52 protein-coding genes (1 of these 52 only partly in view) are annotated in these 56,394 nt (G+C 65.7%); 27 read left to right on the forward strand and 25 right to left on the reverse strand.

Features of this window, described 5'->3' with window-relative positions; translation table 11 throughout:
• Positions 1-141: 141 nt before the first annotated feature.
• Positions 142-597: an Lrp/AsnC family transcriptional regulator gene (locus EV687_RS14145; RefSeq protein WP_122229813.1), complete on the reverse strand. Its 456-nt coding sequence runs from the start codon at positions 595-597 to the stop codon at positions 142-144.
• A 566-nt stretch (positions 598-1,163) separates the two neighbouring features.
• On the opposite strand from EV687_RS14145, the gene EV687_RS14150 reads away from it, so the two are divergent.
• The 7 genes from EV687_RS14150 (at position 1,164) to EV687_RS14180 (ending at position 8,143) form a co-directional block, all read left to right on the forward strand.
• Positions 1,164-2,213 carry a peptidoglycan-binding protein gene (locus EV687_RS14150; protein ID WP_122229811.1) on the forward strand — a complete coding sequence of 350 codons (1,050 nt, stop codon included), beginning with the start codon at positions 1,164-1,166 and terminating at the stop codon, positions 2,211-2,213.
• Positions 2,214-2,395: 182 nt separating this feature from the next.
• Positions 2,396-3,439 carry a type IV pilus twitching motility protein PilT gene (locus EV687_RS14155; protein WP_122229809.1) on the forward strand — a complete coding sequence of 348 codons (1,044 nt, stop codon included), beginning with the start codon at positions 2,396-2,398 and terminating at the stop codon, positions 3,437-3,439.
• A gap of 13 nt (positions 3,440-3,452) precedes the next feature.
• Positions 3,453-4,109, forward strand: coding sequence for a cyclic nucleotide-binding domain-containing protein (locus EV687_RS14160; protein WP_122229807.1), 657 nt, complete (start codon positions 3,453-3,455; stop codon positions 4,107-4,109).
• Between the two features lie 59 nt (positions 4,110-4,168).
• Positions 4,169-5,305 (forward strand): PilT/PilU family type 4a pilus ATPase, encoded by a 1,137-nt coding sequence (locus tag EV687_RS14165; protein WP_122229805.1) that lies wholly within the window; start codon positions 4,169-4,171, stop codon positions 5,303-5,305.
• Positions 5,306-5,328: 23 nt separating this feature from the next.
• Positions 5,329-6,270 (forward strand): NAD(P)-dependent oxidoreductase, encoded by a 942-nt coding sequence (locus EV687_RS14170; RefSeq protein WP_122229803.1) that lies wholly within the window; start codon positions 5,329-5,331, stop codon positions 6,268-6,270.
• Positions 6,271-6,333: 63 nt separating this feature from the next.
• Complete coding sequence (gene aroQ, locus EV687_RS14175; protein WP_122229958.1) at positions 6,334-6,798, forward strand: type II 3-dehydroquinate dehydratase; 465 nt, start codon at positions 6,334-6,336, stop codon at positions 6,796-6,798.
• Positions 6,799-6,889: 91 nt separating this feature from the next.
• On the forward strand, positions 6,890-8,143 hold the full coding sequence (locus EV687_RS14180) for a hypothetical protein (protein WP_242612658.1): 1,254 nt from the start codon (positions 6,890-6,892) through the stop codon (positions 8,141-8,143).
• Between the two features lie 147 nt (positions 8,144-8,290).
• On the opposite strand, the gene nrdF is transcribed toward EV687_RS14180, so the two are convergent.
• The 6 genes from nrdF to EV687_RS14210 form a co-directional block, all read right to left on the reverse strand.
• On the reverse strand, positions 8,291-9,280 hold the full coding sequence (nrdF, locus tag EV687_RS14185) for a class 1b ribonucleoside-diphosphate reductase subunit beta (protein ID WP_341273267.1): 990 nt from the start codon (positions 9,278-9,280) through the stop codon (positions 8,291-8,293).
• 65 nt (positions 9,281-9,345) lie between these two features.
• Complete coding sequence (locus EV687_RS14190; RefSeq protein ID WP_122229800.1) at positions 9,346-9,633, reverse strand: GNAT family N-acetyltransferase; 288 nt, start codon at positions 9,631-9,633, stop codon at positions 9,346-9,348.
• Positions 9,634-9,676: 43 nt separating this feature from the next.
• Positions 9,677-11,878 carry a class 1b ribonucleoside-diphosphate reductase subunit alpha gene (gene nrdE, locus EV687_RS14195; RefSeq protein WP_122229798.1) on the reverse strand — a complete coding sequence of 734 codons (2,202 nt, stop codon included), beginning with the start codon at positions 11,876-11,878 and terminating at the stop codon, positions 9,677-9,679.
• Between the two features lie 84 nt (positions 11,879-11,962).
• Positions 11,963-12,433, reverse strand: coding sequence for a class Ib ribonucleoside-diphosphate reductase assembly flavoprotein NrdI (gene nrdI, locus EV687_RS14200; RefSeq protein ID WP_122229796.1), 471 nt, complete (start codon positions 12,431-12,433; stop codon positions 11,963-11,965).
• Between the two features lie 35 nt (positions 12,434-12,468).
• Entirely contained in the window at positions 12,469-12,699 is a 231-nt protein-coding gene (gene nrdH / locus EV687_RS14205; RefSeq protein ID WP_122229794.1) for a glutaredoxin-like protein NrdH, read from the reverse strand.
• A 324-nt stretch (positions 12,700-13,023) separates the two neighbouring features.
• Entirely contained in the window at positions 13,024-14,592 is a 1,569-nt protein-coding gene (locus tag EV687_RS14210) for a leucyl aminopeptidase (RefSeq protein WP_122229792.1), read from the reverse strand.
• Between the two features lie 46 nt (positions 14,593-14,638).
• Here EV687_RS14210 and lptF point away from each other — a divergent pair, with 46 nt between their 5' ends.
• From lptF to EV687_RS14225, 3 genes are read left to right on the forward strand one after another with little or no spacing between them, the layout of a single operon-like run.
• Positions 14,639-15,739, forward strand: a complete 1,101-nt coding sequence (gene lptF, locus EV687_RS14215) for an LPS export ABC transporter permease LptF (RefSeq protein ID WP_122229790.1) — start codon at positions 14,639-14,641, stop codon at positions 15,737-15,739.
• Entirely contained in the window at positions 15,736-16,878 is a 1,143-nt protein-coding gene (gene lptG, locus EV687_RS14220) for an LPS export ABC transporter permease LptG (protein WP_122229788.1), read from the forward strand. The genes lptF and lptG overlap by 4 nt, the downstream gene beginning before the upstream one ends.
• Before the next feature lie 34 nt (positions 16,879-16,912).
• Entirely contained in the window at positions 16,913-17,311 is a 399-nt protein-coding gene (locus EV687_RS14225) for a sirohydrochlorin chelatase (protein ID WP_122229786.1), read from the forward strand.
• A gap of 20 nt (positions 17,312-17,331) precedes the next feature.
• Here the strand turns inward: EV687_RS14225 and EV687_RS14230 are convergent, their stop codons facing one another.
• A complete protein-coding gene (locus EV687_RS14230) occupies positions 17,332-17,958 on the reverse strand; it encodes a CDP-alcohol phosphatidyltransferase family protein (RefSeq protein ID WP_122229784.1) in 627 nt (208 codons plus the stop codon).
• A gap of 332 nt (positions 17,959-18,290) precedes the next feature.
• On the opposite strand from EV687_RS14230, the gene EV687_RS14235 reads away from it, so the two are divergent.
• The 3 genes from EV687_RS14235 to EV687_RS14245 all read left to right on the forward strand — a co-directional run bounded on the left by EV687_RS14235 (position 18,291) and on the right by EV687_RS14245 (position 21,469).
• A complete protein-coding gene (locus EV687_RS14235) occupies positions 18,291-19,361 on the forward strand; it encodes a type II asparaginase (RefSeq protein WP_242612689.1) in 1,071 nt (356 codons plus the stop codon).
• Between the two features lie 180 nt (positions 19,362-19,541).
• Positions 19,542-20,867, forward strand: coding sequence for a tryptophan--tRNA ligase (locus EV687_RS14240; RefSeq protein WP_122229780.1), 1,326 nt, complete (start codon positions 19,542-19,544; stop codon positions 20,865-20,867).
• 11 nt (positions 20,868-20,878) lie between these two features.
• Positions 20,879-21,469: a flavin reductase family protein gene (locus EV687_RS14245; protein ID WP_242612659.1), complete on the forward strand. Its 591-nt coding sequence runs from the start codon at positions 20,879-20,881 to the stop codon at positions 21,467-21,469.
• Between the two features lie 20 nt (positions 21,470-21,489).
• Here EV687_RS14245 and EV687_RS14250 read toward each other — a convergent pair whose 3' ends face one another.
• From EV687_RS14250 to yfiR, 6 genes are all read right to left on the reverse strand, one after another.
• Positions 21,490-22,614 carry a hypothetical protein gene (locus EV687_RS14250; protein WP_122229776.1) on the reverse strand — a complete coding sequence of 375 codons (1,125 nt, stop codon included), beginning with the start codon at positions 22,612-22,614 and terminating at the stop codon, positions 21,490-21,492.
• The gene (locus EV687_RS14255; protein WP_122229774.1) at positions 22,614-23,198 is read right to left on the reverse strand and encodes a GDYXXLXY domain-containing protein; all 585 of its coding nucleotides are present in this window, start codon (positions 23,196-23,198) and stop codon (positions 22,614-22,616) included. The genes EV687_RS14250 and EV687_RS14255 overlap by 1 nt, the downstream gene beginning before the upstream one ends.
• Positions 23,195-24,274: a DUF4401 domain-containing protein gene (locus EV687_RS14260; RefSeq protein ID WP_122229772.1), complete on the reverse strand. Its 1,080-nt coding sequence runs from the start codon at positions 24,272-24,274 to the stop codon at positions 23,195-23,197. Before EV687_RS14260 ends, EV687_RS14255 begins: the two co-directional genes overlap by 4 nt.
• Entirely contained in the window at positions 24,271-25,287 is a 1,017-nt protein-coding gene (locus tag EV687_RS14265; RefSeq protein WP_122229770.1) for a DUF2157 domain-containing protein, read from the reverse strand. Before EV687_RS14265 ends, EV687_RS14260 begins: the two co-directional genes overlap by 4 nt.
• Before the next feature lie 114 nt (positions 25,288-25,401).
• Positions 25,402-25,902, reverse strand: coding sequence for an outer membrane lipoprotein YfiB (gene yfiB / locus EV687_RS14270; RefSeq protein WP_130466529.1), 501 nt, complete (start codon positions 25,900-25,902; stop codon positions 25,402-25,404).
• A 110-nt stretch (positions 25,903-26,012) separates the two neighbouring features.
• Entirely contained in the window at positions 26,013-26,594 is a 582-nt protein-coding gene (yfiR, locus tag EV687_RS14275; protein ID WP_162846621.1) for a regulatory sequestration protein YfiR, read from the reverse strand.
• 297 nt (positions 26,595-26,891) lie between these two features.
• On the opposite strand from yfiR, the gene EV687_RS14280 reads away from it, so the two are divergent.
• From EV687_RS14280 to EV687_RS14295, 4 genes are all read left to right on the forward strand, one after another.
• Entirely contained in the window at positions 26,892-28,334 is a 1,443-nt protein-coding gene (locus EV687_RS14280) for an alkaline phosphatase (protein WP_122229764.1), read from the forward strand.
• 32 nt (positions 28,335-28,366) lie between these two features.
• On the forward strand, positions 28,367-29,878 hold the full coding sequence (locus EV687_RS14285; protein ID WP_122229762.1) for an alkaline phosphatase: 1,512 nt from the start codon (positions 28,367-28,369) through the stop codon (positions 29,876-29,878).
• Positions 29,879-30,006: 128 nt separating this feature from the next.
• Positions 30,007-30,879, forward strand: a complete 873-nt coding sequence (locus EV687_RS14290) for a hypothetical protein (RefSeq protein ID WP_122229760.1) — start codon at positions 30,007-30,009, stop codon at positions 30,877-30,879.
• 183 nt (positions 30,880-31,062) lie between these two features.
• A complete protein-coding gene (locus tag EV687_RS14295; RefSeq protein WP_122229758.1) occupies positions 31,063-31,746 on the forward strand; it encodes a glutathione S-transferase family protein in 684 nt (227 codons plus the stop codon).
• A gap of 16 nt (positions 31,747-31,762) precedes the next feature.
• Here EV687_RS14295 and EV687_RS14300 read toward each other — a convergent pair whose 3' ends face one another.
• The 7 genes from EV687_RS14300 to EV687_RS14330 all read right to left on the reverse strand — a co-directional run bounded on the left by EV687_RS14300 (position 31,763) and on the right by EV687_RS14330 (position 40,014).
• Entirely contained in the window at positions 31,763-32,323 is a 561-nt protein-coding gene (locus EV687_RS14300) for a DUF3299 domain-containing protein (RefSeq protein WP_122229756.1), read from the reverse strand.
• Between the two features lie 29 nt (positions 32,324-32,352).
• Entirely contained in the window at positions 32,353-33,618 is a 1,266-nt protein-coding gene (locus EV687_RS14305) for an ABC transporter permease (RefSeq protein ID WP_122229754.1), read from the reverse strand.
• On the reverse strand, positions 33,615-34,397 hold the full coding sequence (locus EV687_RS14310; protein ID WP_122229752.1) for an ABC transporter ATP-binding protein: 783 nt from the start codon (positions 34,395-34,397) through the stop codon (positions 33,615-33,617). Before EV687_RS14310 ends, EV687_RS14305 begins: the two co-directional genes overlap by 4 nt.
• A 16-nt stretch (positions 34,398-34,413) precedes the next feature.
• The gene (locus EV687_RS14315; protein WP_278044266.1) at positions 34,414-35,085 is read right to left on the reverse strand and encodes a ZrgA family zinc uptake protein; all 672 of its coding nucleotides are present in this window, start codon (positions 35,083-35,085) and stop codon (positions 34,414-34,416) included.
• 210 nt (positions 35,086-35,295) lie between these two features.
• Positions 35,296-36,786, reverse strand: a complete 1,491-nt coding sequence (locus EV687_RS14320) for an efflux transporter outer membrane subunit (protein ID WP_242612660.1) — start codon at positions 36,784-36,786, stop codon at positions 35,296-35,298.
• Between the two features lie 25 nt (positions 36,787-36,811).
• Positions 36,812-38,800: a MacB family efflux pump subunit gene (locus tag EV687_RS14325; protein ID WP_242612661.1), complete on the reverse strand. Its 1,989-nt coding sequence runs from the start codon at positions 38,798-38,800 to the stop codon at positions 36,812-36,814.
• Between the two features lie 2 nt (positions 38,801-38,802).
• Positions 38,803-40,014, reverse strand: a complete 1,212-nt coding sequence (locus tag EV687_RS14330; RefSeq protein WP_122229748.1) for an efflux RND transporter periplasmic adaptor subunit — start codon at positions 40,012-40,014, stop codon at positions 38,803-38,805.
• A gap of 448 nt (positions 40,015-40,462) precedes the next feature.
• Here EV687_RS14330 and EV687_RS14335 point away from each other — a divergent pair, with 448 nt between their 5' ends.
• Positions 40,463-40,939: a universal stress protein gene (locus EV687_RS14335; RefSeq protein ID WP_341273268.1), complete on the forward strand. Its 477-nt coding sequence runs from the start codon at positions 40,463-40,465 to the stop codon at positions 40,937-40,939.
• Between the two features lie 23 nt (positions 40,940-40,962).
• Here EV687_RS14335 and EV687_RS14340 read toward each other — a convergent pair whose 3' ends face one another.
• On the reverse strand, positions 40,963-41,904 hold the full coding sequence (locus EV687_RS14340) for a DUF808 domain-containing protein (RefSeq protein ID WP_122229746.1): 942 nt from the start codon (positions 41,902-41,904) through the stop codon (positions 40,963-40,965).
• A 70-nt stretch (positions 41,905-41,974) separates the two neighbouring features.
• Positions 41,975-42,325 (reverse strand): DUF1840 domain-containing protein, encoded by a 351-nt coding sequence (locus EV687_RS14345; protein ID WP_122229744.1) that lies wholly within the window; start codon positions 42,323-42,325, stop codon positions 41,975-41,977.
• 339 nt (positions 42,326-42,664) lie between these two features.
• On the opposite strand from EV687_RS14345, the gene EV687_RS14350 reads away from it, so the two are divergent.
• On the forward strand, positions 42,665-43,717 hold the full coding sequence (locus EV687_RS14350) for a glycosyltransferase (protein WP_162846620.1): 1,053 nt from the start codon (positions 42,665-42,667) through the stop codon (positions 43,715-43,717).
• A 42-nt stretch (positions 43,718-43,759) separates the two neighbouring features.
• Entirely contained in the window at positions 43,760-45,142 is a 1,383-nt protein-coding gene (gene radA / locus EV687_RS14355; protein ID WP_122229740.1) for a DNA repair protein RadA, read from the forward strand.
• A gap of 37 nt (positions 45,143-45,179) precedes the next feature.
• Here radA and ubiM read toward each other — a convergent pair whose 3' ends face one another.
• The gene (ubiM, locus tag EV687_RS14360; protein WP_122229738.1) at positions 45,180-46,349 is read right to left on the reverse strand and encodes a 5-demethoxyubiquinol-8 5-hydroxylase UbiM; all 1,170 of its coding nucleotides are present in this window, start codon (positions 46,347-46,349) and stop codon (positions 45,180-45,182) included.
• A gap of 230 nt (positions 46,350-46,579) precedes the next feature.
• Positions 46,580-47,305 carry an aquaporin Z gene (aqpZ, locus tag EV687_RS14365; RefSeq protein WP_122229736.1) on the reverse strand — a complete coding sequence of 242 codons (726 nt, stop codon included), beginning with the start codon at positions 47,303-47,305 and terminating at the stop codon, positions 46,580-46,582.
• 335 nt (positions 47,306-47,640) lie between these two features.
• Here aqpZ and htpG point away from each other — a divergent pair, with 335 nt between their 5' ends.
• The 7 genes from htpG to EV687_RS14400 all read left to right on the forward strand — a co-directional run.
• Positions 47,641-49,692, forward strand: coding sequence for a molecular chaperone HtpG (htpG, locus tag EV687_RS14370; protein ID WP_122229734.1), 2,052 nt, complete (start codon positions 47,641-47,643; stop codon positions 49,690-49,692).
• 179 nt (positions 49,693-49,871) lie between these two features.
• Positions 49,872-50,246 (forward strand): RidA family protein, encoded by a 375-nt coding sequence (locus EV687_RS14375; protein ID WP_423201095.1) that lies wholly within the window; start codon positions 49,872-49,874, stop codon positions 50,244-50,246.
• An 88-nt stretch (positions 50,247-50,334) separates the two neighbouring features.
• On the forward strand, positions 50,335-51,783 hold the full coding sequence (mnmE, locus tag EV687_RS14380; RefSeq protein ID WP_122229947.1) for a tRNA uridine-5-carboxymethylaminomethyl(34) synthesis GTPase MnmE: 1,449 nt from the start codon (positions 50,335-50,337) through the stop codon (positions 51,781-51,783).
• A gap of 183 nt (positions 51,784-51,966) precedes the next feature.
• A complete protein-coding gene (locus EV687_RS14385; RefSeq protein ID WP_122229732.1) occupies positions 51,967-53,157 on the forward strand; it encodes a tyrosine-type recombinase/integrase in 1,191 nt (396 codons plus the stop codon).
• Positions 53,158-53,323: 166 nt separating this feature from the next.
• Positions 53,324-53,641: an HVO_A0114 family putative DNA-binding protein gene (locus EV687_RS19045; RefSeq protein WP_122229730.1), complete on the forward strand. Its 318-nt coding sequence runs from the start codon at positions 53,324-53,326 to the stop codon at positions 53,639-53,641.
• 26 nt (positions 53,642-53,667) lie between these two features.
• Positions 53,668-54,660 carry a restriction endonuclease gene (locus EV687_RS14395; protein ID WP_162846624.1) on the forward strand — a complete coding sequence of 331 codons (993 nt, stop codon included), beginning with the start codon at positions 53,668-53,670 and terminating at the stop codon, positions 54,658-54,660.
• A 20-nt stretch (positions 54,661-54,680) separates the two neighbouring features.
• A protein-coding gene (locus EV687_RS14400) for an SNF2-related protein (RefSeq protein WP_122229726.1) crosses the window boundary here: on the forward strand, positions 54,681-56,394 show its 5' portion. 1,187 nt of this gene lie beyond the right edge of the window; the window shows 1,714 of its 2,901 coding nt (coding positions 1-1,714); it begins with the start codon at positions 54,681-54,683; the stop codon falls past the right edge of the window.

Genomic DNA, 56,394 nt, shown 5'->3' on the forward strand with positions numbered 1-56,394 from the left:
GATTCCCGTGTGAAAGTAGGTCATCGTCAGGCTCCTATTGAAAACCCCCCTCAGGTCGTCCCTGTGGGGGGTTTCGCTTTGCTGATATGCCGGATAACACCCTACCCAAAGGGCTGAGCCAAGCCGGCGCAACTAAGTGATTCACATCGACAGGGGCAGGTCTGCTGCCTTCAATGTGCGCAGCACAAAGCTGGAGCGGCTGTGGCGGATGCCTTTGATGGTGTAGAGCCGCTCGCGCAGAAAGCGCTCGTAGTCCCGCGTGTCCTTGACCACCACGCGCAGCAGGTAGTCGTAGTCGCCGGACACCAGATGGGCCTCGATCACCTCCGGGATGGTGGCCAGCACCTCGCCGAATTTCTCCAGCGTGTTGTCGGAATGACTGTCCAGGGTGACTTGGATCAGCACCGTGTCGCCGAGGCCCAGGGCCTGCGGGCTCAGGCGCACGCTGTAGCCGGTGATGACGCCGCTTTCCTCCATCTTGCGGATGCGACTCCAACATGGCGTGGCGCTGAGGCCGACGGCCTGGCCGATCTCCTGCAGACTGGCGCGGGAGTTCTTCTGCAATTCGGCCAAAATTCTCTTGTCGACGCGATCCATGAATAAATTTCCTTTATATTTTCTATTTGACAGTAATTATTTCTGCGATTTTGGTATTCCGCAACAAGCAAAGCAGAATCTTCTGTGTGCGTTGGCGCACAATCGGACACATGGAAGCAAGTCGGCCCACCGCCACTTGCCACCGGCAGACCCGTCTGGCGCCCTGTGGCAGACGCGCCGCCGCAGAACCCGACCGGGCCTATGCACTGCCGTTTGCCAGCACACACCGGCGCTGGCATCACCGCATTTGTGACGCTTTTCACAAGCAAAAGGCCTGCCTTCGCGCAGGCTTTTTGTTGGCCGGTTGGCGCTGAGGCCGAGGCCGGCGCTGTGTGGATGGCAGGCCACGTCTGGCGTATCCGGTGCGGTCGGCCACAGCAATTGCTTGCGGAATGACACAGGCTGAATACAATCGCGCCGTTGAGATGAGAGATGGGACGCGTTCGTGGCCGACGGGGCCATTGCAGCGCCTGTTTTCCAGAGGCTGCCCGGTCGCCGCGGCGCGACAGGTGCCTTTTTGTTCAACCGACACTGATACCACCAGCATCCCAAGAGGAGAGAAGAGAATGCGCAATACCATCATTTTGGGAGCCTTGGCTTCCACGGCCCTGCTGCTGGCCGGCTGCGAGACCACCGGCATTCGCATGGGCGATGCTGGCGCCAAGACCGTGGCCACCGGCAGTGCCGCCGGCAGCGCCTCGACCAATGCCAGTGGCGAGCTCGAACGCTGCGCGGCACCGCTGGGCACGATCTCGCTGGTGGAGAACCAGAGCGCGGGTTGGTACACCATCCTGCGCAACGAATACCGTTTGCCACCGACGGCCAATCTGCTGCGTCTGCTGGTACAGCAGTCGAACTGTTTCGTGGTGGTCGAACGCAGTGCCGCCGGCATGGATGCAATGAACCGTGAGCGCGCACTGATGCAAGGCGGAGAAATGCGCGCCGGAAGCAATTTCGGGCGCGGCCAGGTGGTGGCCTCTGACTATGCGCTGTCACCGGAGATCATTTTCAGCTCCGACAACACTGGCGGCATTGCCGGCGCGCTCGGTGGCCTGATCGGCGGCGGCAGCGGCCGTGCGCTGGCCGCTGTCGGGGCCAACACGCAGACACGCCAGGCCTCGGCGATGCTGACGCTGGTCGACAACCGTTCCGGCGTGCAGGTTTCCGCTTCCGAGGGCAGTGCCTCCAAGACCGACATCGGCGGCTTTGGCGCCTTGCTTGGCGGCTCCGCAGGCGGCGGCCTGGGAGGCTATAGTCGCACGCCGCAGGGCAAGCTGATTGCCGCGGCCTTCATGGACGCCTACAACCAGATGGTGCTGTCGCTGCGCGAGTACCGCGCGCAAAGCGTGCAGGGCCAGGGCCTGGGCGGTGGCGGCCGGCTGGGCGTCGATGGTGGCGCTGCGCCGTCGCAGACATACGCCGGCAGCCAGGGCCCGCGCATGACGCTGCGCAAGGCCCAGCAGGTGTTGAACGAGCTCGGCTACGATGCCGGCACGGCTGATGGCAAGATGGGGCAACGCACCGCTACCGCGCTGCGCGAGTTCCAGGACGACCAGGGCTTGCCGGTGACCGGACGTCTCGATCCGGCGACCTCGGCGGCACTGGGCAACCAGTAAGCGCGTGGCTCGCTGCCACGCCAAGAACGGCCTGCGGGCCGTTTTTTTTCGCCGGATCCTGCGCAGGAAGCGGTGGGCCGGGCTCGTGCGCTTGCGGCCGACCGTGGTCGCGGCGGTTGTGACCCGGTGTGGCAGAGGTGATAATTGCCGTCATTCGTTGCAAATTGACAGGCGGTGTTACCGTGGACATTACCCAGCTTCTCGCATTCAGTGTCAAAAACAAGGCGTCGGACCTGCACCTTTCGGCCGGCCTGCCGCCGATGATCCGCGTCAATGGCGATGTACGGCGCATCAATGTGCCGCCGCTCGATCACAAGACGGTGCATGCCATGGTCTATGACATCATGAGCGACGCCCAGCGCAAGACCTACGAGGAATTTCTGGAGGTCGACTTCTCGTTCGAAATCGATGGGTTGGCGCGTTTCCGGGTCAACGCCTTCAACCAGAACCGCGGTGCGGCCGCGGTGTTCCGGACCATTCCGAGCAAGGTGCTGACGCTCGAGCAGCTCAATGCCCCGAAGATCTTTGCCGACCTGGCGCTCAAACCGCGCGGTCTGGTGCTGGTGACCGGTCCGACCGGCTCGGGCAAGTCCACCACGCTGGCGGCCATGATCAACCACCTCAACGAGACCGAATACGGTCACATCCTCACGGTGGAGGACCCGATCGAGTTCGTGCACGAATCGAAGAAGTGCCTGGTCAACCAGCGCGAGGTCGGGCCGATGACACATTCCTTCTCTGCGGCGCTGCGCTCGGCGCTGCGGGAGGACCCGGACGCCATCCTGGTGGGCGAAATGCGCGACCTTGAGACCATTCGCCTGGCCATGACCGCGGCCGAGACGGGCCACTTGGTGTTCGGCACGCTGCATACGTCCAGCGCCGCCAAGACCATCGACCGGATCATCGACGTCTTCCCCGCCGAGGAAAAGGACATGGTGCGTGCCATGCTCTCCGAGTCGCTCGAGGCGGTGATTTCGCAGACCCTGCTGAAGACCAAGGATGGCAGCGGCCGCGTAGCGGCGCACGAGATCATGCTGGGCACGCCGGCTATCCGCAACCTGATCCGCGAGGCCAAGGTGGCGCAAATGTATTCGACCATCCAGACCAGCCAGAGCCAGGGCATGCAGACGCTCGACCAGAATCTGGCCGAGCTGGTGCGGCGCAATGTGATCAGTGCCCGCGATGCGCGCCTGAAGGCCAAGGTGCCGGACAACTTCCCGGTCTGAAGGCGGCTTCGGCATGCGGTGGCCATGGCGCCCGAGACAATTGCCACACCGGCCGGTGCCGGCCGAGCCGGCGTCGGCGCCGGCGGACGGATTGGCGCCCGGTTTTTCCGAGTCGGCGCTGTTTTCCTCGGTGCTGAACATGCACGGGGCGGAGCCCGGCGTGGTGATCCCGTGGCAGGCGCGCAGCGCCGAGCTCGGCGCCAGGCGGCTCGGGCGCGACAAGGGCATCGGCTTGCTGCAGGCGGCCTGGGCACGCCAGGGGCCGTCGCAGCCTTTCGAGCGGCAGCAACTGGCCACGCTGGGCCTTTTCATGGAGTTCGTGACGGTTGCGCCCAACCGCGAGCTGATCCAGCAGGGCGAATATGGCGATTTCATGCTGGTGCTGCTCGGCGGTGTGATGGCGGTCGAGCGCAGCGGGCCGACGGGTGAGCCACTGCGCATGGCCGAGGCGGGCGAGGGCGACCTGCTCGGCGAGATGTCGCTGCTTGACCATGGCATGCGCTTTTCCTCCTGCCTGAGCTTGACCGAATGCGAGCTGGCGGTGCTCACCAGCGAGGGACTGGACGAAATGATGCACAATGAGCCGCATCTGGCGGCGCGCCTGATGCTGATGCTGGCGCGCAAGCTGTCGGTGCGGCTGCGCGTCGTCAGTGCCAAGCTGAATGCGTGAGGCAACAAGGGGCGCCGCGGCGGCGGCGCGGGACCGCCAGATGAACAGGGAGCGAGAGCATGGAGCGAGATCAGGCCAGTAAATTCATCAACGATCTGCTGCGGCTGATGATCAGCCGCAATGGCAGCGACTTGTTCATCACCGCCGACTTTCCGCCGGCCATCAAGGTCGACGGCAAGATATCCAAGGTCTCACCGCAGCCGCTCACCGCAGCGCACACGCATGCGCTGGCGCGCTCGATCATGAGCGACAAGCAGGCCGCCGAGTTCGAGCGCACCAAGGAGGCGAATTTCGCCATCTCGCCGGCGGGCATCGGCCGCTTTCGCGTCAATGTCTTCATCCAGCAGGGTCAGGTCGGCATGGTGCTGCGCGTCATTCCGCTGACGCTGCCGACCATCGACGGGTTGGGCCTGCCGCAGGTGCTCAAGGATGTGGTCATGGCCAAGCGCGGCCTGTGCATCGTGGTGGGTGCGACGGGTTCGGGCAAATCGACCTCGCTGGCGGCCATGGTCGACTGGCGCAACGAGCATTCGTTCGGGCACATCGTCACCATCGAGGACCCAGTCGAGTTCGTGCATGCGCACAAGAACTGCGTGGTGACCCAGCGCGAGGTCGGGCTCGATACCGATTCCTGGGAGGCGGCGCTGAAGAACTCGCTGCGCCAAGCACCCGACGTCATCCTGATGGGCGAGATCCGCGACCGCGAAACCATGGAGCATGCCATCGCCTTCTCCGAAACCGGTCACCTGTGCCTGGCCACCCTGCATGCCAATAGTGCCAACCAGGCGCTCGACCGTGTCATCAACTTCTTCCCCGAGGAGCGGCGCGCACAGCTGCTGATGGATGTGTCGCTGAACCTGCGCGCCATGATCTCGCAGCGCCTCATTCCCAAGCAGGATGGCAAGGGCCGGATCGCCGCCGTGGAGGTGCTGGTCAATACCCCGCGCGTGTCGGACCTGATCTTCAAGGGCGAGGTCGCCGAGCTCAAGGAGACCATGAAGACCAGCCGGAACCAGGGCATGCAGACCTTTGACCAGGCGCTTTTCGATCTCTTCGAGGCCAACGTCATCAGCTACGAGGATGCGCTGCGCAACGCCGATTCGCTCAACGACCTGCGGTTGCACATCAAGCTGCACAGCACGCGGGCGCGTTCGCAGGATCTGGCTGCCGGCACCGAGCACATGGCCATCGTCTGACCGATTACCTTCCGTCCTTCCTCATGAACACGACCACCACCACATCCTCCATCCATCCGCGCAGCTACGAGCCCACGCCACCGCGCCAGCTGGCCTTCATCGGCCTGGGCGTGATGGGCCATCCGATGGCCGGCCACCTGGCCGCCGCAGGCCACACGGTCACGGTCTACAACCGCACCGCCGCCAAGGCGCAGCAGTGGGCTGCGGAGTTTGCCGCGTGTGGTGCCAGCGTGCGTCATGCGGCCACGCCCCGCGAGGCTGCGCAGGGCGCAGACATCGTGCTCGGCTGTGTCGGCAATGACGATGACCTGCGCCAGGTCACGCTCGGTGAGCAGGGCGCCTTCGCTGGCATGAAGGCCGGGGCGATCTATGTGGACCACACCACCGCCTCGGCCGACGTGGCGCGCGAACTCGATTTCCATGCCACCGAACTGGGCCTGCATTTTCTTGATGCGCCGGTCTCGGGCGGCCAGGCCGGTGCACAGAACGGTCAGCTGACGGTGATGTGCGGCGGCCAGCAGACCGTTTTCGATGCCGTCGCGCCCGTGGTGGCGGCCTTCGCGCGCGCCTTCACGCTGATGGGACCGGTGGGCGCCGGCCAACTCACCAAGATGGTCAACCAGATCTGCATCGCCGGTGTCGTGCAAGGCCTCTCGGAGGCCATTGCCTTTGCGCAGAATGCCGGGTTGGACATTCCCACCGTGGTCTCCGTCATCAGCAAGGGCGCAGCGCAGAGCTGGCAGATGGAAAACCGGGCGCTCACCATGGCTCGCAGCGAGTTCGGGTTCGGCTTTGCGGTGGACTGGATGCGCAAGGATCTCGGCCTGGTGCTCGAGGAGTCGCGGCGCAATGGCTCGGCCGTGCCCGTGACGGCGCTGGTCGATCAGTTCTACGGCGAGGTGCAGCAGCTCGGCGGCAACCGCTGGGACACCTCCAGCCTGATCCAGCGCCTGCCGCGCAAGTGATGGCGCAGGCGTCGTCGGCAAGACTAAGCAATCGACAAGATCGACAATCGACAGGACATGGCGATGGCAACAGCCACGGTTTTCGTGCTCAACGGGCCCAATCTGAACCTGCTGGGCACCCGCGAGCCGCACATCTACGGCCACCACACGCTGACTGATGTGGAGGCACTCTGCCAGCAGCATGCCAGCCGGCACGGGCTGGCCTTGCGCTTTCACCAGAGCAATCACGAAGGCACACTGGTGGACTGGATCCACGAGGCCGGCGCGCTGCACCGCGAGAGCCAGCTTGCCGGCGTGGTGCTGAATGCGGCCGCCTATACGCACACCAGCGTGGCGCTGCTCGATGCCATCAAGGCCACCGGCGTGCCGCTGGTCGAACTGCACATCAGCAACGTGCATGCGCGCGAGCCGTTCCGCCAGCACTCCTATCTCTCGGCCGCGGCCAGGGCGGTGATGTGCGGCTTCGGCGTGGCAGGCTATGGTCTGGCAATCGATGCGATTGCGGCTTGGCAGGCGGCCGACGCCTGAAGCGCCACCAGCTGCACCGATGCGGCCAAGGCCGGCCTGATCATCTATGGGCTTGCTGCGTCTATTTCTGATTTTGCTGTGGGCGCCCATCGTGGCGCTGATCGCCTTGGTTGTCGTGGTATGGCTGTGCAGAGGCATGCAGGCACTGTGGCGCATTGGCCCAGGCCAGCCGCGCGACGCCCGTGAGGCCGTGTGGCCACAGGCCGTGGCCGCGGTGGCGGCCACGGCGGCGATGGGCGGTGCCGTCCTGACGTTTCCAGACGAGGCAGGTCTGCGCCATGGCATCGACAAGCTCCTGGGCTACCGCTCAACCCACATCATGCTCGCGCTACGCCAAGACGATGCCGCCACGCAACAGGCGCTGGTGGATGCGCTCCATCCCTTCATGGCCATCAGCGGTCGCAACATTCGCTACCGTGTGGTGAGCCGCCACGGCAGCCATAGCCAGATCGAGGAGGTGCCCAGCTACTACCGGTTCCAGGACAAAGCGATGGCGATTGCCGCCGGCGGCAGCGTCGGTGGCGACCGGCTCGCTGCGGTGCAGGCCGGCTTCGAGGCGCTGGCGCGGTTCCCGACGGTTGACGCCGTTCCGGCCAGTGTACCGGCCACGTTGCGCATCGGTCATGCAGAACTCGCGGTCGAGATGCTGCCGCGCACCGCGCAACTGCAACTGGTTGATGATGGCGGGATCCCGGGGTGGGGGCCGATACAGCCAACGTCATCGTCGGGGCGCTGTCATCTTGAGATGCAGGCGCTGTTTCCCTCTTCGGCATTTCGCATGCTTTTCATGGGCGGTGGCGCGACGTCGGGCGAAGTCGAACTGCAGCCCGCGAAGGCGCTGCGCGATACGCGCTACCGGCTTGCGGGGCTGGCGCTCGTGCCCGGAGAGCGCGGGCGCATGGTCAAGGAACTGGCGACCGACCGCACCCGCATCTATGGCGTGTTGCGGCTGCTGCCTCCGGGCCTTCGCGCGGGAACCATGGATTGCGACCTCGCATTGCCGCGCCTGGCCGATCCGGCGTTGGTGGCGGCCAGCATGCTGGCCGCCTTTCCCGCGCTGGATGGCCGAATCAGCGGCATCCGCGTGGACCGGGACGCCCGGTTTTCACCCTGGTGGCAATGGCGTGGCTGGACGGCGGTACCGCCGCAGGGGCGGGCGGAGGCCGGCCGCGGCGCCTGCGAGTTGGAGGAACGGCGCAGCAGCCAGGCGAAGTTGGCGCTGGTGAAGGCGGATTGTCTGCGCAGTGGTGAACGCCAAACCGACGTTTGCGAGCCGCTGCGTGAGCGCGCCGACTGGATCGAAACCGAACGAGCGCATTGTGAAGGCCGTGCCAAGCGACCCTGACAGCCTGGGGAGGCCGGTTCAGTGTCTTTGCCGTGCCGGGCACGATGCAGAAGGTCGCTGGCTGCTTGCCAGTGACTTCAGGTCGTCGGGCCGCCGAGCTGCTGGAGCGTGCAGGCCTGCCGCAGCCGGCCTGCATCGGCTGGAATGTCAGAACGCCCAGTCTTCGTCGGCGGTGGCTTCGGCCTTGCCGATCACGTAGGATGAGCCCGAACCCGAGAAGAAGTCGTGGTTTTCGTCGGCACTGGGCGAGAGCGCGGCCAGGATGGCGGGGTTCACGTCCGTCATGCTGCTGGGGAACAAGGCTTCGAAGCCCAGGTTCATCAGCGCCTTGTTGGCGTTGTAGTGCAGGAACTTCTTGACGTCCTCGGTCCAGCCGACGGCGTCGTACAGGTCCTCGGTGTACTTGACTTCGTTGTCGTAGAGGTCGTGCAGCAGTTCGTAGGCATAGGCCTTGATCTCTTCCTGGCGCTGCGGGTCGGCCTTGTTGTAGCCCTGCTGGAACTTGTAGCCGATGTAGTAGCCGTGCACGGCCTCGTCACGGATGATGAGGCGGATCAGGTCGGCGGTGTTGGTGAGCTTGGCGCGGCTCGACCAGTACATCGGCAGGTAGAAGCCCGAATAGAACAGGAAGGATTCGAGGAACACGCTGGCGACCTTGCGCATCAGCGGATCGTCGCCGCGGTAGTGGCCGATGACGATCTTGGCCTTGTTCTGCAGGTATTCGTTCTCCAGGCTCCAGCGGAAGGCCTCGTCCACGTCCTTCATCTGACACAGCGTCGAGAAGATCGAGCTGTAGCTCTTGGCGTGCACCGCCTCCATGAAGGAGATGTTGGTGTACACCGCTTCCTCATGGGGCGTGACGGCGTCCTGGATCAGACTGAGCGCGCCCACGGTGTTCTGCACCGTATCGAGCAGGGTCAGGCCGGTGAAGACGCGGATGGTCAGCTGCTGTTCCTGCGGCGTCAGGGTGGCCCAGGATGGAATGTCGTTGGAGAGCGGCACCTTCTCGGGCAGCCAGAAGTTGGAGGTCAGGCGGTTCCACACCTCCAGATCCTTCTCGTCCTCGATACGGTTCCAGTTGATGGCCTGGACCATGTTGGGCAGCAGCGTGGGCTCGTTGAACAGTGGGATGGACATGGCAAGTCTCTTGTTGGGGCAGAACACGAAGCCGCCGGCCGGGCCGGGGCGATGAATGGAATCGGTCAGACGGGGCAGAGCAGGGGCTGCCACTCGGGCTTGCGCGCGATGTAGGCCTGCATGAAGGGACACTCGGGCACCACGCAGTGGCCGCTGGCCTGGATGTCCGCCAGCGCGGTCTTGGCCAGCAGGCTGGCCAGGCCCCGCCCTTCGTACTGCGGCTGCACCTTGGTGTGGGTCAGCGCCACCTCGGTGTCGCCACGCACCACATAGTCGGCAAAGCCGGCGACCCTGCCATCATCGAGCAGCAGGTCGTAGCGGCTGGCGGCTTCGTTCTTGCGCACGGATGGCATGGTGGCTCCTCAACGGGTTGGGCTTTTCAGAAAACGGGCACCATCACAGCGTGCACGAGACGCAGCCCTCGACCTCGGTGCCTTCCAGCGCCGCCTGGCGCAGGCGGATGTAGTAGACGGTCTTGATGCCTTTGCGCCAGGCGTAGATCTGCGCCCGGTTGACGTCGCGGGTGGTGGCGGTGTCGCGGAAGAACAGCGTCAGCGACAGGCCTTGGTCGACGTGCTTGGTGGCGGCGGCGTAGGTGTCGATGATCTTGTCGGGGCCGATCTCGTAGGCATCCTGGTAGTACTCCAGATTGTCCTGGGACAGGTAGGGTGCAGGGTAGTACACGCGGCCGACCTTGCCCTCTTTGCGGATCTCGATCTTGGCCACGATCGGGTGGATGCTCGAGGTCGAGTTGTTGATGTAGGAGATCGAGCCGGTGGGCGGCACGGCCTGCAGGTTCTGGTTGTAGATGCCGTGCTTTTGCACCGAGGCCTTCAAGGCCTTCCAGTCGTCCTGGCTGGGCAGCGCGATGCCGGCCTTCTCGAACAGTTCGCGCACCTTCGGCGTCTTGGGCTCCCACTTCTGGAAGATGTACTTGTCGAAGTACTCGCCGCTGGCGTACTTGGAGTCCTCGAAGCCCTTGAATGTGTGGCCGGTCTCGATGGCGATGCGGTTGGAGGCGCGCAGGGCGTGGTAGGTGATGGTGTAGAAGTACAGGTCGGTGAATTCGATGCCTTCCTCGCTGCCGTAGAACACCTTCTCGCGGGCCAGGTAGCCATGCAGGTTCATCTGGCCCAGCCCGATGGCGTGGGAGTCGTGATTGCCCTTGGCGATCGAGGGCACGGACTGGATGTCGCTCATCTCCGAGACGGCCGAGAGACCGCGGATGGCCGTCTCCACCGTCTTGGCGAAGTCGGGTGAATCCATGGTCTTGGCGATGTTGAGCGAGCCCAGGTTGCAGGAGATGTCCTTGCCGATGGATTCATAGCCGAGGTCCTCATCGTAGACCGACGGCGCGTTGACCTGCAGGATTTCCGAGCACAGGTTGCTCATGTTGATGCGGCCCTTGATCGGGTTGGCGCGGTTGACCGTGTCCTCGAACATCAGGTAGGGGTAGCCGGACTCGAACTGGATTTCCGCGAGCGTCTGGAAGAATTCGCGCGCATTGATCTTCTTCTTGCGAATGCCGGGGTTGTCGACCATCTCGCGGTATTTCTCGGTGATCGAGATGTCGGCCATCGGCACGCCGTAGATGCGCTCGACGTCATAGGGCGAGAACAGGTACATGTCCTCGTTGTTCTTGGCGAGTTCGAACGTGATGTCCGGGATCACCACGCCCAGCGAGAGCGTCTTGATGCGGATCTTCTCGTCGGCGTTCTCGCGCTTGGTGTCGAGAAAGCGCAGGATGTCCGGGTGGTGTGCGTTGAGGTAGACGGCGCCGGCACCCTGGCGCGCGCCGAGCTGGTTGGCGTAGCTGAAGGCGTCCTCGAGCAGCTTCATGATCGGGATCACGCCCGAGGACTGGTTCTCGATGTGCTTGATCGGCGCGCCATGTTCGCGGATGTTCGAGAGCAGGAAGGCCACGCCACCGCCGCGCTTGGAGAGCTGCAGCGCCGAGTTGATCGAGCGGCCGATCGACTCCATGTTGTCCTCGATGCGCAGCAGAAAGCACGAGACCAGTTCGCCGCGCTGCTTCTTGCCGCAGTTGAGGAAGGTGGGCGTGGCCGGCTGGAAGCGTCCGGAGATGATCTCGTCCATCAGGTCCAGCGCCAGCTGTTCGTTGCCGCGCGCCAGCGACAGCGCCACCATGCAGACGCGGTCTTCATAGCGCTCCAGGTAGCGCTTGCCGTCGAAGGTCTTGAGGGTGTACGAGGTGTAGTACTTGAAGGCGCCGAGAAAGGTGGGAAAGCGGAACTTGTGCGCATACGCCGCGTCCCAGAGCCGATGCAGGAACGCCTTGTTGTACTGCTCCAGCACCCCTCCCTCGTAGTAGCCCTTCTCGACCAGGTATTCCAGCTTCTCATCGAGATTGTGGAAGAACACCGTGTTCTGGTTGACGTGCTGCAGGAAGTATTGGCGCGCCGCCAGGCGGTCCTTGTCGAGTTGGATCTCGCCGTTCGGACCGTACAGGTTCAGCATCGCGTTGAGCGCGTGGTAGTCCAGATTGGCGGTCTCGGGGGTGAACTGGGGCTTGGCGACCGGCTTGGTGGTCTGGGCTGGTGAGGCGGGGCGCAGGGCGTGGACGGTGGCGGAAGGCATGGTGAATGTGGCAATGGGGTTGATCAGTCAGGCACGGGCTGCCAGTGTCGGCAGGCTGCGCCCTCGGGTCGAAAGTCGGTCTGCTCAGCCTGCCATCAAGGGCTGGCCGAGATGGATGCCGGTCTGCGTTGGAATCTCGGGAACGGGCGGTGTGAGGCCCTGCTGCCGCCAGAAATCCAGCACGCCTTCGCGCACCCGGGTCACGTCATCGGGCGTGCCCAGCAACTCGAAGCGGTACAGGAAGGGGACCTGGCACTTTTGTGCAATGATCGTGCCAGCTAGGCAATAGGCTTCGCCGAAATTGGTGTTGCCCGAGGCGATCACACCGCGCAGCAAGGCCCGGTTGGCCGGCACATTGAGAAACTGGATGACCTGCTTGGGCACCGCGCCCTTGACGTTGCCGCCTCCATAGGTGGGCACCAGCAGGACATAAGGCTCGGTCACGACAAAGCTGGCAGCCTCCTCCGCCCGCAGCGGGATGCGCTGCGCCGGCAGGCCCAGCTTCAGGACGAAGCGGTGGGTGTTTTCAGAAGGCGTCGAGAAATAGACCAGCATATGCGCAGCCCTGCCATCAACATGATGATGGAGGCTCAGGCGATGGCGGTCAGCGCGCTGATCTTGTCGGGACGAAAGCCCGACCAATGGTCGTCCCCGGCGATCACCACCGGTGCCTGCTGGTAGCCCAGTGCGCGCACCTTCTCCAGTGCGGCGGCATCCTCGGTCAGGTCCACCACCTCGTAGGCAACGCCTTGGCGGTCCAGTGCGCGGTAGGTGGCCGTGCATTGGACGCAAGAAGGCTTGGTGTAGACCGTGACGTTCATGGTGAATCTCCTTGTGAAAACAACGCTAAACAAGGCTTGCACGCGGCATGGAAGCAGCCGCACGAAGTCCCTTGAAACAGGGACTTGATGGTACCACAAGAGAACCCGGCGGTACGGTGTCAAACGCTACATCTAGTGTCCTGCCGAGTGGTGAACACTATATATGGGGCCTGTCAAAGCCTTGCCAGCCAAGCCCTGGCGGCGCCTGATGCGTCGCCAGGGCCGCCAATACGCGGTTTTTCCGGCTGCGGCCTCCGTTCATGCGGCCTGCCGGCCGGTTCGGTGGAGCTGCCGCCTCCGCAGCCACCTGCTTGCGTGTTTGGCTTATTTCCCGCGTGCGGTGCGACCCGTGGTGCGTGCCGCCGGTTGGGCAGGAACTGCGGCCGCCTTGTTCGCCGCGGACTGTGCGGCCAGGCCGAGCAGATACCGGGTCAGCAGCCCGACCGGGCGGCCGGTCGCACCTTTCGCAGCACCACTTTTCCAGGCCGTGCCGGCGATGTCCAAGTGTGCCCAGGGCCAATCACCAACGAAGCGTTGCAGGAATTTTGCCGCGGTGATCGAGCCGCCATCGCGGCCGGCCACATTGGCCATGTCGGCAAAGTTGCTTTTGAGACCGGTGCCGTACTCATCATCGAGCGGCAGGCGCCAGCCCGGGTCCTGAGTGGCTTCGCCGGCCTGCAGCAGCGCCTCGGCCAGCGCGTCCTCGGTGGCATAGAGGCCGCTGCGAACATGGCCCAGCGCGACCACGCAGGCTCCGGTGAGTGTGGCGATATCGATCACGGTGCGGGGCTTGAAGCGGTCGGCATAGCTGAGCGCATCGCACAGGATCAGTCGCCCTTCGGCATCGGTGTTGAGTATCTCGATGGTCTGCCCGCTCAGGCTGGTAACCACGTCGCCGGGCTTGATGGCCTTGCCGCCGGGCATGTTCTCGGTGGCCGGGATCAGGCCGACGACGTTGATTTTCGGCTGCAGCCGGATCAGGGCCTGGAACACGCCCAGCACGCTGGCGGCACCGCACATGTCGAACTTCATCTCATCCATGCCGGCGGCCGGTTTAATGGAGATGCCGCCGGTATCGAAGGTCACGCCCTTGCCGACCAGCACGACCGGCGCTTCGCCCTTGGCGGCGCCCTGGTAGTGCAACTCGATGAACTGCGGCTCCTGCACCGAGCCCTGCGCGACGGCCAGGAAGGCGCCCATCTTCAGGCGTTCGATCTCGCGCAGCCCGTGGACCTTGACGCGCACGCCCTTGGCCTTGGCCAGGCCGCGCGCCACCTCGGCGAGTGCGGCGGGCGTGGCCAGGTTGGCCGGGCGGTTGCCCCATTCGCGCGCCAGTGCAACGCCCGCGGCAATGCCTTCGGCCGCCTCGAAGGCGGGCTGCACGGCGGCTGCATCGGGCATGCCGATGGTGATGCTTTGCAGCGCCAGCGGCTTGGCCTTGGAGAGCGTGGCGGTGTATTGGTAGGCAGCGTCGGCCAGGCCCAGCACCAGCGCATGCACGGCGGCGTCGCTGAGGCCATCGTGCAGACTCAGCACGATGGCCTTCTGGATGCTCTCCTGGCGCAGGGCGCCGCTGGCAGCCTGCAGGGCCTTGCGCAGCTCGGGGCCAGAGCCTTCCCCGGAGGTGACCAGCACGACGCGGCGCGCGGCAACTTGTGCGACACTGTAGAGTTCCAGCGTCTGGGCAGCCTTGCTGCGGTCGATGTCCTTGGCGGCTTCGGCGGCGGCGATGGCGTCGAGCAGCGCCGCCGCACCACCGGTCTTGGCGGCCCGTGCGGTCTTGCCGACTTTGGCCGCGCCCGCCTGCCTGGGCAGCAGCAGCAGCAGCAGGTCGGCCTTTTCGGCGGCGGCGGTCTGCAGGTTCAGATTCTTGAGTTCGAGCGTTGTCGTCATTGACGCATTCCTTCCGGTTTAAAGCCTAGTCCCGATTTTAGAGACCATGTTATTCGACGCATCCCTGCGCAAGGAGCTGGGCCGCAGTTTCGTCGGCACGCTGATCGTGCTGCTGACGGTGGTCATCACGCTGATGCTGATCCGTACCCTCGGACAGGCCAGCAAGGGCTCGGTCAGTCCCTCCGATATTATGCTGGTGATGGGCTACACGGTGCTGGGCTACCTGCCCATCGTGCTGAGCCTGAGCATGTTCGTGGCCATCATCGGCACGCTCGCGCGCATGTACCAGGACAGCGAGATGGTGATCTGGTTCGCCAGCGGGCTGGGCATTGCCCGCCTGCTGCGTCCGCTGGCGCGCTTTGCCTGGCCGCTGCTGGTGGCCATCGCCGCGCTGTCGCTGCTGGGCTGGCCCTGGTCGCAGGCGCAGATCCTCGAGTTGCGCTACCAGTTCCAGCAGCGCAGCGACATCGACCGTGTCGCGCCCGGCGAATTCCAGGTTTCCTCCAGCGGCGACAGCGTGTTTTTCGTCGACCGTGACAGCAGCACGCTGGAGTCTGCGCGGCAGATCTTCCTGGCCACCGAGGAGGCCGACAAGAGTGCCGTGACCACGGCGCGCCAGGCCCGGCTCGACCACCGGGCCGATGGTCAGACCTGGGCGGTGCTTGAGCAGGGCCAGCGCGTCGAACAGCTGCGCGCCCCCGACCCTGGCGTGCGGGTGAGCGAATTCGAGCGTTACGAGGTGCAACTGCAACGTGATCCGGTCGGCTCGCCGGGGGCCACCGTGCGCTCGACCCCGACCCTGTCGCTGCTGGAGCAGAGCGCCGACAATGCCAACGCCGCAGAACTGGTTTGGCGCCTGGGCCTGGTGTTTGCCGCCATCAACTACGTGGTGCTGGCGTTGGCGCTCACCAGTGCCAATCCACGGTCGAGCCGCATGGGTCACATTGTCACTGCGCTGCTGGTGTTCGTCGTCTACTTCAACCTGTTGACGCTGGGGCAGAGCTGGGTGGGGCGTGGCAAGGTCTCCGCGCCTGCCCTGCTGGCGCTGCTGCACGGCGGCATTCTGCTGCTGGCGCTGGTGTGGCTGATGGCGCGGCACTACCAATGGTCGCCCAGGCGGCTGTTCAAGCGGGGGGTGGCCGCATGAAGATCGTCACGCGCATGCTGCAGCAGGAGATCGCCGCAGCGGTCGCTATGGCTACGGTTGCCTTTCTGGCGCTGCTGATGTTTTTCGACCTGATCAGCGAAAGCCGTTTCGTCAGCCGTACCGGCATCGACTCCTACGGCGTCACCGACGTGTTGGTGCACCTGCTGCTGTCGGCACCGATGCATGTCTATGAACTGCTGCCCATTTGCGTGCTGATCGGTGCGGTGTTCGTGATGGCGCGCTATGCGCAGACCTCGCAGTTCACCATCCTGCGCACTGGCGGCCTGGGGCCGGGCCGGGCGCTGAGCATTCTCCTGGCGCTGGGGCTGGCCTTCACCGCCCTGACTTTCGTGGTGGGCGACTATCTGGCTCCCTGGGGCGAGCGTACCGCGCAGCTGATGCGTGCGCGGCACCTTGGCCAGATCGTCGCAGGTGGCGGCAGCGGCGCCTGGCTGCGCGAGCGCCAGGGCGATGATTCGATCATTCTGAGCGTTTCGGCCATGAAGCCCGATGGCCGCACGGTTGATGGCGTGCGCATCTTCCATTTTGCCGCCGATGGCCGGCTGCAAAGTCAGATCCGCGCGCAAAGCGCCGACCTGGGCGATGGCGCCTGGACCCTGCACCAGGCCAGCGAGGAGGTCTTTCAGGCATCGTCCGCAGAAGAGGCTGGCGCTACGGCAACGGCAACCGCCGGCATCCACGCGATCCGTATCGAGCAGCATCCGCAGATGCAGTGGCCGACGGACATCAGCGCCGAGATGGTCAACGCGGCCATCCTCAAGCCCGACGGCATGTCGACGCTGCAGCTTTTCAACTATGTCGCCCACCTCAAGGCCAACGGCCAGTCGGCCCAGCGCTACGAGCTGGAACTGTGGCGCAAGGTGTTCTACCCGCTGGGTTGCCTGGTGATGATGCTGCTGGCGCTGCCCTTTGCCTATCTGCATTTCCGCTCGGGCGGCATCATGGGCTATGTGTTCATCGGCATTCTCACCGGCATCAGCTACCTGCTGCTCAACAACGTGCTGGGCTACATGGGCAACATCCGCAACTGGTCGCCGCTGCTGACGGCAGCGGTGCCGCCGCTGCTCTACACGCTGCTGGCACTGGGCATTTTCAACCGCATGGTGCGGCGGCAGTGAAGGGCTGCCTTGATCGCGAGCCATTGGAGCCTGCATGACCGTCCCCGTCTTCAGCACCGCCATCACCGCCATCATCTTGCTCGGGCACGGCTCGCGCGATCCCGTCTGGCACGAACCCATGCAGCGCATGGCGCAGGCCATCGCGGCCCGCGAGCCGCAGCGGCCGGTGGCCTGCGCCTACCTCGAACTGAGCGAGCCCGACGTCTTTGCTGCCACCGAGGCCCTGCTGCGCGAGCAGCCGTCCATCCGGCGCGTGGTGCTGTATCCCGTCTTCATCGGCATGGGCCTGCACGCCCGGCAGGACCTGCCGCGGCTGCAGCAGGAACTGGGCGGGCGCTACGCGGGCATCGCCTTCGAGCTGGCGCCGGCGTTGGGCACCGACGAACGCCTGATCGAACTGGTCGCGGCCCTCGCCATCGAAGCGGCGCACTAGGCCGCACCGACGGCGCGTTCTCAAGAGCCCTGTCCGGACGCCTCCCGCAGACCGGCGCGAACGCGGTTGACACAGGTGTAGACCAGCAGCGCTGCCAGCACGGCCATCAGGCCGCTTTGCCACTCGGGCCGCCACCAGCCCAGCGCATAGGCCAATGCCAGCGCACCGAACACGAAGGCGCGGTCGCTCTTGCCCATGGGACCGTCGTAGCGCCGGCTGGCACCCGCCATCAACCCCAGCACGCCCGCATACTCGCTGACGATCGCCAGTATCACCACACCGACCACCAGCGCCGCACCGGCCGGCCCCAGCCCTGGCAGCAGGGCGAACGGCAGGAAGAGGGCGGCATCGGCGAGCACATCGCAGAGTTCGTTGAGATAGGCGCCCAGGCGCGAGCGCTGGCTGAATTCGCGCGCCAGCATGCCGTCGACGGCATTGAGCGCCATGCGCACGAACATCCACAGCGGCACCAGCGCGAACAGCCAAGGCTGCTGTGGCCACCAGGCCAGGCAGGCTCCGAGTGCGATCGACAGCAGCGCCGCCAGCAGCGTGACCTGATTGGCGGTGCCGCCCGCAGCGTGGATGCGGCGCACCAGCGGGCGCAGCAGATTCTGGAACCGGGGTTTGAGCTGGTAGATGGACGGCATGGCACGGCGGTGAAGCGCAGAGGTGGTCAATATAGCGGATGCGCCGCTGCGCACGCTTCTTGCTTGCCCGGTTGGTGTCACCGCAAGCTGGCTGGAAGCCGGTTGCATGCTGATTCAAGCGTGTCCAATCGTCAAGGAATCTCCGGCCACGCCTGCGGGGCGCCGCCGCTCTCGGCATCGATCCGTATTGACCCGGGTAGGCGATGGCGTGTCCATTCGCTAAGGTGTCTGGAGCCCGCTTGGCGGCCTCTTTTTGTTTGATGATCCAAGACGGAGGGAGAGAACCCATGAAACGCACATTCCAGACCTTGCTGTGCGGCATCGCACTGACCATGCCGACACTGGCCGCACAGGCGCAGGACGCCGCCACCGCCACCGCCGCGGCGGCCGCGCAGGCGGCCATCCAGAAGGCGGCGCAGCGCCATGTGGTGGTGCTGGCCACCGGGGGCACCATTGCCGGCGCCGGTGCTTCAGCCATGAACAGCGCCTCCTACACGGCCGCCAAGGTGCCGGTCGAGCAACTGCTGGCGGGCTTGCCCGAGGTGCAGGAAGTGGCCCGCGTGACGGGCGAGCAGGTGTTCCAGATCGCCTCCGAGAGCTTCACCAACGCCGAACTGCTGACGCTGGCCAAGCGGGTCTCCGAACTGGCCAAGCAGGCGGACGTCGACGGCATCGTCGTCACCCACGGCACCGACACGATGGAGGAGACCGGCTTCTTCCTCAACCTCGTGGTGCAGACCGACAAGCCCATCGTGCTGGTCGGCTCGATGCGGCCGGGCACCGCCATCTCCGCCGATGGCGCGCTCAACCTGCTCAATGCCATCGGCGTGGCCGCCAGCGGCGATGCCGCCGGCAAGGGCGCGCTGGTCGTCATGAACGACGAGATCCACACCGCCCGCGATGTCGCCAAGCTCATCAACATCAAGACCGGCGCCTTCGTCAGCCAATGGGGGCCGCTGGGCATGGTTGTCGAAGGCAGGAACTACTGGTTCCGCGCCCCCATCAAGCGCCATACCACCGGCAGCGAGTTCAACATCGACGAGATCAGCGAACTGCCTGCCGTCGAGATCGCCTACAGCTACGGCAACGTCGCGCCCACCGTGGTCGAGGCGCTGGGTGCTTCGGGCGTGAAGGCCATCGTGCATGCCGGCACCGGCAACGGCTCGGTGCCCAACCGCATCGTGCCCAAGCTGACCGAGCTGAGCGAGAAAGGCACCATCATCGTGCGTTCGTCGCGCGTGCCGGCCGGTTTCGTGCTGCGCAATGCCGAGCAACCCGACGACAAGTACGACTGGGTCGTCGCGCATGACCTGAACCCGCAGAAGGCCCGCATCCTGGCTGCCGTGGCGCTGACCAAGACGCAGGACACCAAGGAACTGCAGCGCATCTTCTGGGAATATTGAGCCGATTCGCGCGTGGGTTCACCGGTGTCGATCCACGCGTGTCGGAGGACTGCCGCCATGCCTGCCCGGCTTGGAAGCCATGGCGGCGCGGAGAGTGGCTGGGCGATATACTCCCCGCACCGCCCGCCTTGCCAGGCCGGGATGCCGCCACCAAGGCTCTCCGGGGACTTTTCTGACACCATGACCATCCGCTATCTCACCGGCATCACCCCTTCGGGCATTCCACATCTGGGCAACTACGCGGGGGCTATCCGGCCTTCGGTGCGCTCGCAGCATGTGGCCGATGTCGACAACTTCTACTTCCTGGCCGATCTGCACAGCCTGATCAAGTCGCACGACCCGTTGCAGACGCAGCGCTCGACGCTGGAGATCGCCGCCACCTGGATCGCCTGCGGGCTGGATACCGACAAGGTCACCTTCTATCGCCAGAGCGACATCCCCGAGATTCCGCAGCTGACCTGGCTGCTGACCTGCGTGACCGGCAAGGGCCTGCTCAACCGGGCCCATGCCTACAAGGCGGCAGTGGACAAGAACGTCGCGGCCGGCCTCGATGCCGATGCCGATGTCACCGCCGGTCTCTTCATGTACCCGGTGCTGATGGCCGCCGACATCATGATGTTCAAGGCCCACAAGGTGCCCGTGGGGCGCGACCAGGTCCAGCACATCGAAATGGCGCGCGACATGGCTGCCAGCTTCAACCACCTCTACGGTGCGGGCTGCGAGCTGCTGGTGCCGCCCGAGGCGGCGGTCGACGAGAACGTGGCCACGCTGCCCGGGCTCGATGGTCGCAAGATGAGCAAGAGCTACCGCAACACCATCCCGCTCTTCACGCCGCGTGAGCAGCTGCGCCGACTGATCATGGGCATTGCCACCGATTCGCGCACGCCTGGCGAACCCAAGGACACCGAGGGCTCGGCCATCTTCCTGCTCTACCAGGCCTTTGCCAGCGCGGAACAGACCGCCTCCATGCGGCAGGCCTTTGCCGATGGCATCGCCTGGGGCGATGCCAAGCAGCAACTGTTCGAGCGCATTGATGAGGAAATCGCGCCGATGCGCGCGCACTTCGACGAGCTGATGGCCGCACCCGCGCGCATCGAGGCCATTTTGCGCCACGGTGCCGACAAGGCCCGGGCGGTTGCCGCGCCCTACCTGGCCGAGCTGCGCCACGCGGTGGGCCTGCGCGAGCTGACCCTGCTTGGCGCGGCGCCGGAGACGGCTGCCCAAGATGCACCAGCCGCACCGGCAGCAGTGCCACTCATCAAGCAATACCGCGAGAACGATGGCCGGTTCTATTTCAAGCTCACCTCCGCCAAGGGTGAGGTGCTGTTGCAGAGCAAGGCCTATGCGGCGGGCCGTGACACGGGTGCTGCCGTGAAGCTGCTCAAGGAGTTGGGGGCCGGTGCGCTCGCCGGGTTGGCCGCGCAGCTCGAACCCTATGAGGCCACGCCGGCGCTGACGGATGCCCTGCAGGCGCTGGTGCTGGCAGAGCAGGGCCAGCAGAAGTGATGGGAGCCGATGTGAGCAAGACCGCAGGCCGTGGTCGCGCGGCCGAGGCGCAGCCCCACGAAAGCGGCCCGTTGGGCCCTGGCGACAGCGCCGCGCGGCTGCAGGCCGACTTCACGACGCGCCACCTGCGCGACGCGTTGGGCATGTATGCCACCGGCGTGGCCATCGTTACCACGCTGGATGGCCAGCAAAGCCCGGTGGGCCTGACCATCAGTTCCTTCGCGTCCGTCTCGCTCGAGCCGCCGCTGGTACTCTGGAGCCTGGAGCAGCAATCGGCCAGCATGCCGGCCTTTGCGGCGCAGCAGCACTTTGCCATCAACGTGCTGGCGGCCCACCAGCTGCCGCTGGCGCAGCGCTTTGCCTCGCGCGGAGTGGACCGCTTCAAGGACCTGCCGATCGTGGCCAGCCCGAGCGGCATGCCGCTGTTGCCAGAGGCGCTGGCCTGGTTCGAGTGCCGGCGCCAGGCCGTGCATGTGGCGGGCGACCACCGCATCTTCATCGGCGAGGTGCTGCGCACCGGCTACCAATCCTTGCCGCCGCAAGAGGCGACGCCGCTGCTCTACCACCGTGGCCGCCTGTACCAGCAGCCGCTGAAGCTTTGAACAGAATCTGAGCGGCGGGACTATCGCACCGGCGCGCGCACCCGGCGCATGCGCCGGCGCGGCCACAGCGCCAGCAAGCCCGCCGCCATCAGCGCCAGCAGCAGCGCACCGGGCAGGCGTGCGAGCCAGCCTGCCAGCAGGCGCCAGATGTCGCCCTTCCAGCCGATCTTGGCGGCGCGCGCACTGTACTTGGCAAAACGCAGCGCACCGGTCTGCCCCAGCACCCGCAGGCCGCGCTGGCCGTAGGTGGCGGCCAACTCCACCGCATCGCGGCCCAGGCGCTCGCTCAACTGCACGTTGCCCACCAGCGCGGTGCCGCCAATGCGCTGCAGCGTGCCGCTGTGCCTGCCGTGGATCTTGGCGAAGCGGGCGGCGGAGCGCAGGTCGGTGGCATCGCGCGTGGCCGCCAGGAGGCGCAGCCCGCTGGGGGTGGCCTGCAGCGTGGCGACATCGGCAAAAATCGCCTGCAGCGGCGCCAGCCCGTCGGTATTGCGCTGACGGCGCAGTTGGCGGGCGCTTTGCACCAGGGTCTCGGACAACCAGGCGGGCAGCCGGCCCAGGTGCCGCAGCGTCTTGAGCGTGGTGATGGTGCTCTTGGCGGAGGTGCTGGCGGCCAGGGCCGGCGCCCCGGCGCCAGCGGTGGCGGCGCTGCCCCAGGCACTGCCCAGCTGTGCGGCGCTGGCGGCGAGGCCCAGGGACGAGAGGGCGATCAGCACCGGGTCGGTTTCCTCGTCGCGCGCATAGCGCCAGGCCTGGATGCCCAGGTCGCGCAAGTCGCCGATCACCAGAAAATCGCTGGCAATGCCGGCAATCTGGCCGATGTTCTCGTCGCTGCGGCCATGCAGCACGCCTTCTGCGATCTTGCCGGCCTGGTAGGAGAGGCTGCTGCGCCGGGTCTCGATGGCCTCGTGCAGCTGCTGCGCCTCGGGACGTGTGCGCACGTAATCGTACTGGAGGAAGAAGTCGAGCAACTCGGCCGCTTCGGCATAGCGTTGCCTGGCTACCAGCGCCTCGACCTCGGGCAATGGGTCGGTGCGCGTGAGCGCGAGCACCGCCAGTTGGCCGCGCTGCCACCACACCAGCGCGGCGGCCACTGCCAGCAGCACGAGCAGCAGGCGCAGCAGCCAGAAACCGAGTTTGAACATCAGAACCTGTTCTGGCCCAGCGGTCGCAGTTCGGCATCGCGCAAGGTCACCAGCAGGGCCGTGCCATCGGGGGCGACACGCAATTCGCCCCAGTGGGCCGTTTCGTAAACCTGGGCTGCGCCTTCCTGGAAGAAAAAGGCATGTGGGCCCAGCGCGGGCGCATGGGCCCGGCCGCGCAGGCGCAGGGCGATCAGCCCGCCCGGCGCGGCCGGCGTATCGCCGAGGGCTGCGACACGGGCACGCCGTTGTGCATCCACTCGCAGGTAGGCATAGGTGGCAGGGGAGACCGGCAGCGTCCCCTCGTCACGGCTGCTCCGTTGCTGGTACTGGCTGCGCAGCACCTGCTCCTCGGCGTAGTCGAGCGTCATGTAGTCGCCCTGCATGATCGAGCGCGGATCGACGGGGGCGAGCTCCAGCAGGATGGGCTGGCCGTGCCGCAGGGTGTGTTCATGGCGCAGCACCGTCCAGGCCGCCAGCGCCAGCGCCAGTGCGACGGCGGCAGCCAACGCGTAGCGTGGCCATGCCGGCACAGGGAGACGCCGCTGTGCGGGGGACGGAAAGGAAGGCGTGGCAGAGAGCGTCATTGCAGGTCTCCAGGGGAATGGGCCAACCGGTGCGGGGCCTTGCCAAGCCACCAGGCGGCAGCGAGCATGCCGGTGCCCAGCACCATCAGGCTCAGGGATTTGCCCATCAGGCTCAGCGTCATCTCGTGATAGTAGGCGCCGATCAGCAACAGGCTGGTCAGCAGCAGCACGCCCAGCCAGACGCGCTGCCCGGCCCGGAACAGCACCAGCGTCAGCGCGAGCGCCAGCAGGACATTGGGCATCACCCAGGCCAGCGCCGCCAGGGCCGCGGCCGGCAGCTGCCAGAGGCGCCAGCCGCTGCCGGCGTCGTGGCACAGCCAGGCCAGCGTGGCCAGCCACAGGGCGGCGCAGCTCCAGGGCCGCCAGCGGTACAGCCAGGGCAGGGCGTCGGGTGTCCAATGGTCGAGCCAGATGTTCATGTCCGGCATCGACACTTGCAGCAGCAGGGCACCCGCCGTCAGCAGGCTGACACTGTGCAGCCAGGCCTGCAGCCACCGGGCCTGCGGCCGGCCGGTCCAGCCGGGCCGGCTCAACCAGCCCAGCAGGGCCAGTGCCGTGATGAGCGGCGGCGTCCAGGCCATCGGCCAGCCCATGTTGAGCAGCCAGGCCCAGGCGCATGCCTGGGCCGACAGCAGGCACAGGCAGCGGTGCCAGATGGGCGAGGCAGGCAGGCTGACCAGCAGCGAGATCAGCGCGTAGGCCAGCAGCACGTGCTCGCTGCGCCAGTCGAACGCGAGCGCCAGAGCCACCAGGGTCTGGCCGGCCAGCGACAGCGCAAAGCCGAACTGCTGCGGGAACACCCGGGCTGCGCCATTGCCACGCATCAGCGCCAGGCCGGCGCCGGCGAGCAGCACGCCGGCGTAGCCGGCCCTGGGCTCTTGTACCAGCAGGGCCAGGCCGGCCATGCCGAGCAGGGCGGCCAGCCAGGCGGCCAGGGCCATCAGCAGGCTGAGCCACCAGGGCATCGGCTGTGCCTGGGATGCGTTGGTTGCCAGCGTGGGCGTGATGCCCAGTTGCTGCAGCCGGCTGGCGAGGTTCTGGCTGCGGTCGGCCAGCGGAGCGAGGATACCCATCATGCGTGCGCCTCCTGCTGCCCTTGCCCGCTTTCGCCATCTTCACCATCCTGGCCGCGTTGCTGGCGCCAGAGCTGCAGAACATGTCTGGCGCACATGCTGGAGCCGGCCAGCAGTAACACCGTGAGCAGCAGCAGTCCGCTGGCGTCGAGGCGGTTGAGCAGCATATTGAACAGCCAGCCCATAATGGCATAGAGGGTGGCCGCGTAGACCAGTGCCACGGCCATGGCGTCCAGCTGCCGGCGGGCATAGTGCCACCAGGCCAGTGCCGCGACGCCGCAGAACAGCAGCATTGCGCCATGGCCATGGGTGATGGTGTCGCTCGCCAGGGGCAGCAGCAGGCCGGCGAGCAGGCAGCGTGCCAGCCAGCGCTGCGGTTGGACCATGAGCCAGGTGGGCCGCGTCTCGAAAGCCAGCAGCAGCAGGCCATTGGTGAGCCCCATCCAGATGCCATGGCCCATCATGGCTTGCAGCGGCATGGCCCAGCCGGACACGCTGCCGTCCATTGCCAGCCAGCGCCAGAGCGTCAGGTTCAGCAGCAGTGCCCAGAGCAGCCAGACCGCGCCCGAACGCGCCAGCAGTGCCACCGGCAGCATCAGCGCGGCCCAGACCCCGAACAGTTGCCAGATGTCGGCACCGGTCTGGTATTTCTGGCCAATCAATGCCAGCAGGGCGCCCATGCACAGTGCCACCGCCAGGCAGCCGGCACGCCAGGCCCGACCACCGGGCGTGGTGGCCAGCGTCAGGCCCAATGCGAGCAGCAGTGCGCCAGCGGCCATCGCGAGCTGCGCGAAGCGGCCCAGCGCGTCCCAGTTGTAGGCAAAGAAAAAAATCAGCCCGCTGGCCAGGGCCAAGCAGCCGGCCCACAGCAGCAGTTGCGCAAGGAATTCACGCCAGGTAGCGGGTCCGGGCCGCAGCGGCGCCTGCTGGACCAGCAGGGCCAGCTGCCGCTCGTCCAGACGACCATGGTCGTGCCAGCGCCACAGCGTGTCGAGATCGCGAAAGCTCCACTCCATGATGACTCCCTTGTCCGGAAGTCCCGATTGTGCGGGAGTGCGCCGTGTCCATGCAAACCATGATCCGGGCGGTCGCGTTTCTCGCTACTGTCCGGATCGTTTCCGGATGCCTGTTCAGAGGCTGGCGGCTGTGCCGACGATGATGGTCACGCGCCGGTTTTCGCTGCGCCCGGCTTCGGTGCCATTGTCGGCAATGGGTTGCGTGTCACCCAGACCGCGCACCACGATGCTTTCGGTCGGGATGCCATTGGCGATCATGGCCTTGGCGACCATGGCTGCGCGGCGCTCGGACAGCTCCAGGTTGTAGGCGGCCCGACCCTGGTTGTCGGTGTGGCCGTCGAGCCGCAGGTGGGAGATCTGGATGTCGATCAACAGTGTCGACACCTTGGCGATGACCGCGTTGGCGTCATCGCTGAGTTCGGAAGAGTCGGTGGCGAACAGGATCTTGCCCGACAGGTCGTACTTCATGCCGTTGTCGATGTGCGTGAAGCCATAGTCCTCGAGGGCCTTGACCTGCGCCTGGCTCAGGCCGTGAGGGGCTGGTGGGGTGCTTTGGCAGGCACTGAGCAGGCAGACGGCGAAGGAGAGAAGCCAAAGGGGCAGGGATTTGAACATGGGAAGCTTCGCGATGCGGATGGAAGGAATGGAGCGCAGACGCGCTTGGCGCTGGCGGAGGCACAACGTATGCAGGCGTCCATGGATGGACGGCCAATTGTAAAAGATTGCTAATGCCCCTGCGCTGGCAGCGGATCGGTGTGGGGCACGGCCAGCACCCGGGGATCGATGCGCAGGCCGCTGCGGGCGACCGAATCGAGGTTGATCTCGAAGAATATGGCGTCATCGCGGATATGCAGGCAGAACAGCGTGCCGTCGACGCAGGTGCCGCCCTGCTCGCGGATGGTGAGGATGGGCCGGCCCACCAGGCTTGCGACCAGCCGGGTTCGTTGGGGCGTGGCCAGTGTGCCGATATAGACCGCATGGCACTGCGTCAGCAGCTGCGGGCTGTCGAACGGCAACGTCTGGCTGGCCATGGGCGGAGCACCGGGCAGGGGGACGTCCATCAGCGCCTGTTCATAGCGGCTGGCACCGGTAAGGCACAGCTGCAGGTGCTCGGGCTGGCGCGGCCAGCGCGCATGTCCCAGGATGCCGCCGACGACGTGGCGAATCCGTGCCGACAGGCTGGTGGCGCCTGCGCTGGTGGGGGTGTCGATGGTGGAGGATGCTGCGGCCAGGACGGGCTCAGGACATGCCAGGGCCATGGCGATATGCAGCACGACGATGCCGTGAAGTGCGACGGCCTTGAGCAACTCGATTCCTGCAGAAATGTGATGGAGGTGGGGTCTCCGGGCAGGAGATGGTCGTCGAACAGCCAAAGCGGCTTTCCGCGACAGAATTTTGATGGATTCCTGATTATAAGGATCTGCCTGGCACGCCCTCCTCCAGAACATGCCATGACACGGGCGCTGTCATCGAAATGTCATGAGAATATATGAGAATGTAGTATCAATTTTATTTTCACGGTCCTGTCATGGACCGTCCCTAGACTGCGCCGCATCCGGACGGAGGCCGTTTGCTGTCCCGTGCCGCAATCCAAGGGAGTATTGATGAACAGAAAGCTGCTGTATCCCACAGTCATGGGATTGACCATCGCGCTGGCCGCCTGCGGCAGTGACGACAACGACGATACCACCACGCCTCCGGTGGCATCCCCGCAGAAGAACGTCGTGTTTTTCCTCGGCGACGGCATGGGCATCACCACGCTGACGGCTTCGCGCATCTATGCCGTGGGCGAGGATGGTGAGTTGACCATCGACACGCTGCCCGAGACGGCCTTCGTGCACACCTATTCGCGGGATGGCCAGGTGACCGACAGCGCGCCCTCCATGGCGGCCTACATGACCGGCGTGAAGATGAACAACGAGGTCATCTCCATGTCGGCCGAGACGAGCGCGGTCGATGCCAACGGCAAGGCCTACGTTGATAGCGAGAACACCACCTGTCCGGCCAGCGGCAACGGCCAGGCCGTCGAGACCCTGCTTGAGCAAATGAAGGCGGCCGGCTACGGCACCGGCGTGGTCACCACCACCCGCGTGACGCACGCTACGCCAGCGACGACCTATGCGCACGTGTGTCATCGTGAGGCCCACAATACGATTGCCGCGGCGCTGGTGCCCGGCGGCGAAGGCTACAACGCAAAGCTGGGCGATGGCATCGACGTGGTGCTCGGCGGTGGCATCCGCAACTTCGTGCCCACCGAGGATGGCGGTCGCCGTACCGACAAGCGCAAGCTGCTCGACGAACTCGCGAAGGCCAACTACACGGTGGCCACCGACCGCGCCGGTTTCGACAGCCTGCCCACCACCGGTGGCAAGATCTTCGGCGTGTTCACGCAGAGCGAAATGAGCTATGACCTCGACCGCGACGCGGCCAAGGAGCCCAGCATCGCCGAGATGACCGGCAAGGCCATCGATGCGCTGGCCGCACAGAAGAAGGGTTTCTTCCTGATGGTCGAGGGCGGACGCATCGACCATGCGCTGCACGCCACCAATGCCCGCCGCGCGCTGCAGGACACGGTGGCCTTCGACAATGCCATCAAGCTTGCGCTGGAAAAGCTCGAAGCCATCGACCCCGGTCTGCAGAACACCCTGGTGGTGGTGACGGCCGACCATGATCACACCCTGCAGATGAACGGCTATGCCGCGCGCACCGGCAAGACCGAGGCCGGCAAGCCGGGCGTGCTGGGCCTGGTCAAGTCCTACACCAACCCCGAACAGGACTCCGTCGACGTGGGCGGAGCCAACTACACCATCCTCGGCTTCGGCAACGGCCCCAACCGGCCCGCCGAACGCGCCACCATCACGGCCGAGCAGCTCGAAAGCCCCGACTACAACCAGGAAGCCGTGGTGCCGATGGCCCAGGGTGGCGAAACCCACGGCGGTGGCGACGTGTTCCTGGGCGCCAAGGGGCTGGGCGCCGAGAACTTCCGCGGCACGCTGACCAACACCGACGTGTTCGGCCTGATCAAGACCGCGATCGACCTGCAATGAGCGCAACCACCGCAAGACAAGGACTACCCATCATGACAATCGACTTTCGCAAATCCTCGCTCGCGCTGGCACTGGCAGCGGTGCTGCTGGGCGCGGCTGGTGGCAGCTTCGCGCAGGATGCCGGCACGGCCAAGAACGTGATCTTCTTCCTCGGCGACGGCATGGGGCCGGTGACGGTGACGGCCGCGCGCATCTACAAGGGCGAGAAGGCACTGGCCAACGGGGCTGACCTCGAATCGCCCGAACGGGCCAAGCTGGCCCTCCAGGAGCTGGGCTACGCGGGCCGCGTCAAGACCTATTCCAACGATGGCCAGACCACCGACAGTGCGCCCTCGATGGCCGCCTACATGACCGGCGTGAAGATGAACAACGAGGTCATTTCGATGACCGCCGAGACTCAGGCCTACGCGCCGGACGGCAACCAGTACATCAATGGCGAAAACACCACCTGCCCGGCCGGCAACGGCCAGGCCGCCGAGACGCTGCTGGAGCTCTCCATCGACAAGGGCCGCTCCACCGGTGTGGTCTCCACCACGCGCCTGGGCCACGCCACGCCGGCGGCGACCTATGCGCACGTCTGCAACCGCAATGCCTACAACACCATTGCCGAGCAGTCCGTGCCCGGCTATCCGGAATTCAACAGCCGCCTCAAGGGCGGCCTTGACGTGATGCTCGGCGGCGGCTGGCGCAACTACCTGCCCAAGAGCGTGTATGCCAGCAGCCGGCGCACCGACGAACGCAACCTGGTCGAAGACCTCCAGAAGCTGGGCTACACCTACGTGGACTCGGGTACGGCCCTGAACAGCCTGGATGTCGCCAACACCAGCAAGCTGCTGGGCATTTTCGCCTCCAGCGAAATGGCCTATGAGCTCGATCGCACCAAGCCGGAACTCAAGCTGGATCAACCCAGCCTGGCCGAGATGACGGAGAAAGCCCTGGAAGTGGTCAGTCGCAACGAAAAGGGTTTCTTCCTGATGGTCGAAGGCGGCCGCATCGACCACGCCCTGCACGGCACCAACGCCAAGCGCGCGCTGGAAGACACGCTGGCGCTGGACGCCGCAGTGGAAAAGGCGCTCGAGATCATGGAGCAGAAGGACCCAGGCCTGGCCAACACGCTGATCGTCGTCACCGCCGACCATGACCATGCCATCGCCTTCAACGGTTACACCAAGATCGGCAACCCGATTCTGGGCCTGGCGCGTGGCTATTCCGACGGCAAGATTCTGTCTGCGGCGGATGGCAAGCCCTACACCACGCTGGTGTTCGGCAATGGTGGCCGTGCCAGTGCAGGCGCGGTGGGAGAAGATGGCCAAGCCTACATTTCACCGGCCCGCAGCGCCGAGCGCGAGAACCTGACGAATGTCGATACCACCGCCGACAACTTCCTGCAGGAAGTGGGTATCAACCTGGGCGGCGCTGGCAGCGAAACCCACGGTGGTGGCGATGTGATGCTCTTCGCTGGTGGCGCTGGCGCCCAGCATTTCAAGGGTTCCTACGACAACACCAAGGTGTTCAACAAGGTGCGTGCGGCCGCCGGTCTGTGATCCTGCCTGTCAAGCCCAGCGACATTGCCGGGCAATCGAGGCCAAAGAGGCGCTTCCCTTGACCGGAAGCCGCCTCTTTCCGGCTTTGTCACCAGGCCTTTTTCCTGCTTATCTTCTGCTTCCCGACCATGTCTGCTTTCACTCTGAATGCTCTCCGTCCGGCCTCCGGCTGGCGCGGCACCTTGCTTGCCGCCTTGCTGGCGCTGAGCGTCGGTGCCGTTGCGGCACAGCAGCAGTCTGCTGGCCCGACCCGCACCAGTTTCGCCACGCCGGCGGCCCTGCTCGGTGTGGCGGTGACCGCCGATCATGCCGGCGATGCCGCGACACGGGCCGCGGCCCCCTTGCTGCCCGCACCGGATCAGGACGCGCCCGAACTGCACCTGATGTTGACCTACCACACCATCAATGTCGGCAGCGACGGCGTGCAGCGTGAGGTGCGCTACACCAAGCGCATGCATCGCAAGGACAACAAGGTCTGGCTGGAGAAGGACTTGCCACAGGCGCTGCGCGACAGCATGGCCCATGGCCACGCCAGTGCCAGCGCTGCGGCTGGACCGCACGCCGGCCATGCGCACACGCTGGCGCAGGAAGCGCCGTTGCTGGTCGAACGCCAGGCCGACGAGGTGCCGCCACGCGTGCAGGTCATCATGCGAGACATGCAGCGCATCATCGATGTCGAACGCGGCCACCAGGGCAATGTGGGCTACAACGGTTCGTGGGCCGCCACCTATTGGGTCATCCCGCCATCGTCGCTGCAGCATCTGCAACCGGTGGGCTCTCCCAAGGATGGCATCCAGCTCTATCGCCGCTTCGCCGATGAAAGCATGACCGAAGTGGCCTGGGACATCGAGAAACAGTATCCAAGGCGCGTGCTGCGCCGTGGTCCGCACGACACCACTTATTACCGACTGAGCGCCGAGGAAGTGCCGGCTCCCGAGGTGTTGCCGTGGGAGCAACTGGTTGGCTACGGTTTCGGCGACTACTCCGACCTGCTCGATTGAGTCCGGCCGGCATGGCCGGGATGAGCAGGTGCGCCTGTTGCGTCAGCAGACGTAACCCGTGACAAGGACGCGGTGTCGTCAACTGCGCGACGCGGCGCGCGGCGAGGGATGCCTACACTGCGGCACGGGCAGGCATGCGGCCCGGGACCATAGCGACAGGCATCATCCTCAGGAGACGACACCATGCTCACCCTTTGCGGCTTCTCTGCCAGCAATTACTACAACAAGGTCAAGCTTGCGCTGCTCGAGAAAGGCCTGCCCTTCGATGAGCGGCTGGCCTGGATCGGCGCGACCGACCCGGCCGCCAGCCCGCTGGGCAAAGTGCCCTATCTGTTGACCGAGGATGGTCCGATCAGCGAATCCACCGTCATTCTCGAATACATCGAGCAGCGCTACCCCGACAATCCGCTTGTGCCGGCGGATCCCTATGCCGCCGCCAAGGTGCGCGAACTGGTGCGCTACATCGAGCTGCACCTGGAGCTGGTGGCGCGCAATCTGTTTCCCGAGGCCTTCTTCGGTGGCCGGATCAGCCCCAGCCTCAAGGACAAGCTGCTGCCGCAACTGGAGAAGAATGTGGCGGCGTTTGCCACGCTGCCGCGTTTTGATCCGTACATTGCCGGTGCGCATTTCACGCTCGCCGATTGCGCTGCCGTGGTGCATCTGCCGCTGGTCAGTGCCGCCACGAAGATCATCTACGGCCGCGACCTGCTGGCGACATTGCCGCTGCGAAGCTACCTGGCCCGCATGGCCGAGCGGCCGCATGTGCAGAAAGTCAATGCCGACCGCAAGACGAATACCGAGCAGCTGATGGCGCGTGCCAAGGCCGCAGCCTCCGTCACGGCAACTGCCGCGACCGACGGCCGCTGAGCCGTGGCGCACAGGTTCAGAGGCCTTCGTAGCGCGTCAGGCTGGCGTGGCGCAGGTTGTAGCCGCTCACGCCCATCTCCGAGTCGTTGCGCATGACTTCGAGCGTGCCCTCGGCCCAGACGGCATCAAGCGACTCGAAGCCCTTGATGGGCTTGTCGAGCTTGATGTGGATGATCTGGTTGGCCGGCGGTGGCGGCGTGTGGATGCAGGCGCCGAAGTTGGGCACCAGCAGCAACTCGGTCAGGCCCTCGCGGCCTTCCTCTAGCGCCACCACGTAGCCGGGCAGCCGCACCGACTTGCCGCCCATGTCCGCCACGGTGGGCGCCTCGTCCCAGACCTTGCGCATGCGGTCGTAGAGCTGCTGGGCGCGCGGGTCGCTGTCGTCCCATGATGCGACGCCCTGCTCGATCAGGTCATTGAATTGCCCGCTGGGGTCCCAGTCCTGTGGGACCAGATCGTCCCAACTGATGAGTGCGGGGTTGCCGCCGGCGGCCAGCGCCGGCAGTGCACAGGCGCCAACCAGTGCGGCGGCGGCCACGCGCAGACAGGCGCGGCGGGTGATTTGAGCAAAGAACATGATGATCGGAAGGCGCAAGAGGTGTCGGTTCAGACGGGTGGCGAGAGCCCATCGACCAGCGACAGCCGGTAGGCCCGCCAGCCCGGAATCAGGCTGGCCAGAAAGCCGGTCGACAGCAGTCCCGCCAGTATCCACCATTGCAGTGGTGTCACATCCGTTATGGAGAGCACCAGGCCGAATTGGTTCAACAACCAGGGCGCGGCCAGCAAGCCGGTGGCCACTAGGGCCAGCGCACCTAGCAGCACGCCGATGGTGGTCGAGAGCAGGCCTTCGAGCGCCAGCAGCCAGATGATGTGGCCGGGCCGGGCGCCGACGGCGCGCAGCACGGCCAGCTCGCGGCGGCGTTCGTTGAGGCCGGCCAGCACCACCGCCACCATGCCCAGCAGGCTGACGAAGGCCACCAGGCCGGACATCAGCAGCAGCGACTTCTCGCCCGTGCCGATGACTTTCCACAGCTCGTCCATGGCCACGCCTGGCAGTACGGCCATGAGCGGCTCGGCCCGGTAATTGTTGATCTGGCGCTGCACCGAGAAAACCTGGGCGCGCGATTGTAGGCCCACCAGCGCGGCGGTGATGTTCTTCGGTTGCAGATTCATCGCGCGCACGGCCTCGGCGTCGACGTTCTGGCCAGGCAGGCGCACGCCACTGGTCCAGTCCACGTGCAGCGCCTCCATGGCTTCGAGGCTGATGTGCACGGTGCGGTCCACTGGCGTGCCGGTGGGCGCGAGGATGCCGGCGACGACGAAAGGCTTGTCGTCGTGCTCGACGTTGTTGATCGGGCCGCCGGCCCCGTGCGTGAGGGTGATGCGGTCGCCGAGCCGGTAGCCGAGCTGGCGCGCCACGTCGGCACCGAGCACGGCGTCGAAGAGATCTTCGAAAGGCTTGCCCTGGGCGATGCGCAAGGCCTGGCGGTCGCCGTACTGGAAATGCTCGAAATAGGCCGACGAGGTGCCGAGCACCGGATAGCCGCGGTGCGAGTCGCCCAGCGACATCGGGATGACCCAGCGAACGCCGCGCATCCGGCTGATGTCTTCGACGCTTTGCCAGCGGACATTGTTGGTGGCCGCGCCGATGCGGAACACCGAGTACAGCAGCAGTTGCACCGGGCCGGTGCGGGCGCCGACGATCAGGTCGGTGCCGGAGACGGCAGAGGTGAAGCTCTCGCGCACGTCGGTGCGAATGCGCTCGACGCCCAGCAGCATGAAGGTCGAGAGTGCGATCGAGAAAATGGTCAGGGCCAGCGTGAAGCGCCGGTTCCAGGCGCTTTGCCAGGCCAGGCGGAGCAGGGCGGTCATGCGGGTTCATCCTCGGCGGCATCAATGTGCTCGATGGCCGCGTGGTTGATGGCCGGCAGACTCACCTGCCGCGAAAAGCGGTCAGCCAGGCGCTGGTCGTGGCTGACGAACACCAGCGTGCTGCCGGCTTCCCGGCAGGCCGCCAGCAGCAGGTCCATGAAGGCGTCGCGACGGTTCTCGTCCAGGGCCGAGGTCGGCTCGTCGGCAATGATCACCGGCGGGGCACCGATCAATGCCCGCGCTGCCGCCACGCGCTGCTGCTGGCCCACCGAGAGCGCGCGGGCCGGGCGCTGCCAGCTCGACCGGGGCAGGCCCATGGCGGCCAGCCAATGGCCCGAAGCGGCTGGCAGGCTGCCGTGCTGGGCGATGGCCGCCTGCGCGCGCGAAGTGGAGAAGCGGCAGGGTAGCAGTACGTTGTCCTGCACGCTCAGATAGGGCAGCAGGTTGAACTGCTGGAAGATGTAGCCGAGCATGTCGGCGCGGTAGCGGTCGCGCCGCGCACCGCGCAGCCGCGCCCAGTCCTGCCCGCCGAGCAGGACTTCACCTCGCTGGGGCAGGAACACGCCGGCCAGCAGCGACAGCAGCGTGCTCTTGCCGCTGCCGCTGGGGCCATAGAGGAACACCGTCTCGCCCGGCATCACCGCAAAGTCATCGATGACCAGGCAGGGCGCACTCTGCCCGGGCCAGCGGTATTCCAGTTGGCGCACCTGCAAGATCGCGGTTTGCGTGGGCACGTCCTGCTGCGGCCATGGCGGCGCGCTGCGATTCGATTCCGTCATCGACGGGCCTTTGGGCTCACTTCCATTCCAGTCGGGTCTGACCGGTCTTGAGCGTGCGGCTGAACTGGCCCTGCGGCAGGGCCAGCTGTGCGTTGATGGTGTGGATGGTCGGGAAGGCCTGGGTGAGCGTGACCTCGATCGACTGCAGGGCCGACAGCGTGTCGCAGTGGAAGTGGTAGCTCACCTCCACGTCGGCATGGCCATGCTCATGCCCTTCTTCCTTGGCATGCTCGTGATCATGGTCATGCGCGTGGCCTTCCTCGGCCTTGCCGTGCGCGTCGGCATGGGCGTGTTCATGGTCATGGTCGTCGTCTTCGCCGAGACCTTCGATCTCGGTCTTCTCCAGCTTGCAGCCGGCGGCCGCGTTCGGGGTGAAGAGCGGCTTGCCGCGCAGTGTGGTCAGCGCCGTGGCGATGGCCTGCTTGTCCTGCTCGGTGCTGGCTTCATGTTCGAAGCCCGTGATGTCGGCCTGTGGCGAGGTCAGTTGCACCAGCAGTTCGGCGCCATCGGCGGCAATATCCACTTGCACGACGCCATGCACATGGGCGGCTTGTGCGTGGCTGTCGCCGCTCTGGGCATCATGCTGGTGGCCGTGGCTGTCGGCATGGGCACTGCCGATCATGCCGAAGGCCATCAGCGCGGCGGGCGCGATCAGCGCGGAAAGACGGTGAGAAGGGGTCTGGGTCATGGTGGTGTCTAAAAGAAAAAGTCGGTCCATCTGAAATGATAATAGACGATCATTAATGCGGACGCAACGGACCGGCCATTGGCCGTGACACGGACTCGGGCTTTCATGGTTCTGTCTTGGAACCATGTCAGGTGCGGGCCGATCAGGCCGGTGGGCGGGGCAGGTGATGCCCTGCTCCGGCCAGCTCGAATGTGTCCGGACCGGCGCGGCTCAGCGGGCCAGCGTGGTGGCCAGCTCCGGGGCGGGCACCACCGTGTCGCCGCCCAGTGCCTTGTAGAGCGTCACCTGGTTGGTCAGGCGCGCGAGTCGGTTCGCCGACAGTGCCAGCTCCGCATTGCGGCGGCTTTCCTGGGCGTCCAGCCAGCTCTTGAGGGCGGTCGAGCCGGTGCGGTAGCGCACCTCGTAGCGCTGCTCGGCCTGGCGTGCGGCATCAAGCTGCTCCTCCAGCCAGCGTTGCTGCTGGGCCAGCTGCCGGCGGGTGCCCAGCGCGTCCTCGACCTCCTGCAAGGCGGTCAGCAGCGACTTCTGGAACGCAATGGCGGCTGCCTCGTAGCTGGCTCGGGCGCTGGCGGTGTTCAGCCGCATCTGGGTCTGTTGCAGGAATGGCAGCGACAGGCTGGCCGCGAGCGAGCCCACCGGGTTGGAGAGCAGGTTGCCCAGCGAGGTGCTGGAGCTGCTGGCGCCGGCGGTGAGGCTGATGCCGGGGTAGTAGCTGGCGCGGGTGGTGTCGGCGTCGGCCAGCGTGGCGCGCAGGCGCGCCTCGGCGGCCTGCAGGTCGGGGCGGCGCGCCAGCACCTCGGCCGGAACGCCTACGGGCAGCTCGGGCACGGCGGTGGTTGGCAAGGCTGGCGGCTCGGCCGGCAACAGCGCAGCCAGCGCCTCGTCGGAAGGGGGGACGTTCAGCAGCACCGCCAGCGCATTGCGCGTGGCGACACGGTTCTGGCGCAGGGTGACCAGCGCCGCTTCCTGGCTGGCGACGCTGCGACGCGATTCCTGCACTTCCAGGCCGGAGACCATGCCGGCCGCGTACTGGGCCTGGATGAGCTGCTGCGTGCGGCGCACATAGTCCAGGCTTTGCTCGCCGCTGGCGATCTGCTCGTTCTGGTAGGCCAGTTGCCAGTAAAGCGTGGCCACGCTGGCGATCAGGCTCATGGCGGTGGTCTGCAGATCCTGCTCGGTGGCGGCCAGGCGCCAGTCCGCGGAGTCTTTCTGCGCGGCGATCTTGCCCCACAGATCGAGTTCATAGCTCAGGCTGAGGTTGGCGGCATAGCTGTGGCTGGTGCTGCCGCCATCGAGGTCGCGCCTTGCGCTGGAGGATGCATTGGCGCCCAGGCTGGGAGTGAGGCTGTCGGCGGCCAGGCCGGCACTGTAGCGGGCCTGCTGGATGTTCCAGGCAGCCGCCACCAGGTCGCTGTTGTTCTGCAGCGCCAGGTCGATGAGACGGTTCAGTTCGGCATCGTCGAAATGCGTCCACCAGGCATCTTCCAGGGCCACATGCGCCAGCGCCGCGTTACTGACGGCCGCGCGGTCGTGCGCGGTGTTCGACCAGGCTGCGGGCGTGGCCACGCCGGGGGCGCTGAAATCGCTGCGCAGGCTGGTGCAACCGGCCACCAGCAGCACGGCACAGGCCAGCGCGCCGCGCAGCATTGGCTGCAGGCGTTGCACGCCGATGGCGGGAGGAAGCGGAAGGGAGGTCGGCATGCGGGAAGTCCACGTCAAGAAGGTTTCAGTCACGCGAGAGCGCATCGATCGGGTTCAGGCGCGCGGCGCTGCGCGCCGGCAGGTAGCCGAACACGACGCCGATGAGCGATGAGCACAGGAAGGCCAGCACCATCGAGTCGACCGAGTAGGCCAGCGTGAAGCTGGAGTTGAAGCGGCTGAAGACCTCGCCGAACAGCAGCGCGCTGAGGATGCCCAGAACACCGCCGAGCACGCACACCAGCACCGCCTCGATGAGGAATTGCTGCTGGATGTCGCCCTGGCGCGCACCCACGGCCATGCGCACGCCGATCTCGCCGGTGCGCTCGGTCACCGACACCAGCATGATGTTCATCACGCCGATGCCGCCCACCAGCAGCGAGATGACGGCGATGGAGGCGATCAGCAGCGTCATGGTCTGGGTGGTGCTCTCGACGGTCTGGCGGATGGTGTCGGAGTTCATCAGGAAGAAGTCGACGCGGCCGTGGCGGCGCGTCAGCAGCTCGGTGATACCCGATTCGGCTGCCTGGGTAGAGGCCGTATCGCTGATGCGCGCGGTGATGCCGCTGAGGTAGTTCTGCCCGGTGATGCGGCTCATCACCGTGGTGTAGGGCACGTAGACGTTGACGCTGTCGGCATTGGGACCGAAGGCGTTGGCCTGTGCCTGGAGCACGCCGACCACCTGCACCGGCACGCTGCCGAGGAACAGCACTTGGCCGATCGGACTGCTCCCATCGGCAAAGAAGGTCTTGCGAGCGTTCTCGTCGATCACCGCGACCTGGCGGCGATCGGTGGTGGCCTCGCGGTCGAACAGGCTGCCCGAGGCGAGCTTGAGGCCCTTGACCTGGAAGTACTGCTCACCCACGCCCTGGATCTGGCCGGTCGATTCGACGTTGCCATAGCGCACGGTCTTGGAACTGCTGACGCTGGGGGTGACGCTGTCCACATAGCTTTGCTGCGCCAGTGCGTCGGCATCCCCGGAGACCAGCGTGCGCACGCGTGCCGCGCCGCGGTCGCCAAAGCCGGTGCCGGGGCGGATGTCGATGGTGTTGGTGCCTATCGAGGCGATGTTCTCGAGAACGGCGCGCTGCGAGCCTGCGCCCAGCGCCACCACCGAGACCACCGAGGCGATGCCGATGATGATGCCCAGCATGGTGAGGAAGGTGCGCAGGCGGTGCGCGTTCATCGACAGCAGCGCCATGTGGAAGGCTTCGCGGAAGCGCCCGAAGCCGGCGGCAAAACCGGTGCGGGTGGCGCGCGCGGTCAATGCTGGCTGGCCGTCGGGCGGCGCGGTGGCATCGCTGTCGGGATTGGCGCGGTCGGCAATGATCTCGCCGTCATGGATCTCGATGATGCGCTGGGCATGCTCGGCGATCTTCATGTCGTGCGTCACCAGGATGATGGTGTGCCCCTCGGCATGCAGTTCGCCGAGGATCTTCATCACCTCGGCGCCGGAGGCCGAGTCCAGCGCGCCGGTGGGTTCATCGGCCAGGATCACCAGGCCACCGTTCATCAGCGCGCGGGCGATCGAGACACGCTGCTGCTGGCCGCCCGAGAGCTTGCCGGGAGTATGGCCGGTGCGCCCGCCCAGGCCCAGGCGCTCGAGCAGGTGGTGCGCCCGCGCGGCGCGTCCGGCGGCATTGGTGCCGGCATAGACGGCTGGCACCTCCACATTGCCCTGCGCCGTCAGGTCGCCCAGCAGGTGATAGCGCTGGAAGATGAAGCCGAAGTATTCGCGGCGCAGTTCGGCGAGCTCGTCGGGCGCGAGCTGGCCGGTCTCGCGGCCGGCCACCTGGTAGCTGCCGCTGGTGGGTTTGTCCAGACAGCCGAGGATGTTCATCAGCGTGGACTTGCCCGAGCCGGACTGCCCGACGATGGCCACCATCTCGCCGGCCTGGATGTCCAGGTCGATGTCCTTGAGCACCGCGATGGTGCCCTCGCCAGCGGGGAATTCGCGCCATACCTTGCGCAGCCGCAGCAAGGGGCCGGCGACACCCTGGGCTTGAATCTCGGCCACGGTCAGAACCTCATGCCGCCGGGGCCGCTGGGTTGGCGTGGCGCGCGCGCCGCCGACGTGCCGCCGGCATCGGCCACCACCACGCGATCACCCTCTTCGAGACCGCTGATGACCTGGGCGCTGATATTGTTGTTCAGCCCGATCTGGACGCGGCGCGGCTGCGCCTGCCCGTCGGTGTCGACCACCCGCACCATGTAATCGCCATCCGGCCCGCGGCGACCCAGGGCGGCGGCGGGAATGACCAGCACATCCTCGACCGAGTTCTGCACGATGTAGACCTGCGCGGTCATCGAGATGCGCAGCTCATGGTCGGGATTGGGCACGTCGAAGAGCCCGTTGTAGTAGATCGCGCTGGAGGTGCTGGAGGTCGAGGAGCTGGTGCTGCTGGTGCTGCTGCTGGAGATCGATTCGGGCGCCGGCTCGATCGAGCGCAGCGTGGCGTTGTAGCGCTTCTCGGGCTCGCCCAGGATGGTGAAGTACACCGCCTGGCCGGGCTTGACCTTGGTGACGTCCGCCTCGGAGATTTCCGCCTTGATGGTCATGGTGTCGAGTTGCGCCAGGATGATGATGGTCGGCGTCGATTGGTTGGCGTTGACGGTCTGACCTTCCTTGGTGACCACGGCCACCACCTGTCCGTCCATCGGGGCGACGATGCGGGTGTAGCCCAGGTTGACCTTGGCCGTATCCACCGCGATCTCCTGCTGTGACACCTGGGCCTGCTGCGCCTGCACACTCGCCTGCGCCACCTTGTAGGCCGCCTCGGCGGATTCGAAGTCGGCACGCGCGCCGGCATCGGCGGCCAGCAGCTGCTTTTGCCGCTCATAGCTCAGCTTTGCCTGCGCTAGGTTGGCCTGCTGCGATTGCAGCTGTGCGCGCGCCGTCGCCAGAGCGGCCTCGGCATTGCGCCGGGTGTTCTCCAGCGTGCGTGCATCGATCTCGGCAATCAGGTCGCCCGCCTTGACGTCCTGTCCAAGCTCCACGGCCAGTCGTGTCACTTGGCCTGATACCTGCGCGCCCACGCTGACCTGCTGGAACGCCTCGAGCTTGCCTGAGGCCAGCACGGTCTGCTCGATGTTGCCTCGCGTGACGGCGGCACTGGCGTATCGCGGCGCCTGGGGCGTCGTGAACCAGCGTTGCTTGGCGAAGTAGGCGGCCGCGGCCAGCACCAGCAGGGCCAGCACCCAGAAAACCGTCGTTTTGCTTTTCTTGGACATGGTGGATCGGGAAGAGGATGGAATCGTCGTTCGCGGATGGACAGAGGAGGAGCAAGGTGGCGGTGACTACTGGTTCAAAGCCTCTCCATGCCCGGTTTCGGCGCCTGCAGGTGATCTTTGGGCATGACCGCCGCCAAAGATCGTGGCTGCCGGGGAAAAGATCGTAACCTGCGCCTTACAAGCTCGAGGCCAGATTGTTGCGCGGCTGCCTGCAGCCTGGCGTGGCGCAGGGGTAAAAGCTTTGTAAAGCCAATGTTGCCGGAGGCCATGCATCACTGCCGGACATAAAAACATCCCCATGGGCATCTGCTTGGTGGAAAATCACTCTGTGGGCTGCGGCGGGCGACCGGCCATGGGATCCCGCCGCAGCCATCCTTGCATGGCTGGCCGGCGTGATGTGGCAACCAGGCCGCAACACGGCCCCGGCGCAATTTCCAGGAGGTTTGCGATGTCGCTGTATCAACACATCATGGTGCCCATCGACGGTTCCGAAACATCCCTGCATGCCATCGAGCATGCCAAGGCCATTGGCAAGGCGTTTGGCGGATCGGTGCTGGTGCTGTATGTCATCGATCCCTATCCCTTCACCGGGATCGGCACCGACCTGGCCTATGGCCAGGCGCAGTACGTGGCCGAGACCAGCGAACAGGCTCGCGATGCGCTGGCGCGTGCGCGGCAGGAACTGGAGCAGGCCGGCCTGCAGGTCGAGACCCTATCGCTGGAAGGCTCCATCGTGCAGAACACCATCTCGCAGGTGGTGCAGGAGCGCGGCATCGACCTGGTGGTGATGGCCTCGCATGGCCGCTCCGGGCTGGAAAAATTCCTGCTCGGCAGCACCACCGACCGCGTGCTTGGCTCCGTACAGGTGCCGGTGCTGGTGGTGCGCCGGCCAGACGATGCGGCATCGGCGGACAAGACCGATTGATGGCGGCGCGGCGCTCTATGGCTCTATGACGCCCGCGACGGGCCGCGCAGGCGCTTGAGCGCCGCCAGCACCCCCACGATGCACAGGCCCAGCGCCAGGCCCACCAGCGCGTTGCCGAGGTTGTTGACGAAGAAGTTGCCGGCATTGCCAGTCAGGCTGGCGGCCAGGTCCTGCAGCCCGTGGTGCAGGCTGGCGACGCCATGCACGATGATGCCGCCGCCCACCAGGAACATGGCGGCCGTGCCCAGCACCGACAAAGCCTTCATCAGCCATGGCGCCAGGGCGAGAATGGCGCGGCCACTCGCCCGCGCGGCTGCGCTGGCGCGCTGCGTCAGCCACAGGCCCAGGTCATCGAGCTTGACGATGCCTGCCACTAGGCCGTAGACGAATACCGTCATGGCCAGTGCGACGATGCCAAGCACCACCGCCTGGCGGGTCAGGTCATGGCCCTCGACGACGCCCAGCGTGATGGCGATGATCTCCGCCGAGAGGATGAAATCGGTACGGATGGCACCACGCACCTTGGTTTTCTCGTCGGTCGGCGCCTGCGGCTCGGCATGCCCGGCATGGTCCTGGTGCAGCAGCTTGTGCAGGATCTTCTCGGCCCCCTCATAGCAGAGGAAAGCGCCGCCGAGCATCAGCAGCGGCGTGATGGCCTGCGGCAGCAAGGCGCTGATGAGCAGCGCCAGTGGTACCAGCACCAGCTTGTTGACCAGCGAGCCCTTGGCGACGGCCCAGACCACGGGAATCTCCCGCTGTGCCGAGACGCCAGTGACCTGCTGGGCGTTGAGGGCCAGGTCGTCACCGAGCACGCCGGCGGTCTTCTGCGCCGCCACCTTGCTGAGCACGGCCACATCGTCGGCCATGGCCGCGCTCTTTCTCGCGGCCATCTTGGACATCACCGCCACGTCGTCGAGGATGGTGGCAATGTCGTCGAGCAACATCAACAGACCGGCTGCAGCCATGAATGGTTCTCCTTATCTGGGCGTCGCATCATAGTGCGAAAGCGGGCATGCCGCGACGGCAGATCCGCCCTCACACGCCCCAGACCACATCCTCTTCATTGGCAAGGGCGGTGCGCAGCAGTTGCAGCAGCGGGGCGCTGCGCTGGCGCAGGCTGATGGCTGGGCCGCGTTCGGCGCCGCCATCGGTGTCGGCCTCGGCGCGCGTGGCCGTGGCACCTTCGCTGGCGGCATCGGCGGCTGCTGCGGCCAGGGCGGCCTCTTCCCGGGCCACGGCCTGTTCCAGTGCGGCAATGGCCGCTGGCAACTGCGCGACGGTGACGATGCCCGGAGAGCCTTCCTTGCCGAGGATTTTCAGCAGACGCTTGGCGTCGCTGTCCAGGTACTGGATGGGGGCACTCGAGCGGGCAGTGAATTTGAGCATGGCAGCTTCTCCTCGGCAGAACCGTTGCGGGCAGGGTTCACAAATGGTTGCAGAGCCTGCCCGGCTTTGACCCTATCATCCATGTAACAATCCGCCGGCTCCGGGCCCCGTCCGGCGGGTTGGCGACGGGTCATCACCGACAGGCGCGATTGTCGCTGCTGTCCGGGGCCTTGTCGAATGAAGCATTGGAATGGCCCGGGTGCCGGCGGCAGTGACCACTGCCGCCGGCACCCGGGCACGTCCGATCCCAGGACCCTGAATACAAGAATACCAAGCGCCCAGGCATGGCCTGCACGGAACCTCTGTCTTCCCGTTGCCCATGTGGCGCGTTGCCCGATCATGCTGCCAGATCTGAACGCCTGCTGCCTCATCATTCCCGCCTACAACCCCGGTGACGGCTTGGTTGCGCTGGTGGGGGAGTTGCGCGCCCGGGGCTTTGCCCATCTGGTGGTGATCAACGATGGCTCGGCCGCGGAGTGCGCACCGGTGTTCGACGCCATTCGTGGCGATGTCGAACTGCTCGAGCATGCGCACAACCAGGGCAAGGGTGCGGCCCTCAAGACCGCGTTCGGCGCCGTGCTGCACCGGGGTTTTCGCTATGTCATCACGCTCGATGCCGATGGCCAGCACCTGCCTTTTGACGTCCAGGTGCTGGCGCAGCAGGCACTGGCCTGCGACGATGGCGCCGTGCTGCTGGGTGCGCGCAGCTTCCGCGCGGACGCGCCGCTGCGCAGCCGCATTGGCAACGAGCTGACGCGCTGGGTCTTCGGCAAGCTCTCGGGGCGTCACATCTCCGACACGCAGACCGGCCTGCGTCTGCTGCCGGCCAGCCTGCTGCCGGCGCTGCTGCGCCTGCAGGGCGAGCGCTACGAGTACGAGATGAACATGCTGGCCTATCTGGTCAAGCATCGCGTGCCGGTGCGCGAGGTGCCGATTGCCACCGTCTACATCGATGGCAACGAAAGCTCGCATTTCAGCCCGGTGATCGACTCGATCCGCATCTACTGGGTGCTGCTCAAGGACCTGCTGGTCGCCGGCACCTCGTTCGTGCTGGATCTGGCCTTGTTCGCGGCGCTGCTCCATGCCACCGGCAACATCTTCGTCGCGGTGGTGGTGGCGCGGCTGCTTTCGGCCGTCTACAACTTTGCCGGCAACCGCTTCTTCGTGTTCCGCGGCCGCCACGCCCATGCGTTGCTGCCGCAGTTCGCCGGTTATGCGGCGCTGGCGGTGCTCCTGATGCTGAGCTCGGCCACGCTGGTCGAATTCGTGGTGGAGACCTGGCGCACCCAGCCGGTGGTAACCAAGGCGGCGGTCGACGGGCTGCTCTACGCGGCCTCGTTCCTGATCCGCAAGGCCTGGTTGTTCCGCGTGCGCGAAGACGAGCGAGAATAAGGCTTTTCGGACCCGCTTCCCAAGGGTCTGCGAGGGCATTTCTTGGCACGCGACAAAAGTCTTTTCACCTGCTCCAACTGCGGCGCCACCAGTCCGCGCTGGTTGGGCAAATGCCCGGCCTGCGAGGCTTGGAACACGCTGGTCGAGACCGCTCCGGCGGCCGTGCCCGGCGAGAGCAGGAACCGGCTCAGCGCCAACCATTACGCCGGGCTGGCGGCGGCGCAGCCGGTCATGCCGCTGGCGCACATCGAGGCCACCGAGGTGGCCCGCACGCCCAGCGGTCTGCAGGAGCTCGACCGGGTGCTCGGCGGCGGCGTGGTAGAGGGCTCAGTGGTGCTGATCGGCGGCGACCCGGGCATCGGCAAGTCCACACTGCTGCTGCAGTTGCTCGACCGCCTGCAGCGCCAGGGCCTGCCCACGCTCTACGTCAGCGGCGAAGAAAGTGGCGCCCAGGTGGCGATGCGCGCGCGCCGACTGGGCCTGCCCGACAGCCTGGTGCCCATCCTCACCGAGATCCAGCTTGAGAAAATCCTGGCCTCCGTCGAGGCCGCGCAGCCGGCCGTGGCGGTGATCGATTCGATCCAGACGCTGTACTCGGACCAGCTTAGCTCGGCGCCCGGTTCGGTCGCGCAGGTGCGTGAATGCGCGGCGCACCTCACGCGCCTGGCCAAGGCCACCGGCATCGCCATCGTGCTGGTCGGGCATGTCACCAAGGAGGGCCAGCTGGCCGGCCCGCGCGTGCTCGAGCACATGGTCGACAGCGTCCTGTATTTCGAGGGCGACACGCACAGCAGCTTCCGGCTGGTGCGCGCCATCAAGAACCGTTTTGGCGCCGTCAACGAGATCGGCGTGTTCGCCATGACCGAAACGGGCCTTAAGGGCGTTTCCAATCCCAGCGCGATTTTTCTCAGCCAGCACAGCGAGGCGGTGCCGGGCAGCTGCGTGCTGGTGACGTTGGAGGGTTCGCGGCCGCTGCTGGTGGAAATCCAGGCACTGGTCGATGGCGGTGGGCCCAGTCCGCGGCGTCTCTCGGTGGGCCTGGAGCGCGACCGCCTGGCCATGCTGCTGGCGGTGCTACACCGCCATGCCGGCGTGGCCAGCTACGACCAGGATGTGTTCATCAACGCAGTCGGCGGGGTGCGCATCAACGAACCGGCGGCCGATCTGGCGATTCTGATGGCGATCCAGTCCTCGCTGCGCAACCAGGCTCTGCCCAAGGGTTTCATCGCCTTTGGCGAGGTGGGGCTGGCCGGCGAGGTGCGGCCGGCCGCGCGCGGCCAGGAGCGGCTGCGCGAGGCGGCCAAGCTGGGCTTCACTGTGGCGGTGGTGCCCAAGGCCAATATGCCGAAGAAGCCGATCGCCGGCCTTACCGTCCACCCGGTCGAGCGCATCGAGGAGGCGCTGGCGCTGGTGCGCGGCCTGTGACGACCGGGGGGCGCCCGGCCGGGCCCGGGATCCTTGTTTACGCCTGCGTCAGGTGCAGCGCCAGGGCGCGCCGGAAGGGCTGCACCGTATTGGCCAGGCGCAGGGCGCCATCGCGCAGCAGGCGTGGCACGGAGCGGTCGTCGGTGTAGAGCTGCGCGATGCCGTTGGTGGCCTGGTAAAGCGGCCAGGTTGCCAGGCGGTGCTGCCGCTCATAGGCCTGCAGATGGCGCGGGTCGGCCACGTCGTGGTGGCGGCGCTTGGCCAGCCAAAGCTGGCGCGCCAGCCTCTCCTGGCTTTGCAGACCGAAGTTGAAGCCGTGTGCGGTGATGGGATGCATGCCCACGGCGGCATCGCCGATGAGCGCGTAGCGCGGCGCCACGAAGCGGCGCGCATACGCGCCCACCAGTGGGTAGCTGTGCGGCGTGCCTTCCTTTTGCATGGCGCCCAGGCGGTGCGCGAAGCGCCGCGTGATGTTGGCGGAGAGGGCCGCATCGTCCAGTGCCAGCAGTTCCTGCATCTCGTGCGGCGGCAGCGTCAGCACCACGTTCGAGCGCTCGCCATTGAGCGGCAGCAGTGCCAGCGTCTGGCCGACGTCGAACCACTGCCAGCTGATGTGGTGGTGCGGTGCCTCGTGCGCGAAGCGGCACACCAGCATGGTGCGGCCGAAGTCATGCATGTCGGCGCTGATGCCCATCATGCGGCGGGTCTCGGAGTAGCGGCTGTCGGCGGCGACCACCAGCCGGGCTTGCACCGCCTCGCCGTTGGCGAGTTGCAGCCGGTGCGAAGCGGTGCCGGTATGCACGCCGACCACGCTGGTGCTGCCCAGCAGTGCAACATGCGGGCTGGCCTGCACGGCATCGAACAAGGCCTTGCGGATCAGATGGTTGGGCACGAAGTAGCCCAGCTCGGCCACGCCGATCAGCGTCGCGTCGATCTTCAACGCGTAACGCGAGGCGCCGTTGAAGATGTGCGCATCGCGCAGCTGCGAGATCTCGGCCGGGTCGATGTGCTGCCAGGCGCCCAGCTCCTCCAGGATGCGGCGCGAGGCGTGCGTGAGCGCGATCTCGCGGCCATCGAAGGCGGGTTCGGCCAGCGCATCGAGCGGCTGGCGGTCGATCAGCGCGATCGAGTGGCCGCTTCCCTGCATTGACTGGGCAAAGGCCAGGCCCACCGGGCCGGCTCCGACGATGGCGATATCGACTTGCATGCTGCTGCCTCCTGGCGCGGTGTGGGCGGGACCGTAGGCGCCTTTGGGTGGGAATGGGCTCTGGGCGGGCCCCAAGCCATGCCGCCGATGATAGCGGCGCACGCCGCACCATGACCGTGCGGACAGCAAAAAGCCCTCTGGCCAAGGGTGGCAGAGGGCTTTTGTTTGATGCCGGTCAAGCCGGTTGCGGCATGGCTGGCAGGCGGTGCGGTCCGGTTGCGTGTACTCGTTCACTCGTCCTCGGCGGTGGCCAGCAGGGCCTTGTAGATCACCGCGCCCAGCGCCGCCCCGATGATGGGTGCCACCCAGAACAGCCAGAGCTGGCCGAGTGCGGCGGTTTCGGCGAACAGCGCCACGCCGGTGCTGCGTGCGGGGTTGACCGAGGTGTTGGTCACCGGAATCGAGATCAGGTGGATCAGCGTCAGCGTCAGGCCGATGGCCAGGCCGGCGAATCCGGCGGCGGCGCGGCGCGCGGTGGTGCCGAGGATGACGATCAGGAAGATGGCGGTGAGCACGATTTCGGTGACCAGCGCCGCCGTCAGGCTGTACTTGCCGGGCGAGAGATCGCCATAGCCGTTGCTGGCAAAGCCGCCGACGCTGGCGCCATTGCCGGTGGCAATCACATACAGCACGGCGCCGGCGGCCACGCCACCGAGCACTTGCGCGATGATGTAGCCGGGCAGCTCGGCGTACGAGAAGCGCCCGCCGACGGCCAGACCCACCGAGACGGCCGGGTTGAAGTGGCCGCCCGAAATGGGGCCGAGCGCATAGGCGCCGGTGAGCACCGTCAGGCCGAAGGCCAGCGCGACCCCCAGGAAGCCGATGCCCAGGCCGGTGTCGGCGCCGTTGCTGAGGAATTTGGCTGCCAGCACTGCGCTGCCGCAGCCGCCCAGGACGAGCCAGAAGGTGCCGATGAATTCGGCTGCCAGTTTCTTGGAGGTGCTGTAAGTGGCCATGGTGTGTCGCTCCTTGGTGTCAGATGGATGCCGGATGCAGAACGCGGATGCAGGACCCGGATGCACAATGATGCGCAGCCGCCACCGGCGCAGCCTGTGGCCGTGGACGGCAGCGCATTGTGGGCCGGTGCGGCAGGCACGGAGCGGTGCTTCTGTGAACAATGATCAATAGCGGGCGCCCCGTCCGGCTTTTGCTGGCGATGGCCATGACTTGAAAAAAGATCCCTCGACCGCATCTGTGCGATTTGCGGCTGGGGTTGCCGAGACCTTTTCGAGCCCTTCACCGCCGTTTTCTCCGGTCACTTGACTGCTTGATTGTTGTTTGGACGAATCTCATGAGCACACAAAAACATTCCTTCCAGGCCGAAGTTGCCCAGGTGCTGCACCTGGTGACCCATTCCCTTTACTCGAATCCCGAGATCTTCCTGCGCGAGTTGATATCCAATGCCGCCGATGCCTGCGACAAGCTGCGCTTCGAGGCGCTGGACAACAGCGGGCTGTACGAGAGTGACCCGGAGTTGCGCGTGCGGGTGAGCTTCGACGAGAAGGCCAGGACGCTGACCATCGACGACAACGGCATCGGCATGAGCGTGCAGGAGGCCATCGACAACCTGGGAACCATCGCCAAGAGCGGCACGCGCGAGTTCACCAGCCGCCTCACCGGCGACCAGAAGGCCGATGCGCAGCTGATCGGCCAGTTCGGCGTGGGCTTCTACTCGGCCTTCATCGTCGCCGACAAGGTCACCGTCGAAACCCGCCGCGCCGGCCTGCCGGTCAGCGAAGGTGTGCGCTGGCAGAGCGATGGCACGGGTGACTTCGAGGTCGCCAGCATCGAGCGCGCGCAGCGCGGCACCAGCATCACGCTGCAACTGCGCGAGGATGCCCAGGATTTCCTCAACGGCTGGAAGCTCAAGTCCATCATCAACAAGTATTCCGACCACATCAGCCTGCCGGTGCAGATGGAGAAGGAAGAGTGGAAGGACGGCGAGCAAGAGGGTGAGCCTGGCGGCATGGTCAAGACCGGCGAGTGGGAAACCATCAACCAGGCCAACGCGCTGTGGGCGAGACCGAAGAAGGACATCACGGACGAGCAGTACATCGAGTTCTACAAGAGCCTCAGTCACGACTTCGAGGCGCCGCTGGCCTGGAGCCATAACAAGGTCGAGGGCAGCACCGAATACACGCAGCTGCTCTACATCCCGGCCAAGGCGCCGCAGGACCTGTGGAACCGCGACAAGCACGCCGGCATCAAGCTCTACGTCAAGCGCGTCTTCATCATGAACGAGGCGGATGCGCTGCTGCCCTCATACCTGCGCTTCGTGTTCGGCGTGATCGACTCGGCCGACCTGCCGCTCAACGTCAGCCGCGAACTGCTGCAGGAAAGCCGCGATGTGCGCGCCATCCGCGACGGCAACACGCGCCGCGTGCTGGGCCTGCTCGAGAGCCTGGCCGATGAACAGCGCACCGACGCGCAAAGCCAGGAAGGCAAGATCGACATCGGCTCGGGCGAGGCCACGCCGGCCCCCGAATCGACCGCCGACGTCACCGATGTCGAGGACAAGAACGCCGCCGGCAAGGAGACTGCCACCGCCGCCGGAGCCTCTGCCGAGTTTGCCGACGAGGCGGGCAAGTACGCGCGCTTCTACGCCGAATTCGGCGCCGTGCTCAAGGAGGGTCTGGGCGAGGACTTCGCCAACCGCGAGCGCATCGCCAAGCTGCTGCGCTATGCCTCCACGCAAAGCGACACCGTCAGCGTCAGCCTGGCCGACTACAAGGCCCGCATGAAGGAAGGCCAGAAGGCCATCTACTACCTCACCGCCGACAACCTGGCCGCCGCCAAGAGCAGTCCGCAACTCGAGCTGTTCCGCAAGAAAGGCATCGAAGTGCTCTTGATGACCGACCGCGTCGACGAATGGGCCATGGGCTTTCTGAGCGACTTCGACGGTACGCCGCTGCAATCCATTGCCAAGGGTGCCGTGGACCTGGGCGATCTGCAGGACGAAGCCGAGCGCAAGGCCGCCGAAGAGGCGGCCGAAGCCTTCAAGCCCGTGCTCGAACGCCTCAAGGCCGCGCTGGCCGCCGAGGCCGAGGACGTGCGCGTGACCACGCGCCTGGTCGACTCGCCCGCCTGCCTGGTGGTCAAGGACGGCCAGATCAGCACCCAGCTCGCGCGCCTTCTCAAGCAGGCTGGCCAGGCCGTGCCGGATACCCGCCCGGTGCTGGAGGTCAATCCCGCGCATCCGCTGCTCAAGAAGCTGGAAGCGGCAGACGGCGCCGCCTTCGCCGACCTGGCCCATATCCTGTTCGACCAGGCGCTGCTGGCCGAAGGCGGGCTGCCGGCCGACCCCGCCGCCTACGTCAAGCGCGTCAACGCGCTGCTGGCCTGACCGCCTAGCCAACGGCCTTGGGATACTGTTCACGATCTTTTCGTGGTCCGCGGAAAGATCGTGAACAGGTTCTTCAAGCTGCACCCCGTTGCGCCGCCATTCACCGGTGCAACGGGTGGCCTCGGCCCCGGTACCCCATCATCACCCCTCAAGCGCCAAGCGCTGCAACGGAACACCCCATGAGCATGCCTGCATCCCCCGTCGTTCGCCACCATGTCGGCCCGCGCCTCTCGGAGACCGCCATCTTCAACAACACCGTCTATTTGGCCGGGCAAATCCCCGAGAACAGCCCGGGCCAGGATATCGCCACTCAGACCCGCGAGGTGCTTGGCCACATCGACCGTCTGCTCGCCGAGGCCGGCTCCAGCAAGCGCAGCATCCTGCAATGCCAGATCTACCTGCGGGACGTGGGCGACATCGGTGCCATGAACGCGGTGTGGGACGAATGGGTCGACCCCAGCCACACCCCGCCGCGCGCCACGGTGCAGGCACTGCTGGCCAACCCGGATTACCGCATCGAGGTGGTGGTGGTCGCTGCCGTCGAAGAAGCATAAGCGCGGCGCAGGCACTGGCTGCTTGCTGCAGCAGCGCCGGCAGGCCGTGGCCGATAATCGGATCTTTGCGTCCACCCCGCCTGCATTCATGACTGCGCCGCCCGCTTTGCCACGCCACCCCATCATCGCCATTGCCACCGCACCCGGCCGCGGCGGCATTGGCGTGATTCGCATCTCCGGGCCGCAACTGCGCCCCTGGGCCGAGCATTACCTGGGCCAGCCGCTGCGCGCGCGCCATGCCCACTACCTGCCGTTCCCGGCTGGCGACGGCACGCCGCTCGACCATGGCTTGGCGCTGTACTTCCCGGCTCCCCATTCCTACACCGGCGAGGACGTGCTCGAGCTGCAGGCCCACGGCGGACCCGTGTTGCTGCAGATGCTGCTGGCGCGCTGCCTCGAATCGGCGGCCGAGCGCGATCCCGCCACCGGCGAGCCGCGCCTGCCGAGGCTGCGCCTGGCGGAGCCGGGCGAATTCACCCAGCGCGCCTTCCTCAATGACAAGATGGACCTCGCCCAGGCCGAGGCCGTAGCCGACCTGATCGACGCCAGCACCGAAACCGCCGCGCGCAGTGCCGGTCTGTCGCTCAGCGGCGCCTTCTCGCAGGCCATCGGCTCCTTGCGCGAGCAGCTCATCCACCTGCGCATGCTGGTCGAGGCCACGCTGGACTTCCCCGAAGAGGAAGACGTTGACTTCCTGCAGGAGGCCGACGCCGCCGGCCAGTTGCAGCAACTGCAGGCGCAGCTCGAGAGCGTGCGCCGCCGCGCACGCCAGGGCGCGTTGCTGCGCGAGGGCCTGAAGATCGTCATCGCCGGCCAGCCCAACGCCGGCAAAAGCTCGCTGCTCAATGCCTTGGCCGGTGCGGAACTGGCCATCGTCACGCCCATTGCCGGTACCACCCGCGACAAGGTCGAGCAGACCATCCAGATCGATGGCGTGCCGCTGCACATCGTCGATACCGCCGGTCTGCGCGAGACCGAGGACACCGTCGAGCGCATCGGCGTAGAGCGCGCCTGGCATGCCCTTGAAGGTGCCGATGCCGTGCTGTTCCTGCACGACCTGACGCAGCGCGAGAGCGCCGCCTACCAGCAGGGCGATGCGCAAATCCGCAGGCATCTCGCCAAGCGCATCGCCCCGGCGACGCCCGTGCTGCATGTCTGGAACAAGCTTGATTGCGTCACGCCCGCGGCGCAGGCAGCGGTAACAGCCGCGCTGCCTGCGGGCGAGGAAAGCCTTTTCATTTCCGCCCAGGCCGGCACCGGCTTGGATGTACTGCGCCAGCGTCTGCTGGAACTGGCCGGCTTTCAGTCCCTGCCCGAAGGCGTCTTCATGGCCCGCGCGCGACACCTGCGCGCGCTGGCCGAGGTGGGCGAACATCTGAACATCGCCAGCGCCATGCTGGAGCAGCCGGAGCGTCCCCTCGATCTGCTCGCCGAGGAACTGCGCCTGGCCCAGACGGCACTCAATGCCATCACCGGCGAGTTCACCTCCGATGACCTGCTGGGGGTGATTTTTTCGAGCTTCTGCATCGGGAAGTGATGTGGGGTCCATGGAGGTCCACCGAAGTCTGCTGATGTGCCTGTAAGCCGCATAAATAAAAGGATTTTTGTCTACTGAGTGATTCGGTGATACAGTCAAAGCCATCGCTATTCGGGTCCATATATGGGTCCAATCTCACCGAATAGCCTGACTATTGACTTTCATGGACCCAAAGGAGGGTCCATGTCTCTCACAGACACCGCGCTCAAGGCGCTCAAGCCGAAGGATGCCTCGTACATCGTCAGCGACGATCGCGGGCTGTACGTCGAGGTGCTGCCGAGTGGCAGCATCGTCTGGCGTTATCGCTATCGGCTGGACGGCAAACGGGAAAAGCTCACACTCGGCAAGTACCCGGCCCTTACCCTGAAGAACGCCCGCCTGAAACGGGACGAGGCAGCCCACCAAGTGGCGATGGGGGAGTCGCCAGCAAAGAAGAAACAGCAGGAGAAAGTGGCCGGCGCAGAAGACGCCACCGTGGCCGAATTCGCCGAACGCTTCTTCAAGGACATCCAGTCACGCGACCGCAAGGACGTGACCATGCCTCGCCGCTACCTGGAGAAGGACATCCTGCCGCACATAGGCAGCAAGCCGGTCCGGGACATTACCGCCGAAGACGTGCGCAGCGTCATCTGGCGCAAGAAAGAGCAAGGCTTCGACGCCGCCGCCGGCCAGGTGCGCGGGCTGCTCAAACGCATGTTCGATTACGCACTGACCTGCGGGCTGATCCAGGCCAACCCGGTCATGGCCCTGCCGATGCGGCACGTCTACCGCGCCGCCGCCCGCGATCGGGCGCTGACGCCGGACGAAATCCGGCAGTTCCTGCGCGCCATGCAGTCCTCCAATATCCGTCGCCAGTTCAAGATCGCCTTCCAGCTGATCCTGATGACACTGGTGCGCAAGTCCGAGCTGATGCTGGCGCAGTGGAAGGACGTGCATCTGGACGAAGGCGAATGGCACATCCCGGTCGAGAACTCCAAGACCGGCAAGCCGCACATCGTCTACCTGTCCACCCAGGCGCAAACGCTGTTCAAGGAACTCAAGCCGCTCGCCAGCAGCAGCGACTGGGTGCTGCCAGGGCGCGGCACCCTGGCCAAGCCCTTCGCCGACAATGCACTGAACCAGGCGCTGAAGGTGTCATTACAGGGGCAGGAGATCCCTGCCTTCACCATCCATGACCTGCGGCGCACCGCATCGACGTTGCTGCACGAGCAGGGCTGGGCTTCGGACGTGGTGGAAAAGGCGCTGAACCACACCATCGGCGGCGTGCGCGGCGTCTACAACAGGGCGGAGTACGCAGAGCAGCGGCGGGAGATGTTGCAGGCGTGGTCGGATTACATCGATGGGCTGGCGCCATCGGCCAATTTGGTGGTGTGAGTCCGGCCGGGGCGCTGGTGGCCTTTTCCCTTTTTGGGTAGGGCCGTTGCCCCTTGATTGCCATTCCCTTGTCTCTGCCTTTTCCTTCGTGGCGGGCATTTATGATCGACGATGATTATCAGACACTGATATAATTGTAAATCAACGTGTCATTGGATTCGCGATCATGAAGCGCTGCATTGTGGGTATCCGACAGCCAGACGGTTTGCCACCGCAGGGAAGCGAAACGCCCAGCATTTGGTTTCCGTCTCTGGCATCACTGGCAGCGGTGCTGTCGGACGACAACCGCCGCCTGCTGCGCCTGATCCATGACAAACAACCCAAGTCCCTGACCGAACTGGCCGAACTTAGCGGCCGCAAGGTGCCGAACCTGTCGCGCACCCTGCGGATGATGTCGGATTACGGCCTGGTTTCGCTGCAGCGCAATGTTCGGGATGTTCAGCCAACCGCGCTGGCGACCGAATTTCTGGTCGTGCTGGATTGATGGCTATGAATACGAGAGGGAATGCGATGGCACGGATGTGGATGGTGCGCGGCGAAGGCGGCAGTCTGTATGACGCCTTTCGTGAGCGTGGTGTGGCGGCTATAGGCTGGAATCAATTGGCGGCCCATGCCAAACCCGGTGTCGGGCGCAAGCAGCTAATCGCCCTGTACCAGTCCGCCGAGCCCCAGGCCAAACAAGGGACAGTGATCTCGGGCGCATCCCAGGTCTGGCGCTTCGTCAACGACATCCAGGATGGTGATTGGATCGTCACCTACTCGCCAGCCAATCGCCTGTATTCGATCGGCAAGGTCACGGGACCAACCGAGCACCATCCCGAGTGGGCGGAGCAAGGCATGCCGCTGGCGCGCAAGGTTCAGTGGCAAGCGCAGGAGCTGCCGCGCGACAGCCTGGGCACGAGCACCAAGAACAGTTTGGGTTCCACGCTAACCCTGTTCGAGGTGCCGTCGAGTGCCGCCGTCGAAGTGCTGGCGGCGTTGAAAGGCAAACCCGTTCCGCCAGTGGAAGATGACGCGGAAGAGGCCATCGCCGACCCGCTGGTCGACATCGAATCTCAGGCGCTGGAACGCATCAAGGATCGGGTCAACGAACTGGACTGGGACGACATGCAGCAGCTGGTTGCCGGCATCTTGCGCGCCATGGGCTACAAGACCCAGGTCTCGCCGCCTGGCTCCGACCGTGGGAAGGACATCGTGGCGTCGCCGGACGGTTTCGGCTTCGAACACCCGCGCATCGTCGTGGAGGTCAAGCACCGCAAAGGGCAGATGGGCAGTCAGGAGATTCGCAGCTTTCTCGGCGGCCGCCATAAGGATGATCGCGGGCTATACGTCAGCACCGGCGGCTTCACCAAGGACGCGCAGTACGAAGCGGACCGGGCATCCATTCCGCTTGCAATGTGGACATTGGATCATGTGGTGCGCGCCCTGATCGAACACTACGACGCCACCGACGCCGAAACCAAACGCATCGTGCCGCTGAAGCGGCTGTACTGGCCTGCTTGACGCCTGCGGAGACACATACTTTGGAATACTTTCTGACCCCTCACCAAAGTCAGTACTTCGCTTGGCAGCTTACCCGCCAGGCAGCCAGCGACAGCGTGGAATCTCTGGCGAGTGCGCTGGTTGACTCCCAGGTGGATTTGAATCCGCACCAGGTCGAAGCCGCGCTCTTTGCCTGCCGCAATCCACTCTCGCGAGGCGTGATCCTGGCGGACGAGGTGGGGCTGGGTAAGACGATCGAAGCGGGGCTGGTCATTTCTCAACGTTGGGCAGAGCGGCGTCGCAAGATGCTCATCATCGTGCCGGCCAACCTGCGCAAGCAATGGCACCAGGAATTGCAGGACAAGTTCAATCTTCAGGGGCTGATCCTCGAAGCGAAGAACTACAACGCCATGCGCAAGGAAAGTGTCACGCAACCCTTTCTGCATGCAGGCGGGCCGGTCATCTGTTCCTACCAGTTCGCCAAAGCCAAGGCTGATGACCTCAAGCGCATCCATTGGGATCTGGTGGTCATGGATGAAGCCCACCGTCTGCGCAATGTCTACAAGAACGGCAACGTCATTGCCCGGACCATTCGCGACGCGTTGGAGCACGTCGATGCCAAAGTCCTGCTGACGGCAACACCGTTGCAAAACACCCTGCTGGAGCTTTACGGCTTGGTGAGCATGATCGACGAGCGTGTATTTGGCGATCTCGACAGTTTCCGAACGCAATTTTCTGGCGTCAGAACCGAACAGTCCAACCGGGCACTGCGAGAGCGTTTGACGCCGCTTTGCAAGCGCACGCTGCGCCGGCAAGTTCAGCAGTACGTGCCGTATACCGCTCGTATCGCCATCGTCGAAGAGTTCACGCCCAGCCAGGAAGAGCAGCAACTTTCCGCATTGGTCGCCGATTACCTGCGTCGCCCGAATCTCAAGGCACTGCCTGAAGGCCAGCGTCAACTGATCTCGTTGGTGCTATGGAAGCTACTGGCCTCGTCCAGCCACGCCATTGCCGGGGCGCTGGAGACTATGGCCAATCGCCTTCAAGGACAACTGGATGAGTTGCCTGATGTCCCTGACCTAACAGAGTCGCTGGATGACGACTACGAAGGACTGGATGAAACCGCCGATGAGTGGAATGGCGCAACCGTCAATGATGCCGATGCCAGCGCCAACGAACGAGCAGCCATTGCCGACGAAGCGGCCGAACTCCGACGCTTCAAGGAATTGGCTACGGGTATTCGACAGAATGCCAAAGGGCAAGCGCTGTTGACTGCACTGGGCAAAGCTTTCGCTGAGCTGGAGCGTTTAGGTGCGGGCAAGAAAGCCATCATCTTCACCGAGTCCAAGCGCACCCAGAACTACCTGCTTTCCCTGTTGGCTGAGACGCCTTACGGCGACGGTATCGTGCTGTTCAATGGCACCAACAGCGATGCCAGGGCTCAAGCCATTTACAAAGACTGGCTGCAACGCCATGAAGGCAGCGACCGCATTACCGGCTCCAAAACCGCAGATACTCGCGCCGCGCTGGTCGAACACTTCAAGGAGCGGGGCACCATCATGATCGCGACGGAGGCGGGTGCGGAAGGCATCAACCTCCAGTTTTGCTCGCTGGTCATCAACTACGACCTGCCGTGGAATCCCCAGCGGATCGAGCAACGTATCGGCCGCTGCCACCGCTACGGGCAAAAGCACGATGTGGTGGTGGTCAACTTCGTCGACCGCAGCAATGAGGCGGATGCGCGCGTCTATGACC

It is taken from the genome of Corticibacter populi, from assembly GCF_004217315.1.
Taxonomy (GTDB): Bacteria; Pseudomonadota; Gammaproteobacteria; order Burkholderiales; family Burkholderiaceae_C; genus Lampropedia; species Lampropedia populi.

What these genes read in the sequence shown, in the direction of transcription:
- EV687_RS14300 (WP_122229756.1), bottom strand. Translation starts at nt 32,323, where the DNA reads ATGTTCTTTGCTCAAATCACCCGCCGCGCCTGTCTGCGCGTGGCCGCC.
- mnmE (WP_122229947.1), top strand. Translation starts at nt 50,335, where the DNA reads ATGACTGCGCCGCCCGCTTTGCCACGCCACCCCATCATCGCCATTGCC.
- EV687_RS14345 (WP_122229744.1), bottom strand. Translation starts at nt 42,325, where the DNA reads ATGCTCAAATTCACTGCCCGCTCGAGTGCCCCCATCCAGTACCTGGAC.
- EV687_RS14240 (WP_122229780.1), top strand. Translation starts at nt 19,542, where the DNA reads ATGACCATCCGCTATCTCACCGGCATCACCCCTTCGGGCATTCCACAT.
- htpG (WP_122229734.1), top strand. Translation starts at nt 47,641, where the DNA reads ATGAGCACACAAAAACATTCCTTCCAGGCCGAAGTTGCCCAGGTGCTG.
- yfiB (WP_130466529.1), bottom strand. Translation starts at nt 25,902, where the DNA reads ATGTTCAAATCCCTGCCCCTTTGGCTTCTCTCCTTCGCCGTCTGCCTG.
- EV687_RS14395 (WP_162846624.1), top strand. Translation starts at nt 53,668, where the DNA reads ATGGCACGGATGTGGATGGTGCGCGGCGAAGGCGGCAGTCTGTATGAC.
- EV687_RS14295 (WP_122229758.1), top strand. Translation starts at nt 31,063, where the DNA reads ATGCTCACCCTTTGCGGCTTCTCTGCCAGCAATTACTACAACAAGGTC.
- aqpZ (WP_122229736.1), bottom strand. Translation starts at nt 47,305, where the DNA reads ATGGCCACTTACAGCACCTCCAAGAAACTGGCAGCCGAATTCATCGGC.
- EV687_RS14385 (WP_122229732.1), top strand. Translation starts at nt 51,967, where the DNA reads ATGTCTCTCACAGACACCGCGCTCAAGGCGCTCAAGCCGAAGGATGCC.
- EV687_RS14305 (WP_122229754.1), bottom strand. Translation starts at nt 33,618, where the DNA reads ATGACCGCCCTGCTCCGCCTGGCCTGGCAAAGCGCCTGGAACCGGCGC.
- lptG (WP_122229788.1), top strand. Translation starts at nt 15,736, where the DNA reads ATGAAGATCGTCACGCGCATGCTGCAGCAGGAGATCGCCGCAGCGGTC.
- EV687_RS14170 (WP_122229803.1), top strand. Translation starts at nt 5,329, where the DNA reads ATGAACACGACCACCACCACATCCTCCATCCATCCGCGCAGCTACGAG.
- nrdE (WP_122229798.1), bottom strand. Translation starts at nt 11,878, where the DNA reads ATGCCTTCCGCCACCGTCCACGCCCTGCGCCCCGCCTCACCAGCCCAG.
- nrdI (WP_122229796.1), bottom strand. Translation starts at nt 12,433, where the DNA reads ATGCTGGTCTATTTCTCGACGCCTTCTGAAAACACCCACCGCTTCGTC.
- EV687_RS14330 (WP_122229748.1), bottom strand. Translation starts at nt 40,014, where the DNA reads ATGTCCAAGAAAAGCAAAACGACGGTTTTCTGGGTGCTGGCCCTGCTG.
- nrdH (WP_122229794.1), bottom strand. Translation starts at nt 12,699, where the DNA reads ATGAACGTCACGGTCTACACCAAGCCTTCTTGCGTCCAATGCACGGCC.
- ubiM (WP_122229738.1), bottom strand. Translation starts at nt 46,349, where the DNA reads ATGCAAGTCGATATCGCCATCGTCGGAGCCGGCCCGGTGGGCCTGGCC.
- EV687_RS14335 (WP_341273268.1), top strand. Translation starts at nt 40,463, where the DNA reads ATGTCGCTGTATCAACACATCATGGTGCCCATCGACGGTTCCGAAACA.
- EV687_RS14285 (WP_122229762.1), top strand. Translation starts at nt 28,367, where the DNA reads ATGACAATCGACTTTCGCAAATCCTCGCTCGCGCTGGCACTGGCAGCG.
- EV687_RS14280 (WP_122229764.1), top strand. Translation starts at nt 26,892, where the DNA reads ATGAACAGAAAGCTGCTGTATCCCACAGTCATGGGATTGACCATCGCG.
- aroQ (WP_122229958.1), top strand. Translation starts at nt 6,334, where the DNA reads ATGGCAACAGCCACGGTTTTCGTGCTCAACGGGCCCAATCTGAACCTG.
- EV687_RS14265 (WP_122229770.1), bottom strand. Translation starts at nt 25,287, where the DNA reads ATGGAGTGGAGCTTTCGCGATCTCGACACGCTGTGGCGCTGGCACGAC.
- EV687_RS14375 (WP_423201095.1), top strand. Translation starts at nt 49,872, where the DNA reads ATGAGCATGCCTGCATCCCCCGTCGTTCGCCACCATGTCGGCCCGCGC.
- EV687_RS14210 (WP_122229792.1), bottom strand. Translation starts at nt 14,592, where the DNA reads ATGACGACAACGCTCGAACTCAAGAATCTGAACCTGCAGACCGCCGCC.
- EV687_RS14190 (WP_122229800.1), bottom strand. Translation starts at nt 9,633, where the DNA reads ATGCCATCCGTGCGCAAGAACGAAGCCGCCAGCCGCTACGACCTGCTG.
- EV687_RS14160 (WP_122229807.1), top strand. Translation starts at nt 3,453, where the DNA reads ATGCGGTGGCCATGGCGCCCGAGACAATTGCCACACCGGCCGGTGCCG.
- EV687_RS19045 (WP_122229730.1), top strand. Translation starts at nt 53,324, where the DNA reads ATGAAGCGCTGCATTGTGGGTATCCGACAGCCAGACGGTTTGCCACCG.
- EV687_RS14260 (WP_122229772.1), bottom strand. Translation starts at nt 24,274, where the DNA reads ATGATGGGTATCCTCGCTCCGCTGGCCGACCGCAGCCAGAACCTCGCC.
- nrdF (WP_341273267.1), bottom strand. Translation starts at nt 9,280, where the DNA reads ATGTCCATCCCACTGTTCAACGAGCCCACGCTGCTGCCCAACATGGTC.
- EV687_RS14250 (WP_122229776.1), bottom strand. Translation starts at nt 22,614, where the DNA reads ATGTTCAAACTCGGTTTCTGGCTGCTGCGCCTGCTGCTCGTGCTGCTG.
- lptF (WP_122229790.1), top strand. Translation starts at nt 14,639, where the DNA reads ATGTTATTCGACGCATCCCTGCGCAAGGAGCTGGGCCGCAGTTTCGTC.
- EV687_RS14235 (WP_242612689.1), top strand. Translation starts at nt 18,291, where the DNA reads ATGCCGACACTGGCCGCACAGGCGCAGGACGCCGCCACCGCCACCGCC.
- EV687_RS14230 (WP_122229784.1), bottom strand. Translation starts at nt 17,958, where the DNA reads ATGCCGTCCATCTACCAGCTCAAACCCCGGTTCCAGAATCTGCTGCGC.
- EV687_RS14225 (WP_122229786.1), top strand. Translation starts at nt 16,913, where the DNA reads ATGACCGTCCCCGTCTTCAGCACCGCCATCACCGCCATCATCTTGCTC.
- EV687_RS14315 (WP_278044266.1), bottom strand. Translation starts at nt 35,085, where the DNA reads ATGACCCAGACCCCTTCTCACCGTCTTTCCGCGCTGATCGCGCCCGCC.
- EV687_RS14320 (WP_242612660.1), bottom strand. Translation starts at nt 36,786, where the DNA reads ATGCCGACCTCCCTTCCGCTTCCTCCCGCCATCGGCGTGCAACGCCTG.
- EV687_RS14165 (WP_122229805.1), top strand. Translation starts at nt 4,169, where the DNA reads ATGGAGCGAGATCAGGCCAGTAAATTCATCAACGATCTGCTGCGGCTG.
- EV687_RS14290 (WP_122229760.1), top strand. Translation starts at nt 30,007, where the DNA reads ATGTCTGCTTTCACTCTGAATGCTCTCCGTCCGGCCTCCGGCTGGCGC.
- EV687_RS14145 (WP_122229813.1), bottom strand. Translation starts at nt 597, where the DNA reads ATGGATCGCGTCGACAAGAGAATTTTGGCCGAATTGCAGAAGAACTCC.
- EV687_RS14255 (WP_122229774.1), bottom strand. Translation starts at nt 23,198, where the DNA reads ATGACGCTCTCTGCCACGCCTTCCTTTCCGTCCCCCGCACAGCGGCGT.
- EV687_RS14310 (WP_122229752.1), bottom strand. Translation starts at nt 34,397, where the DNA reads ATGACGGAATCGAATCGCAGCGCGCCGCCATGGCCGCAGCAGGACGTG.
- EV687_RS14350 (WP_162846620.1), top strand. Translation starts at nt 42,665, where the DNA reads ATGCTGCCAGATCTGAACGCCTGCTGCCTCATCATTCCCGCCTACAAC.
- EV687_RS14340 (WP_122229746.1), bottom strand. Translation starts at nt 41,904, where the DNA reads ATGGCTGCAGCCGGTCTGTTGATGTTGCTCGACGACATTGCCACCATC.
- EV687_RS14150 (WP_122229811.1), top strand. Translation starts at nt 1,164, where the DNA reads ATGCGCAATACCATCATTTTGGGAGCCTTGGCTTCCACGGCCCTGCTG.